This is a genomic window from Pseudomonas sp. KBS0707, assembly GCF_005937945.2.
Lineage (GTDB): Bacteria > Pseudomonadota > Gammaproteobacteria > Pseudomonadales > Pseudomonadaceae > Aquipseudomonas > Aquipseudomonas amygdali.
In genome coordinates, this window is sequence record NZ_CP041756.1 from 1 (window position 1) to 41171 (window position 41171).

General features: G+C 54.8%; 47 protein-coding genes. 42 read left to right on the plus strand and 5 right to left on the minus strand.

Annotation, left to right across the window (positions count from 1 at the left end; all coding sequences use genetic code 11):
- From FFH21_RS29560 to FFH21_RS29570, 3 genes are all read left to right on the plus strand, one after another.
- Complete coding sequence (locus FFH21_RS29560) at window positions 1–1314, plus strand: replication initiation protein (RefSeq protein ID WP_116831358.1); 1314 nt, start codon at window positions 1–3, stop codon at window positions 1312–1314.
- Between the two features lie 138 nt (window positions 1315–1452).
- Window positions 1453–1878, plus strand: a complete 426-nt coding sequence (locus tag FFH21_RS29565) for a LexA family transcriptional regulator (protein ID WP_046720382.1) — start codon at window positions 1453–1455, stop codon at window positions 1876–1878.
- Window positions 1871–3154, plus strand: a complete 1284-nt coding sequence (locus tag FFH21_RS29570) for a Y-family DNA polymerase (RefSeq protein ID WP_054073200.1) — start codon at window positions 1871–1873, stop codon at window positions 3152–3154. Before FFH21_RS29565 ends, FFH21_RS29570 begins: the two co-directional genes overlap by 8 nt.
- A gap of 352 nt (window positions 3155–3506) precedes the next feature.
- On the opposite strand, the gene FFH21_RS29575 is transcribed toward FFH21_RS29570, so the two are convergent.
- On the minus strand, window positions 3507–4541 hold the full coding sequence (locus FFH21_RS29575; RefSeq protein WP_011168770.1) for an IS110-like element ISPsy16 family transposase: 1035 nt from the start codon (window positions 4539–4541) through the stop codon (window positions 3507–3509).
- A 161-nt stretch (window positions 4542–4702) separates the two neighbouring features.
- On the opposite strand from FFH21_RS29575, the gene FFH21_RS29580 reads away from it, so the two are divergent.
- From FFH21_RS29580 to FFH21_RS29615, 7 genes are all read left to right on the plus strand, one after another.
- Window positions 4703–5002 (plus strand): type II toxin-antitoxin system RelE/ParE family toxin, encoded by a 300-nt coding sequence (locus FFH21_RS29580; protein ID WP_054073125.1) that lies wholly within the window; start codon window positions 4703–4705, stop codon window positions 5000–5002.
- Complete coding sequence (locus FFH21_RS29585; protein WP_054073126.1) at window positions 4999–5289, plus strand: addiction module antidote protein; 291 nt, start codon at window positions 4999–5001, stop codon at window positions 5287–5289. The genes FFH21_RS29580 and FFH21_RS29585 overlap by 4 nt, the downstream gene beginning before the upstream one ends.
- A 71-nt stretch (window positions 5290–5360) precedes the next feature.
- Entirely contained in the window at window positions 5361–5699 is a 339-nt protein-coding gene (locus tag FFH21_RS29590) for a hypothetical protein (RefSeq protein WP_054073127.1), read from the plus strand.
- Between the two features lie 474 nt (window positions 5700–6173).
- Window positions 6174–6830, plus strand: coding sequence for a hypothetical protein (locus FFH21_RS29595; RefSeq protein ID WP_054073128.1), 657 nt, complete (start codon window positions 6174–6176; stop codon window positions 6828–6830).
- Between the two features lie 54 nt (window positions 6831–6884).
- Window positions 6885–7139: a hypothetical protein gene (locus tag FFH21_RS29600; RefSeq protein WP_054073129.1), complete on the plus strand. Its 255-nt coding sequence runs from the start codon at window positions 6885–6887 to the stop codon at window positions 7137–7139.
- Window positions 7140–7533: 394 nt separating this feature from the next.
- Complete coding sequence (locus tag FFH21_RS29610; RefSeq protein ID WP_054073130.1) at window positions 7534–8073, plus strand: hypothetical protein; 540 nt, start codon at window positions 7534–7536, stop codon at window positions 8071–8073.
- A 258-nt stretch (window positions 8074–8331) separates the two neighbouring features.
- On the plus strand, window positions 8332–8973 hold the full coding sequence (locus FFH21_RS29615) for an SOS response-associated peptidase (protein WP_054073131.1): 642 nt from the start codon (window positions 8332–8334) through the stop codon (window positions 8971–8973).
- Window positions 8974–9808: 835 nt separating this feature from the next.
- Here FFH21_RS29615 and FFH21_RS29620 read toward each other — a convergent pair.
- Together FFH21_RS29620 and FFH21_RS29625 are read right to left on the minus strand one after the other, a co-directional pair.
- Complete coding sequence (locus FFH21_RS29620; protein ID WP_054073132.1) at window positions 9809–10759, minus strand: tyrosine-type recombinase/integrase; 951 nt, start codon at window positions 10757–10759, stop codon at window positions 9809–9811.
- Between the two features lies 1 nt (window position 10760).
- Window positions 10761–11444 carry a hypothetical protein gene (locus tag FFH21_RS29625; RefSeq protein WP_054073133.1) on the minus strand — a complete coding sequence of 228 codons (684 nt, stop codon included), beginning with the start codon at window positions 11442–11444 and terminating at the stop codon, window positions 10761–10763.
- 178 nt (window positions 11445–11622) lie between these two features.
- Here FFH21_RS29625 and FFH21_RS29630 point away from each other — a divergent pair, with 178 nt between their 5' ends.
- The 4 genes from FFH21_RS29630 (at window position 11623) to FFH21_RS29645 (ending at window position 15212) form a co-directional block, all read left to right on the plus strand.
- Window positions 11623–12324 carry a FadR/GntR family transcriptional regulator gene (locus FFH21_RS29630; RefSeq protein WP_054073083.1) on the plus strand — a complete coding sequence of 234 codons (702 nt, stop codon included), beginning with the start codon at window positions 11623–11625 and terminating at the stop codon, window positions 12322–12324.
- A 63-nt stretch (window positions 12325–12387) separates the two neighbouring features.
- Window positions 12388–13584, plus strand: a complete 1197-nt coding sequence (lhgO, locus tag FFH21_RS29635; protein ID WP_054073159.1) for an L-2-hydroxyglutarate oxidase — start codon at window positions 12388–12390, stop codon at window positions 13582–13584.
- Between the two features lie 36 nt (window positions 13585–13620).
- The gene (locus FFH21_RS29640) at window positions 13621–14967 is read left to right on the plus strand and encodes an MFS transporter (protein ID WP_081007188.1); all 1347 of its coding nucleotides are present in this window, start codon (window positions 13621–13623) and stop codon (window positions 14965–14967) included.
- Between the two features lie 62 nt (window positions 14968–15029).
- Window positions 15030–15212 (plus strand): hypothetical protein, encoded by a 183-nt coding sequence (locus FFH21_RS29645; protein ID WP_052810478.1) that lies wholly within the window; start codon window positions 15030–15032, stop codon window positions 15210–15212.
- 4 nt (window positions 15213–15216) lie between these two features.
- Here FFH21_RS29645 and FFH21_RS29650 read toward each other — a convergent pair whose 3' ends face one another.
- The gene (locus FFH21_RS29650) at window positions 15217–15573 is read right to left on the minus strand and encodes a helix-turn-helix domain-containing protein (protein WP_054073135.1); all 357 of its coding nucleotides are present in this window, start codon (window positions 15571–15573) and stop codon (window positions 15217–15219) included.
- 244 nt (window positions 15574–15817) lie between these two features.
- On the opposite strand from FFH21_RS29650, the gene FFH21_RS29655 reads away from it, so the two are divergent.
- The 23 genes from FFH21_RS29655 (at window position 15818) to FFH21_RS29770 (ending at window position 35108) form a co-directional block, all read left to right on the plus strand.
- On the plus strand, window positions 15818–16351 hold the full coding sequence (locus FFH21_RS29655) for a transcription termination/antitermination NusG family protein (protein ID WP_054073136.1): 534 nt from the start codon (window positions 15818–15820) through the stop codon (window positions 16349–16351).
- A gap of 88 nt (window positions 16352–16439) precedes the next feature.
- Window positions 16440–16682, plus strand: a complete 243-nt coding sequence (locus tag FFH21_RS29660) for a hypothetical protein (protein ID WP_054073137.1) — start codon at window positions 16440–16442, stop codon at window positions 16680–16682.
- 12 nt (window positions 16683–16694) lie between these two features.
- Entirely contained in the window at window positions 16695–17402 is a 708-nt protein-coding gene (locus tag FFH21_RS29665; protein WP_054073138.1) for a lytic transglycosylase domain-containing protein, read from the plus strand.
- Window positions 17402–17737, plus strand: coding sequence for a hypothetical protein (locus tag FFH21_RS29670; RefSeq protein WP_016569406.1), 336 nt, complete (start codon window positions 17402–17404; stop codon window positions 17735–17737). Before FFH21_RS29665 ends, FFH21_RS29670 begins: the two co-directional genes overlap by 1 nt.
- 12 nt (window positions 17738–17749) lie before the next feature.
- Entirely contained in the window at window positions 17750–18238 is a 489-nt protein-coding gene (locus FFH21_RS29675; RefSeq protein WP_081007185.1) for a VirB3 family type IV secretion system protein, read from the plus strand.
- A complete protein-coding gene (locus tag FFH21_RS29680; protein WP_054073160.1) occupies window positions 18165–20639 on the plus strand; it encodes a VirB4 family type IV secretion system protein in 2475 nt (824 codons plus the stop codon). The genes FFH21_RS29675 and FFH21_RS29680 overlap by 74 nt, the downstream gene beginning before the upstream one ends.
- Window positions 20636–21322 carry a P-type DNA transfer protein VirB5 gene (gene virB5 / locus FFH21_RS29685; RefSeq protein ID WP_054073139.1) on the plus strand — a complete coding sequence of 229 codons (687 nt, stop codon included), beginning with the start codon at window positions 20636–20638 and terminating at the stop codon, window positions 21320–21322. The genes FFH21_RS29680 and virB5 overlap by 4 nt, the downstream gene beginning before the upstream one ends.
- Window positions 21323–21354: 32 nt before the next feature.
- Window positions 21355–21708, plus strand: coding sequence for a hypothetical protein (locus FFH21_RS29690; protein WP_054073140.1), 354 nt, complete (start codon window positions 21355–21357; stop codon window positions 21706–21708).
- A gap of 10 nt (window positions 21709–21718) precedes the next feature.
- Window positions 21719–22651 (plus strand): type IV secretion system protein, encoded by a 933-nt coding sequence (locus FFH21_RS29695; RefSeq protein ID WP_054073141.1) that lies wholly within the window; start codon window positions 21719–21721, stop codon window positions 22649–22651.
- A gap of 67 nt (window positions 22652–22718) precedes the next feature.
- Window positions 22719–23021, plus strand: coding sequence for a hypothetical protein (locus FFH21_RS29700; protein ID WP_054073142.1), 303 nt, complete (start codon window positions 22719–22721; stop codon window positions 23019–23021).
- A gap of 37 nt (window positions 23022–23058) precedes the next feature.
- Window positions 23059–23847, plus strand: coding sequence for a virB8 family protein (locus FFH21_RS29705; protein WP_054073143.1), 789 nt, complete (start codon window positions 23059–23061; stop codon window positions 23845–23847).
- The gene (locus FFH21_RS29710) at window positions 23837–24646 is read left to right on the plus strand and encodes a P-type conjugative transfer protein VirB9 (protein ID WP_054073144.1); all 810 of its coding nucleotides are present in this window, start codon (window positions 23837–23839) and stop codon (window positions 24644–24646) included. The genes FFH21_RS29705 and FFH21_RS29710 overlap by 11 nt, the downstream gene beginning before the upstream one ends.
- Window positions 24633–26000, plus strand: coding sequence for a TrbI/VirB10 family protein (locus FFH21_RS29715; RefSeq protein WP_054073145.1), 1368 nt, complete (start codon window positions 24633–24635; stop codon window positions 25998–26000). The genes FFH21_RS29710 and FFH21_RS29715 overlap by 14 nt, the downstream gene beginning before the upstream one ends.
- 9 nt (window positions 26001–26009) lie before the next feature.
- On the plus strand, window positions 26010–27041 hold the full coding sequence (gene virB11 / locus FFH21_RS29720) for a P-type DNA transfer ATPase VirB11 (protein ID WP_003407093.1): 1032 nt from the start codon (window positions 26010–26012) through the stop codon (window positions 27039–27041).
- Window positions 27042–27050: 9 nt separating this feature from the next.
- Window positions 27051–27407: a hypothetical protein gene (locus FFH21_RS29725; RefSeq protein WP_016569416.1), complete on the plus strand. Its 357-nt coding sequence runs from the start codon at window positions 27051–27053 to the stop codon at window positions 27405–27407.
- Window positions 27408–27531: 124 nt separating this feature from the next.
- The gene (locus FFH21_RS29730; protein ID WP_054073146.1) at window positions 27532–27762 is read left to right on the plus strand and encodes a hypothetical protein; all 231 of its coding nucleotides are present in this window, start codon (window positions 27532–27534) and stop codon (window positions 27760–27762) included.
- Entirely contained in the window at window positions 27762–29429 is a 1668-nt protein-coding gene (locus FFH21_RS29735; protein ID WP_054073147.1) for a type IV secretory system conjugative DNA transfer family protein, read from the plus strand. Before FFH21_RS29730 ends, FFH21_RS29735 begins: the two co-directional genes overlap by 1 nt.
- Before the next feature lie 40 nt (window positions 29430–29469).
- Window positions 29470–29832 (plus strand): TrbM/KikA/MpfK family conjugal transfer protein, encoded by a 363-nt coding sequence (locus FFH21_RS29740; RefSeq protein ID WP_054073148.1) that lies wholly within the window; start codon window positions 29470–29472, stop codon window positions 29830–29832.
- A 27-nt stretch (window positions 29833–29859) separates the two neighbouring features.
- The gene (locus tag FFH21_RS29745; RefSeq protein WP_054073149.1) at window positions 29860–32025 is read left to right on the plus strand and encodes a type IA DNA topoisomerase; all 2166 of its coding nucleotides are present in this window, start codon (window positions 29860–29862) and stop codon (window positions 32023–32025) included.
- A gap of 27 nt (window positions 32026–32052) precedes the next feature.
- On the plus strand, window positions 32053–32820 hold the full coding sequence (locus FFH21_RS29750; RefSeq protein ID WP_054073150.1) for a hypothetical protein: 768 nt from the start codon (window positions 32053–32055) through the stop codon (window positions 32818–32820).
- A 64-nt stretch (window positions 32821–32884) separates the two neighbouring features.
- Window positions 32885–33490, plus strand: coding sequence for a single-stranded DNA-binding protein (locus FFH21_RS29755; protein WP_054073151.1), 606 nt, complete (start codon window positions 32885–32887; stop codon window positions 33488–33490).
- Window positions 33491–33795: 305 nt separating this feature from the next.
- Entirely contained in the window at window positions 33796–34539 is a 744-nt protein-coding gene (gene stbB / locus FFH21_RS29765; RefSeq protein WP_054073152.1) for a StbB family protein, read from the plus strand.
- Window positions 34536–35108 carry a hypothetical protein gene (locus FFH21_RS29770; protein WP_054073153.1) on the plus strand — a complete coding sequence of 191 codons (573 nt, stop codon included), beginning with the start codon at window positions 34536–34538 and terminating at the stop codon, window positions 35106–35108. The genes stbB and FFH21_RS29770 overlap by 4 nt, the downstream gene beginning before the upstream one ends.
- A gap of 25 nt (window positions 35109–35133) precedes the next feature.
- On the opposite strand, the gene FFH21_RS29775 is transcribed toward FFH21_RS29770, so the two are convergent.
- A complete protein-coding gene (locus tag FFH21_RS29775) occupies window positions 35134–35673 on the minus strand; it encodes a hypothetical protein (protein WP_054073154.1) in 540 nt (179 codons plus the stop codon).
- 214 nt (window positions 35674–35887) lie between these two features.
- Here FFH21_RS29775 and FFH21_RS29780 point away from each other — a divergent pair, with 214 nt between their 5' ends.
- From FFH21_RS29780 to FFH21_RS31265, 5 genes are all read left to right on the plus strand, one after another.
- Entirely contained in the window at window positions 35888–36235 is a 348-nt protein-coding gene (locus tag FFH21_RS29780) for a hypothetical protein (RefSeq protein WP_054073155.1), read from the plus strand.
- A gap of 983 nt (window positions 36236–37218) precedes the next feature.
- Complete coding sequence (locus FFH21_RS30930) at window positions 37219–37638, plus strand: hypothetical protein (protein ID WP_054073156.1); 420 nt, start codon at window positions 37219–37221, stop codon at window positions 37636–37638.
- 638 nt (window positions 37639–38276) lie between these two features.
- Window positions 38277–39962 carry an LPD7 domain-containing protein gene (locus FFH21_RS30935; RefSeq protein WP_306110116.1) on the plus strand — a complete coding sequence of 562 codons (1686 nt, stop codon included), beginning with the start codon at window positions 38277–38279 and terminating at the stop codon, window positions 39960–39962.
- A gap of 67 nt (window positions 39963–40029) precedes the next feature.
- Window positions 40030–40458, plus strand: a complete 429-nt coding sequence (locus FFH21_RS29795) for a winged helix-turn-helix domain-containing protein (RefSeq protein WP_054073157.1) — start codon at window positions 40030–40032, stop codon at window positions 40456–40458.
- A 228-nt stretch (window positions 40459–40686) separates the two neighbouring features.
- Window positions 40687–40818: a hypothetical protein gene (locus FFH21_RS31265; RefSeq protein ID WP_366925001.1), complete on the plus strand. Its 132-nt coding sequence runs from the start codon at window positions 40687–40689 to the stop codon at window positions 40816–40818.
- Window positions 40819–41171: the final 353 nt, after the last annotated feature.

The window sequence follows — 41171 nt, forward strand, 5'->3', positions numbered from 1 at the left end:
ATGAGCCACGACCAGGTAATCAGTCTCTTCAGTGCGCTCCCGCAGACGGCTAACGCCGATCCGCTGGCCAGCAGCACCCACATGCCACCGGCCCGTTTCTTCGAAGACGGCACTGCGCTCAACCGGTTGCTGCTGGAAGCGCCGTACCTGGCGCGGTGCAGCGACGACAAAACCGCGACCCGCGTTCGTCCTCGTGAATACGCGCTGCGTTACCCCTACATGCAGGTCAATCGTCCTGGCATGGTGTCCTGGCTGGTGTTCGACCTGGACCATGCCAACGCCTTGGCCTGGGACGATGCCGGCTTACCTGCGCCGAACCTGATGGTGCGCAACCGCAAAAGCGGCCATTCCCAGCTGTTCTATGCCGTGCCGTCTGTGTGCACCACCGAGAGCGCACGGGCCAAGCCGATTCAGTACATGAAGGCGATCTATGCCGCGTTTGCCGCTCGCCTCGACGCGGACGTGGACTATCACGGTGGCCCTGTCGCCAAAACACCGGGTCACCCTTGGTGGGAGACGACCGAATTCCACAGCCACGTGTACGAACTGGGCGAACTGGCGAGCGCAGTGGAGTTGACGGTCAAACCGTGGGCCACCGGTCCCAAGCTTGACCAGGTCAGCCATTCGCGCCACTGCATCCTGTTCGAGCAGCTGCGTTATTTTGCGTACAGCATCGTCAATCGCGAGCGCGAGCTGGGTTCGTTCGAGTCGTTCATGCGCTCGCTCGATGCGTATGCCTACAACCACAACAGCTTTCTAAAGCAGGGGTTTTCGGAAAACCTGCCGCTGTCGTCGATACGCGCCACGGTCAAATCCGTAGGCCGGTGGACGTGGGATCGCTACACCGGTGATCGCCGTTGCCACCGAGGGGCCATGCAGCTCGATGGCAGCTTGTCGCTCACCGAACGGCAGAGCCTGGCTGCCAAGCGCACTAATGAGCTGCGGCACAAAGCCACAGAATCGAAAATCCGGGCCGCGTGCCGGCAGCTTCAAGACCAGGGCAAAGCACTGGTGCGTTCTGCCATTGCCTCGCTCGCCGGCGTTTCGGTGAGAACGGTGGCCAGCTACGCGCACATCCTCACGGAAGTCTCCCGACCGGCCACTGTGAGCGTTCTCAGCGCCAGCAGTAAGGCGGTGTCCGTACCACCTAGGCAGGATCGTTCACCCGCGAACCCACCCGTTCAGGCCCCTGTAGGTCAGCCTGCTGATGGCCGCACCTTGAGTGTGCAATCCGGTGTACATCAGATATCTGCGGTTCCGCAGGGGCCGCAAGCCGTGGAGCCCTTAAAAACAGAACATGAGGATGGTTCATGATGGGGAGTGTGCCTATGAACACAGTGCGTGCAGCGACTGCTTTGTGTGCTGTTGGTCGGCTTGAGTTGACGTGCTGAGTCTGCGAGACGTTAACTGTACGTTCATACAGTTAACTCTGTTCCCAGCCAGGTTTGCATCATGAACGTCAAAATACTCGGTCGGTTGTGCGGGTCCGGAAAGGTCATACCCCTTTACACCTTTAAAATCCCTGCTGGTTTTCCCAATCCAGCGGCGGACCACATCGAACAGGATTTTTCATTCGACCGGTTGATGGATTTGCGTGCGCCTCACATCTACGTGGCCAAGATCGATGGCGACAGCATGGAGGGGGCGAAGATTTTTCATGACAGCCTGGTCGTGGTGGATCGATCCCGAAAGCCGTCCAGTGGCAGCATTGTGATTGCGGCGCTGAACAATGAGCCTCTGTGCAAGATTCTCATCCTGCAGGGTGATCATGTCGTGCTGAAGTCAGCCAACCCCGCTTATCCGCCTCGGCATGTACTGGAGGGAGAAGAACTGTCGATATGGGGCGTTGTGAGACATGGCGTGACCAGTTTTGAATAAGAAGCCCACGCCGGTGTTTGGCCTGGTTGATTGCAACTCGTTTTACGCGAGCTGTGAGCGCGTATTTCGACCTGACCTGGCTAAGGTCCCTATCGTAGTTCTCAGCAACAACGATGGCTGTGTTATTGCCCGCAGCTACGATGCAAAACCTTACGTGAAGATGGGCGCGCCTTATTTCCAGATCAAAGACGTGCTGCGTCGTCACGGCATCCAGTCGTTCAGCAGCAATTTTGCGCTTTATGGCGACTTAAGCCAGCGTGTGATGGCCATCATCGAATCCATGGTCCCAGCCGTTGAGGTTTATAGCATCGATGAAGCGTTCGTAGACCTCTCCGGCATGCCTGGCAATTTGACCGAGCTGGGAAGATCGATTCGATCAAAAGTCTACCGCTGCACCGGTATCCCGGTGGGTGTGGGGATCGCACCCACCAAAACGCTGGCCAAGCTGGCCAATCACACCGCCAAACGGCTGCAAGCGCATACGGGTGGGGTCGTGGACATCTGCGACCCTGTGAAACGTGATTGGGTGCTGCGCAATACCTCTGTCGGGGAGGTCTGGGGCATCGGTCGAAAAATGAAAGCCCACCTGGAGGGCATGCAGATCCTGTCGGCCAAGGACCTGGCTATGGCCGATTCCTGGATGCTGCGCAAAACGTTCAGCGTCGTAGTCGAGAAAACGGCACGCGAGCTGGCGGGTACTGCATGCCTGGAGCTGGACGAAGTTGAACCGCCACGGCAGGAGATTTGTTGCAGCAGAATGTTCGGCAAGCGATTGACCGAGCTGGGTCCGATCAAAGAGGCGGTGGCCACCTACATGATGCGCGCCTCTGAGAAGCTGAGAGCCCAGGGTTCCGTGTGCAAAAAGATCAGGGTCAGCATCCGCACCGGCATGTTCAACCCAGACGAAGCCAAGTACGCAAACGGCGCACTGGTGCAACTCCCCTACCCCACTAACGATGTGCGGCTGATGACTCAGTACGCCACCGAGGCGGTTTCGCGGATTTTTCGACCAGGCTTCAGGTACAGCAAAGCGGAAGTGCTGCTGATGGATCTCTGTCAGCCAGGCGAGTTTACCGATGACCTGTTTGCTGCCAGCCAGCCGATGAGTTCAGACCGGCTCATGGCTGCTTTGGATTCAATTAACGGAAAGTGGGGACGTGGGACGCTGCGTACAGGGTCAGTGCCAGTCGTTCCAGATTGGGGCATGCGCCGTGAGCAGATGAGCCAGAGCTATACGACACGACTAGATCAGCTGTGGGTTGTAAAGGCCAAATGATCAATGGTCGCTAAAGAAAACGGAAAAAATCGTACTACAAGGGCTTCCCCATTGAGCACAAGCCCAATAGTTGCTGTTTGACTCAGCTGCATATGCCGGATCGACGTAAGAAGGTGAAGGACTGCGGTACTACAAACGGTCATCTTGAGCTGATCGCTCGGACCCTGATGAAAGACGCACGTGAGGGCCTCGTTCGCTAACCGGGACTGAATTTCCCATACGATTTTTCAGGTATCCCCCACGCAGGTCCAACCCGCTTCACATCAACGACGGCAGTGCACATTGATCCTTTTATCCGCTCATGATCCTCGCCCTAACGCCTTACAAGGTGATCAGTCATGACCTCTGGTGTTTACGCGCCCGTTGGTTCTGCCTGTTCAGGCTTGAACGTGTCGCCGTAATGCAGAACGGCCCAGGCCATCCTCGCATTCTTGGCGGCAATCGCCACGGCCGCACGCCAGTAACCCCGTCGCTCTATGAGGTTGCGGATCCAGCGACTGAGAGGGTCTTGCTTATCGCCCAGGTTGGCCATGACAGATCGAGCTCCAAGCACCAGTAGACTGCGTAAATAGGCATCCCCGGCTTTGGTGATACTCCCCAGGCGCTGCTTGCCGCCGCTACTGTATTGGCCTGGCGTCAAACCGAGCCAGGCAGCCACTTGGCGTCCGTTTCTGAAGTCGTGCCCATCTCCAATACTGGCCACTAAAGCACTTGCAGTGGTCGAGCCAACCCCACGCAATTGCAGCAGCCTACGGCTACGATCATCTTCGCGAGCGATCTGATTGATGGCTCGATCAAGTTCCACCAGCCGATCCTCGATATGGCTGGTGTGCTCCAACAGTTCACTCATGCACCGTCTTGCCCAGCCAGGCAAGGTGTCCAGACAGGGACCAATCTCTTTTCTCAATCGCTCTGGGCTTTGTGGCAGGACCACGCCGAATTCAGAAAGTAATCCGCGCAGTCGGTTGTACGTAGAGGTGCGTTCTTCGATGAATCCCTGGCGGGTTCGATGAAGGCAAAGAGTGGCCTGCTGATGCTCGTCTTTAACAGGGACAAACCGCATGCTGGGTCGGGTCACTGCCTCACAGATCGCGGCCGCATCTGCGGCATCGTTCTTGCCGCGCTTACCCGACATTCGATAAGGCGAAACGAGTTTAGGAGCCATCAACTTGACCGTATGGCCGTGCTCGGCGAACACCCTCGCCCAATGATGAGCGCCTGAGCAAGCCTCCATACCAATCAAGCACGGGGGCAACTGGGCGATCAATGGCACCAGTTGATCCCGCGCAACCTTGGGCTTCACCAAGGTGGCTTTACCAGCCTCATCGATGCCGTGAACGGCGAATACGGCCTTGGCTAGATCGATTCCCACGGTAATAATTGGCATGGACTTCCCCTCCTGTGGTTTTGATGCAGGTTTGACACTTCATCATGGCACTTCGATGCCGATTCGCGACTTTCGCCGCGCCCTTGGGACGGGGAAGTCCCTTTCATTCGCTAAGGGCGGGTCCTGTTGGTTTTATGTGATTTATAAACTACACTTAGCTTATGATTGAAATTAAACAAACCGCTACGTTCATGAGCTGGGAAAGCAAGCTGAAGGATCAGCGGGCAAAGGCCGCAATTGCTGCACGCATTTTTCGCCTGGCTAATGGTCTACCTGGGGACGTGTCACCAGTCGGCCAAGGTGTGAGCGAGTTGAGAATTCACTACGGCCCAGGCTATCGAGTTTACTTTCAACAGCGCGGGATGGAGATCGTTATCCTGCTGTGTGGTGGAGACAAGAGCAGCCAGTCCAGGGACATAGAAATGGCGAAACGCCTAGCAAATGAGTGGAGGCCGCAATGACCGATCCAATTTATGACTACGATCCTGCGCAAGCGCTGGATGGCCCAGAGGCAATAGCCGTGTTCATCGCAGATGCTCTGGACACTGGAGATGCTGCCTATATCGCCAAAGCTATGGGTGTGGTTGCTCGCGCTAAGGGCATGACAGAGCTTGCCAATGAGACGGGGTTGGCTAGAGAGCAGCTTTACAAGTCGTTCAGTGAACGCGGGAATCCTACGCTGAAGACCATGCTGGTGGTGATGCGAGCGCTAGGAGTTGATTTGACCGCTCGACCGCATACGCAGTAAGAACACGTTAAATTTTAACCCCTTGGTGATATAGTTATTCCACATATGGAGCATCATCTGAGGAGAAACCAATGAGTGGAGAAACCGAGGTTTTGAAGCAATTGCTTCAAAATGACCACCTACATAACGAAGACGCTAAGGTCAGCGGAATAGCTCAGCTAGCCGTGGACAAAGGTTTTGATAGTCTAAGCGCACCACAACAGTCTGTGATTGCACGTCTTCTCACGAAAAAATGTGAGGGTGTGACGAATCCAGGTGGTCATCACAATGAGTGCCATGTAATCCTTGAAGGTCAAGAGTTTGCAACAGCATTGGAGCAAGAACGCTACTACGAAAGCGTTCTCTGTGAGAATTGCATCAACGAGACTGAGCAGTATTCGAGAGAATGGGAACGTCTGGAAAGCGAGTAAGCCTTCTGTGTTGTCGTTGAAGTAGCGTAGATCCAATCGCTTGGCTACGTTGCCATTGCCCCCTACAGTTCCCGACAATACCCGCTTGCCTCCTACCATCCGTCCTAACTCAACTTGGGTACCCACCCATACGGCACCGGACAGTTCTCGTTGACCTGATGAAATTTGACCCCACTTTCTAGGTGGGGATTAAATTTTCTTCCAAGCCTGCCACGTTAAATGAAACGTGATGGGTTTACTCCCGCGCTGCCCTTGTCAGTAGGTCCTTTGAAGCCTTCATTGACGGTTTCTCTTTGGCCTTCCCAAGTACATATACGGACCATTTTGCGTTAAAGCGTTAAAGCGTTAAAGCGTTAAAGCGTTAAAGCGTTAAAGCGTTAAAATTCTCTTGCGTGTGCAACGAATGAGGGCTAAGATCTCCTGCGTTAATTGACGCAATAACGCAATAACGCACGGAACTTGACTGGAGACGGTATGGCACTTCGTATCGGTACGGCATCTCAAAAAGGGGGCGTTTACAAAAGCGCCATTGCCCGCGCTCTTGCTACGACATATGCATCAGCTGGCTGGACAGTCAAAATCTGTGACTTGGATATTGACCAATCCACGTGTCACGACTGGAACCTGCGCCGTATGAAAGCTGGGATTGAGCCCATAATAAGGGTGGAGACGTTTGGCACTTTTAACCAAGCTCTCAAGGCTTCCAGCTCAGATGACGTAGATTTACTTATATTTGATGGTGGCCCTCAAGCGACTGCCGGTACGGTCGACATGGGTAAATCAGTTGATCTTATGATTCTTCCGACCGGTCTCAGCCTTGATGACCTAACCCCTACCGTTCGACTGGCTAACAAATTGGTGGATAAACACGGTATTTCACCTGACCGAATCGCTTTGGCATTGGTTCGTGGAGGCGACAGTGACAAAGAAATTGTGGAGGCTCGCTCGTATCTCTCTGCAACACCATATCATTTACTCGCTGGCACGCTGTATGAAAAGGTGTTGTATCGCCGTGCCCATGACTCTGGATTTTCCGTGACCGAAGTTTCTCACAAAGGGCTTCGAGAACAGGCAGATCGTTTGGTCCAATCAATTGTTGACCGCGTAAGCTCTTTGTCGGAAAATGACTAAAGCGTCATTTGACGCTTTGACGCTTTGACGCTTTAACGCTAGTAAGGAGTTCAAATGGTTAACATTCCTAAGCCGCCTTCACGAGTAACAGGCAAAGGCACGCCACCCCGCAGCGACGACCTATCAACGGTTGTTGGTAACAACACCGAAAAACCAGAAGCCAAAAAAGACGTGCCTATGAATCTGCGCGTCCCAGATGATTTTAAAAGGCGTGTAGACCAATTTGCTTTGGACCACAGAGTCAGCGTCAAGAAAGTCACTATGCAGGCACTAGAAGAATTTATGAATAGAGCCGGAGCTGCCCAATAGCTTCACGGAAAGCGAAGAATGCGTCAAATAGTCATTGCGTCATTGCGTCAACTGAAGCATTCAGCGTTCGAGCGGATTTGTAGGAGGGGGAAATCGAATCAGTTTAAATGATGCTGGGGAATGGCTGTAACCATCCCCCAGCGTGAACAAAACCAACCTGTGAGAGAAGATGATGTCCGAGCGAGAATATAACACAGTACGTAACCTGCACTTAAGTCAGCTTTCAGACCCAAAATATTTGCATCTACTGAGAGAATTCGCTGGCCATATGGCTCCGCCATGCGTGGCAGAAGCCCTAACGAGGTGGCTCGATAGCGTTCAAGGAATGAAACAAGGGGTAGTCGTATGAGACCGTTATCTCTCAACCAACAGACGTATTTAAGGAGCTAGCACCGTGAATGGATATGAACACCCTACCCGCGACACCCCGGCGCACGTGGTCTACAGATTGTCCTGGCTTGCATATGCCAACGTGATCATGACGTCAATTTTTTTGATTGCTGTGTCGTTAGGCATCGGCTCGTGGACGACACATAATGCTCAATCTGATTCGGCTTTTAAGATTGGCATTACGTTCAGCGTGTTCGTATTGGTGGTCTCGCTGGCTATAGGTATCTACAGGATACTTTTCCTCAAAAGTGTTCGCCTCTACACAGATGATATTGGCGTATGGATTTTTCGAGGGATTTTGCCTTGGAGCAAAGGGGTTCGCGGAGTCAAATGGCGCGACATTGAAGATGCCATGTACTACACGGGGTTTTTCAGCTGGATGTTCCGTTCGTACACCGTGCGCATAGGCCATCGGTTCACCAAGACGAGCGAGATTTTTGTCTATCATCTGGCCCAAGGCCACACCGCTGTCGAGCACATCAATCGCATGCATCAAACTATCCTGCAGGCCGAGCAGGCCGTTAACCCCTCACTTGAGGTCTAATGTGCCGACAGTATGAAAGTGTCAGTGCCTTTCAAGGCCGGTAAGCTGCTGAAATATCCATAACAGGTACGATTTCAAATTGGCCCCTTCGCTCGACACTAGCGTAGGGGCCTTTTTTATGAGTGGTGGCAGCTAACCTCCCATCTGTGTTGCGCCAGTGGGCTTCTAAAGGGTCAGCGTCTGTAGAGTCGAATAATTGGAACGCAGGGGCAGGGCAGGGCCTCCCATTAGGACATTTACACGTTCCAGTGAGGCTCTATGTGCAGCCATTACGAAGCACCGTCACCCCACCAGGTCGCTGAAGCGTTTGGGGTCGAGCTGTTCGACCAGGGCAGGCTCGATCTATGGCCGGGCTACATCGGCCCATTCCTGCGCCGCCCAGACGGCCGTGCAGATGACAACGATTCTCCCGCACCCATGGAGGTGCTGACCGGCTCTTTTGGATTGATCCCGTCCTGGAGCAAGGACAGCAAGTTTGCAAAACGTACATACAATGCTCGATCAGAGACAGTGGCCGAGAAACCTTCGTTTCGACATGCATGGCACCAGGCGCAACACTGCATTATCCCAGCTGTGGCCATCTACGAGCCGGACTGGCGATCAGGCAAGGCAATTGCCACGCGTATAGCGCGTGCAGACGGCGAGCTGCTGGGCATTGCTGGGTTGTGGGAGCAGTGGCGCGATCCGTCCACCGACCAGATCCTGCACAGCTACACCATGCTGACCGTGAATGCAGATGATCACGACTTCATGAAGGCGTACCACAAGCCCATGGATGAAAAGCGCATGGTAGTTATTTTGCCCAAGGGCTCGTATGCGGACTGGTTGACTGCGCGGCCAGAGCAGAGCGCGGCGTTTATGAACCAGTACCCGGCAGATCGGCTGATTGTGGACATGTGATGAGCCTTACCTGGATAGGAAATTCGCTGCACCACCTGCCTTTGATTGGGCCTATGGCAGTACCAGGTAACTGCTAGCCGTTGTTTTGGAGAGTCAAAAACGGGAGCCAAGGCTCCCGTTTCTTCTCTGGTGCGGCTAGTCCTTAGAATTCCTGTATCACGCGATACAAGCGAATGGACCAGTAAGCCGCTTGCAGCGCGCGAATCAGTTCAGACGGCAGAAACCGTTCGAAAACTGCTTTCATAGAGTAAACCTCATGCGTTAAAGGGCTCGCCCAGATCGAGCGAGGGTATCAACGAGGCGGACAGCACAAAGCCTTAAAGTTGACGGCAGTGTCATCCCGCAATACCCTTTAACCGCCAAGTCAAAAGAAGTATTGCGTTTCGTCTTGCCCTGCATGTTACCAATCGCTTTGCAACGAAGGAAGAAGTTCGCTGAGCGCTACGTGTGGATGAGTTCAAAACGCCGTGAGGCCCGCAGTTTGCGGGCCTCGTCGTTTCTGAGTGAAAATTTGCAAAAGGTACATCGTGGGATGATATGCATTAAAAGTATTCCCCACTGTACCCCTCAGAATCATTGAGCCTCACCCGTTCGTCGGTGGCCAGGGAGTTCGTTTTCGCAGTTTTTTTGTAAGTGTTGCTAGGGTGTCAGCAGTCAACTAATCGTTGAATGCTTTTTTCCGACGAACGGTCAATACTATGAGCCATCAATAGCGCTTCTCGTATTGGAAAGCCGAAAGTCCGCCCACGCACACATGGCTTCTCTATGAGCGCTGGATGGGCTTGCCTGAGTTTATCTAGGTGATCAGTAACAGAACCTTTCACTAGCGCTCGTCTCAGTACTTCACTTTAAAAGTCGGTGAATCCTCTGGCCGGTGGCCGCGCCTATCGTATAGCCGCGTGGTACTGATGTTGGCATGGCCAAGCCACATCTGTACCTTGGCGATATCCGCATCATGCTCCAGCGCATTGGTTGCCGCTGTAGCTCGCAAACCATGCACACCCAATCGCTCGACCTCGATGCCTGCCACGCGTGCCCACTGCGCAACAATGGTGTAAAGGCCGTTCGCTGTGATACCAGCACCGGTGGTGGTCCCACGCATCGAGCGAAACAGCGGACCTGGCGCAGCGTCTCGTTCAACATCCCGTTCTAGATACGCATAAATACGCTCGGCGGCCACTGGATGGAGCGGCAGAAAGCGGATCTTGCTGCCTTTGCCATGCACCCGCAGGTGTTTGATGCCTCGTCGCTCCTGCAGATCGCCGGTCTTCAGTTGCGCCGCTTCCTCCCGACGCAGGCCGTGATACAGCAGCACGGCCAAAATGGCCCGGTCGCGCTGACCCTTGAGCGTTTTAGTGTCCGGAGCATCGAGCAGCTGCTTAGCCTGGTGATCACCAAGGGCCGGTGTCTTGCCTTCATTGCTCTCGACGCGAGGACGTTTGACGCCATGCACGGGATTGCCGCCAGCGACCGCATTGTTCTCCAGGAGATGATCGAACAAGCTGGCCAGCGCCGCCAGTTTGCGCCGGATCGTGGCACCGGCCAGGCCTCGCAGCTCCAGCTGTGCGCGCCAGGCTAAAACGTGAGAGCGGGTTACAGCGCGAAATTCCTCGGCGCTGGCCAGACCGACAAAGCTGCAGAAGTCCTCCAGGTCATTTTGGTACGCACGACGCGTGCGCGGGTTGTCGATATTGGCGAACCACTCCGCCGCCGCTGGCACACTGGCCAACTGCTGGAACTCGGCGGCTGTCAGCCTGCGTTCGCCGGAAAGGATTAGATCTGACACTTCAAGCTCCTTTCACGTTGCTATGAATCATGCGGCAACGTTCAATTACCGCATTGACGCCAGGATGGCGCGGATAATCGTGGAATGGGTCTTTGCCGTAGTAGGGGAGGGTTCCAATAATGCTGTTTGGCAACGCATCCAGTTCAAGCGAGAGCAGTACCAGGGTCTTGAAGGCGTTAGGTACCTGATCTTTTTCAAAGTCGGCCCATTGCTTCATCATTCTCTCCACCGACTTTCCTTCGCTGTCATCCGGTTTGGACTTGTGATGCACCAAAGCATTGCGCGCGCGTACCAGGCTGTTGAGGCCATTGATGGCGGGACTATTGATCTGAAACGACTGTCCGCAAGCCAGGCGGGTCGCAATCATCCATTTGCCCTCAAGGTCCATCTTGTCGAGCTTTTTGGCCATTTGGTCACCCAGGCTCATCGCCGCGTATTCAAATGCCGCCGCCTCGATGGCCATTGCGGCAAACACGATGGTCTTAATGCCGGCGGCTCGGCGTCGTTCATATTTTTCCATCAGTCCATCGGGATCGTCGAAAACGCTGTAGCCCGCCAGGGCAGCCGGATCGATGGCCTCATCCAGAAAACACCCGAATGCTTGCTCGGCCATTTCGGCATAGGTCTCAACCAATGAGTCAACGCGAGTGATGTAATTGATCTTGGTCAGCTCTGGATTATCCACCGACAGCTCCTCGCCAAAAAGTGTTGATAACCTATTTTATCACCACTTTCTTTTGTAATTGTTGGCCTGTTGTGCCCGGTTAATCAGGGACATGAATCGGTGACCATTCGTCGGCAAGGATAGTAATTGGATCCTGTTTTCACTAGCCTGATTGTCAGACAACCGGACCCATGCATCTATGTTTAATATTTCACGCCCTCATTCGCTCGTTGAAAGCGTTGTCTCTGCAATTCGCAGAGAAATTGCGAGCGGGGCGCTACCAGCAGACACGAAGTTGCCCACCGAGCATGAGTTAGCTGATCAGTTCAGTGTGAGTCGGTCAGTAGTGCGAGAAGCTATTTCGCAGCTCAAGGCTGATGGCATATTAGTGATTCGCCGAGGCAGTGGTTCATATGTTTCTCAAACACCGTGTGGAACCGTTTTTCGGCTGCCAAGCAACGAGAGTCATCCGGCGGATTTGGCTAAACTTTTTGAGCTGCGTTCATGGGTTGAGATACAAGCAGCTTCAATAGCTGCGCAGCGGCGTACAACCCCAGATCTGGAGCGGCTGTCAGACGCAATGTCGTTGATGGAAAGTAAAGCAGGCGATTTCACCATCTCTTCTCAAGCGGATGTGGATTTTCACAGTGCCATCGTAGCCGCGTGCAAAAATGAGTACCTAGCAGCATTCCATGATTTCCTAGGCAGTCAGTTAGTCCAGGCCCGTTTCTTGGCTTGGGAAAACTCTTCAAGGCTTGCTGTTGGGCCAAGCGGTGCTATCCGTGAGCACCGTGAAATCTACCATGCAATCGAAAAACGAAACTCGGCTGAAGCTGCCCACTGTGCTCGTTTGCATTTGAAGGCTGCCGCACTTCGGCTCAATATTGACGTGGCGGAGTAGGGCAATGAGTGCATCATTTGCAACTCCAATTAGTTGTCAGACAACCTGACATATAGGGCATTTATGATTTACGATTTCTGCGTGATCGGGGGGGGGATTGTAGGACTGGCCACAGCCTTGCAACTGCTTGAGATTCACCCTGGCGCGTCGCTCGTGCTTATAGAGAAAGAGACCGCTATAGCTAAGCACCAGACTGGCCACAATAGCGGCGTCATCCATGCTGGGGTCTACTACGATCCCGGCAGCTTAAAAGCCACACTGTGCAAGCGAGGCGCAGAGCTGACGAAATCATTTTGTACAGAACATAAGATTCCGTTTGAAGTCTGCGGAAAAATGCTGGTCGCATCTAACACTCGGCAATATTCACTGCTCAGTAAGTTGGAAGAAAGGGCTCGAAAAAATGGTCTTAATGTTGCAAGACTTGATGCTTCGGAGCTCAGTAGGCGCGAACCCAATATCACAGGTTTAGGTGCACTGTTTGTAGACAGTACCGGTATTGTAGACTATCGAATAGTTTCCAGTGTCATGGCTAATCTGATAGAAAAGAAAGGTGGAAAGCTAGAACTTGAACAAAAGATAATTGCCATACAAGAGCATGCAAGTCATGTATCAATTTCTTCGGATAAAACAACATGGAGCGCGAAGAAACTAGTTGTATGTGCAGGCTTGCAATCAGATCGCTTGGCAGCTTTGGCGGGTCTAAATGTTGACTTCCAAATTATACCTTTTCGTGGTGAATACTTCCGTCTACCGCCAGAAAAAAACAATAGCATCAACCACCTAATTTACCCAGTGCCAGAGGTGGGGCTACCTTTTCTTGGCATTCATTTGACTCGAATGATAGACGGAGGAGTTACTGTAGGTCCCAATGCTGTACTGGGATTGTCCCGTGAGGGTTATGCGAAGCTTGCATTCAATGCGCGGGATGTCTTGCAGTATGGGTCATACTCGGGATTTTGGAAGCTTCTCGGTAAGAACTTAAGCTCTGGCTTAAGTGAGATTAGAAACACTGTTTGCAAAAAAAGCTATTTAGAGCAATGTCGTCGTTATTATCCTTCGCTCACTCTTGAGGACTTGCAGCCATTAGAGGCTGGAATACGTGCACAGGCAGTAACTAAAAAAGGAAATTTTGTACAAGACTTTTTGTTTGTACAAACTCCAAGAATGCTACATGTTTGTAATGCGCCATCACCTGCTGCAACATCTGCTATGCCGATTGCCGAAATGATAGTTTCCAAGTTAAGCGGTACTGGAATCTAATTGATACAAATCAGACTAAAATGAATGGACGCGACCATGAATAAAAATACTAAGTTTATGGGTGATGAAAGCCCAGCACAGCGAAAAGTTCGATTGCGAAAAGTTGCTGCGGCAACCATTGTAGGCTCCATGCTGGAGTGGTACGATTTTTATTTATATGCATTGATGGCTGCCACGGTATTCTCCAAAGTTTTCTTTAATCCAGTGGATGCGCAAAATGCCACGCTATTATCGTTCTCGACATTTGCAATAGGCTTTATAGCTCGCCCTTTTGGAGGGGTTTTGTTCGGACACTTAGGGGACAAATTTGGTCGCAAAAGAATGTTGATAGTAACCTTTTGTCTCATGGGGGTTTGTACCACTCTTATCGGTCTAATTCCTGGCTATACCACCCTGGGTATCTGGGCACCAATAACGTTGGTATTCATCCGCATCCTCCAGGGGTTGGGTGCAGGCGCTGAGCTCGCCGCAGCAGCTGTGACGGCGTATGAGCATGCAGAAGAGAACAAGCGCGGAAGCCAGGGCGCGTGGCCCGCTCTGGGGTTGAATCTGGGTCTGCTTTTATCGTCGCTGACGGTCTATCTTCTGACGATGCAAGGTGAAGAGTTCTTGCTTGCTGGAGGATGGAGAATACCATTTATAGCCAGTATCGTTCTGGTGATGGTGGGATTGTGGGTGCGCAGAAGCATTCCTGAAACGATTGCATTCCAGGAGATTAGTGAAGAGAACAAATCACAGGCCACCTCCAACTCCGGGATAGAAAAAGCGCCTTTGCTGACTTTGCTTAAGAAAGACTTTAAAGGTCTCATCGTCGTGCTTCTTGTAGCAATCGGGTACAACGCATTAAGTTATATATTTAAGACTTTTTCACTTGCCTATCTCACCTTGTACAAGGGGATGTCTGCAAACACCACGTCTCTTGCTGTGACCATTGCTAGTCTAATAGCCATCTTCGCGGTACCTTGCTTTGGTGCTTTATGTGATCGTTGGAGCAGTAAAAAAGTGTTGATGGCAGGGGGGGCTTTTTCGGCAGTTTTTGCGTACTCTTTCATGCAGCTGTTAGAAACAGGCCAGAATTTGTGGATCTATGTAGGTATCGGTTTTGCAACTGGTGTACTTGCTCCCATGATGTTTGCCCCACAAGGCTCTTTTCTAAGTCGTCAATTTCCTACAAATACAAGGTCATCAGGTGTAGGTACAGGTCGTGAGATTGGTACTGCAATTGCTGGAGGCCTAGCCCCACTTGGAGCGTTAACGCTAGTTTCTAGTTCTCCGACGCACTCAACAGATGGTGTAGTGTTAATTTTAATTTTATCAGCAGTTTTGTTAATAGTGGCTAGCGCATTCGATCAAGGTGGCAAGTGTTCCACCTACAAAAACTGAAGAAAGGCTCCCTTTTTCATGTTTTTCATAGGCTCTGTGTGCACAGTATGTGGAGAAAAATAATGATAATCAAAAAAGATGAAGTGAGAGAAATTAAAGAATTGATCGAGCTGATACGCTTAGACGAAAGATTTTTGTCTTTATTGTCTGATGGTGTTTTTCCTATAGATGATGAGGCAGTTGAATTCAACTATCAACGTCGTTTTAGAATTATGGAAATTTCTCGTAAATACGGGTTAAATTGAGGTTTTATATTTTTTCACCTGACTTGTTGCAGGTTGTGAATTTGTTCATGAATGCCAGAATCTCTTCTAGAGATTCTGGCGAATCAACTTCTATTGCTTTGTCAGCGATTGCCTGTCTAAGCGATATCAGGCGCGTCCTCAGTACGTCTTGGCCGCCTGGTAGCAGTTCCCCAGGCGCTACGTCAAATGCCAATGAAATTTTTATCAACTGCTCGACACCGGGGAGGTAAATACCCCTTTCATAGCAACCTACCAGTGGCGCATCACAGCCTATTTTCTCAGCCAGAGCGGCTTGGCTCATTCCTGACAATTTACGAAGAGCCTTGATTTTTGCTCCTACGAAGGTTCGAAGCGTGTCCATTTTCTACCCATAAAACTCCATGGTTTCATGAGGTTGGCTTTCATAAAAGAAAGATGTCTATCTAATAGATAGAATGCTGTTTACTTTTTTTTCTGCTTGCTCTATTTTGTTCACTACAAATCCGTCACCTGTTGGCCATCTCGGCCCAGTCATAGACGGAGCTGATTTTCCATCAGCAAATCACTCGCCCCTGCGCTCAGCGGTTTGGGAATTCGAAAGAGCGCCTGATCAAAAGGATCTGAATATGAAAAATTGGCGTGTTTTGATGCACAATTCTTCTGTTTATCAGTCACTTATCACGTCGATCGAGCGATTGGATGTAGAGGTGTTTTCCCCCACCAGAAAAACCTCTCGCAAACGCACGGATCGTCCCTCATCGGTAGAGAAAGAGGTGCGCTTGTTTCCGGGGTATCTGCTGCTGCGCTTCGACCCCCAAGTGACGCATACCACCACCATCACAGCGTTGAATGGTGCTCATGGGTTCGTTCAGTTCGGCGGTCAAACCTGTGAGTTTGGCGGTCAAGCGTGTGTCATGCAGGACAGCACAGTAGAGGGCTTGAAGGCGGCGGCTTTGGTTCGTGCCAACCGAGCGCTTGATTGCATCGAGTTTCGTAATTTGCCGACTGAGCTGGAAAAGACGCTGCGTTTGATCATCGACATGAAATCTGAAGCTGCGCGCCGAGCAGCGTTCTTAGCGCTCCTGGCTCAGGACGCAGCGCTGGAGCGCCTTGTTAGACGATCCGGAACCCTTTGCTACTCGATGGTAAATGCTGCCTAGGCTTTACCAGTTCCCACGATTTCCCATTTCACCGTCTGGTTTAGCCAGGCGGTGTTTTTTTGCGTTCTCACAGCCCTTAGGAGTTCCCATGGCGTCATCCGAAGATGAAGCAACCACCAAGACAGTAAGCGTTTATATCCGAGCGGTCAGGGTGGAGGCGCTGAATAAAGCTGCGATACGGGTGAGCTATGAAACCCAAAGCTCCAGACAGATTTCTCCCTCGGAGCTCGCCCGCTATCTCATCGACAATTTTCTTGAAATGGCCGTTGGGCAGCTGATTGAAGATTCCAAAAAAACGGTACCCGGCAAACCTCTTACGGCCCCAGATTAAAAGGAACCTGTAATGCTCACCACCAGTGCCTTTCTGGCCCTGGCTATGCAATGCGCTCCCTCGATACACCCTGACACGCTGACTCCCATCGTCAAGACAGAATCCTCCTTCAATCCCTATGCCATCGGCGTGAGCGGCAAAGTGTTGCCGCGTCAACCGCAGAGCCTGGATGAAGCCGTATTGGCGGTGAAAAAGCTGGTCGCAGAGGGCGCTGACTTCAGCATCGGCCTGGGCCAAATCAACCGGCAGCATTTCGATGTCAGCCGACCCGAACCTGTGTTCGAACCCTGCACCAACCTGCGCATGGCAGCGCGAGAGCTACAGGCGTGCTACGTAAAGGCCAGTAAAGCCGATCCTGATGTGCAAAGTGCTTTGCACAAAGCCATTTCCTGTTACTACAGCGGTAACCCAAAACGTGGCTTCAAGGCCGAGCCCGAATTTGGTGGCAGCAGCCACGTGCAACGTGTGTTGGCCAACGCAGGCACGGCCACCGTTACGGTCCCTGCGCTGGAAGGCGGATCACCCGAACCGAACAAGCACCAGCGCGCTCAGGCCCCGGCGTCCACCGTTGAGCCGACCTATGAAAGCTGGGACGTACTGCGCCAGTACCCGCGCTATCTGCCACCTGCACCACCGTCGGTTTCTGCTCCACCGGCTTCCCCAGCTCCACCAGCTGAATCCCCTGAAGAACCCTCAATTCCCCCCAAAGAGGATCAATGATGATCAAACGTACCCTTGTGCCCAACAAAGGCGAGCTGGGCATTCTGCTGGTGGCTCTGGCCTACCTGCCCGGTATCGCCTCCGCTGACTGGCTGACCACGTTGCAGCAATATGGCAGCAATATTCGCCTGGGCATTTATATGCTGACGGGCACCCTGGGCCTGTGTTGCCTGATCTGGTCAGGTGCCAAATGGATGATTGCTCGCTCCACGGGCGACCGCTCGCACACCTTCATGGACTACCTGGAGCAGGTTGCTGTGTTGATGGTTGTCGGAGCCACAGTTGCCATTGGCACAGCGGTTTGGGGAATATTCGGCACCGGCGTGCCGGGTTGACCAGGAGCGCTTATGGCCGGTAACGAAGTGCTCAAAAAAGAGGTTTCCCCAAGCTACAACGCGATGAGTCGGCCCGCGATGTTCTGGAACATTCCCATCATGCCGATGGTGGGATTGCTGATGGGCGGCTTGGTCTTCGGTGTTGCCGCGACGTTTCTGCTGTCCTGGGTGTGGGGCCTGGTCGTTGCCTCCCCATTCCTGATTGCCCTCATCGCCTTGAGGGTTGTTGGCCTGATCGATCCTCAATATTTACGCCGCGTCCGCTTTGCACTGCGGCGTCTCCGGCTGAACCTCAAGTACGGCAAGCCGTTGTTGCTGACCCCCATTAATCCGCAATGGAGCAAATTCTATGGCGCACGATTTTCACAAAAGCGTTATGCCAGCGGAGGACAAAGTGCCGCTGATGGGCTATCCGGTAGACGAGCTCATGACAACCCTGTCAGGCAATCGCTTGGTGAGCCTGATCCAGCTCAAGGGGGTCTCCCCAGAGACCCGCAGTGATGAAGAACTGATCCGCCTGTGCGAGACCCGCAACCGCTACTTTCTGGCGTTGGGCAAGAAAGAAGGGAAAAACCTGTTGGTGCACACCTACACCACCAAGACAGGCATCGAGCTGGACACGCAGTACACGATGCCGCTGCCTGCCCTGCAGGACTTCGTAGACGCTTATACCGAACCGTTTCGCAACGGCACCTTCTACCAGGTGGGCTACGGCCTTGCCCTGGTTCTCAAGTACCGCGAGCTGGATGACGGAATCCAGCGCATGAACGACCTGTTGTCACTGACCAGAACCCTACTGGCCGAATATGACCCAGCGATCATGGGCCTGGAGGAGAACGAACACGGCGCATTGTTCTCGCAGATCGGGCGCTACTACAGCCTGCTGATCAACGGGCACGAAAAAGACGTGCTGGTTAGTGACACCCGCTTGGGTGACGCGATCATTGATAGCGTCACCAACTTTGAAAACTACGATTTTGTGGAGAACCGGCCCAACCGAGGCGGTCAGCGTTTCGCGACCACCTTTGACCTGCGCGACTACCCCAGTGGTGGGACTTACCCCGGCATGTGGGATGAAGCCAACGAGCAGCAATTCGAGTTCACCCTGGTGCAAACGTTTCTGTTCGAGGACCGCAACAAGGCCAAGGACAAATTCCAGAAGCACAAGGCGGATCTGGGCTCCGTCGAAAACGACTCCCATCAAATCAAGGAGCTTGAAAAAGCCATCGAAGACATCACTCTGGGTGACAAGGCGTTCGGTCGTTATCACGCCTCCCTGATCGTCTATGGCAAGACCCCGGACCAGGCCATCGAGAACGGCACGAAAATGACGTCGGTGTTCACAGTGCGTGACGCGACCTTTGTGCGTTCGACCATGAGCAACGTCGATACCTGGTACACGCAGTTCCCAGGTGTGACCGAGGCCATGTACCCCATGATGAAATCGACCGAGAACCTGGCGGACAGCTTTTCACTGCACTCCACCCCGACGGGTAAGGTCAAGGGCAACCCCATCGGAGACGGGACAGGAGTCATGCCCGTGCTGACGGCCAACAAGGCGTTGTATGTGCTCAACGTGCATGACAGCCCGCCCGGCCAGAACAACCTCGGTGAAATGCTGCCAGGTCATGCGGTTTACACGGGCCAAACCGGGGTGGGTAAAACCACCGCCGAGGCCATCTTGCTGACTTTCCTCAGCCGTTTCGAGCCGCTGATTTTCGGCATCGACTACAACGAGTCGCTGAAACACCTGCTGTGTGCATTAGGGGCCGAGTATTACACTGTGCAGCCTGGCCACTTCACCGGCGTCAACCCGTTCCAGTTCCACGACAGTCCGGGGTTGCGGCAAATGCTCATCGACCTGGTGCTGTGCTGCGCCGGTGGTCCTGCGAAAACCGACGAAGCCGACCAGCGCACGATCAAAGATTCGGTCGAAGCAGTTATGGCGCATACCAATGTGCGCCTTCGGGGCATGTCGCTGCTGCTGCAAAACATCCCCCATCAGGGTGGCAATTGTCTGCACACCCGGCTATCGAAATGGTGCCGTTTGGCCGGTGAAGGCCGCGAAGGTCAGTACGCCTGGGTTCTGGACTCGCCGGTCAACCAGTTCAATGCGCAGACCTACCGGCGTTTGGCCTTCGACTGCACGCAGTTGCTTAAAAACAATTATCCCGAGAAACACCCCGAGGTCATGGAAGCGTTTCTGAACACGCTGTTCTACATGAAGCGCGAAATGCACGAAGCCCGCCCTGGCAATCTGCTGTTGAACGTGGTGGCCGAGTACTGGGCACCGCTGTCGTTCAAAAGCACGGCGGATGCCATCCAGGAAGTCTTGCAAAGCGGACGCATGCGCGGGGAAATCCTGATCATGGACACCCAGTACCCCGAACAGGCGCTGGCGACGAAGTATGCTCCGGCGGTCATTCAGCAAGTGACAACACCTATCTGGCTGCCTAACAAGAAAGCGCAGGCCGAGGGTTACGCCAAATTCGGCGTCACCGGCAAGGTGTTTGAGGCCGTGCGTGACATGGGGCCGCTGAGCCGGGAAATGGTGGTACAGCAGGGTCACCAGACGGTGAAGCTGAAAATGGAGCTGGACGGTCCGCTCAAGTATTGGCTGCCGCTGTTATCAGCTACGAAAAAGAACCTGGCGGTGGCCGAGCGTATTCGGCAACACCTGGGCACGACCGATCCCACGGTGTGGGTCGATGCGTTTCTGGTGGCAGAGGCCGTGCGCCAATGGTTGAACACCGACGATCCCGCCGTGTGGCTGCCTGCGTTCGACTATGCCGAGGGCTTGCGCCAGTCCATGAACACGCGGGATGCACAGCGCTGGATGCCGGCCTTTCAAAAAGCCTGGAAGGCCCTTCAGGAACAGAATGAAATCGAGGTTTCGTCATGAAAAAACACGTGATGGCTTACGCGCTTAGCGCGCTCATATTGACCACAGTCCTGCCTGCTGCGCATGCGGCAGTACCAGGCGTTCCGGTCCTGGATCCGTCTAACCTGCTCGCGCTGAAGGCGAATGCGTTGGCCCAGGCCAAACAGGCGATGGACGCGCTGAGTACAGCCAAGGAAGGCATCACCCAGGTCGCGCAGCAATACAACCACTACAAAAGCATCATCACCGGCAACGACATGTTGGGTGGGTTCCTGAATGACCCGGCCTTGAACAAGGTCATGCCCATGGGCGAGTGGGCCGATGTGTACAGCACGGGCCGGGACATCGCCAGTTTGCGTGACCGGTACGGCTTAACTTCGGATAATGCCAGCGTGCAGGCGAAATTCGACCAGTTGATGTCGGCTGCCGATGCGCTGGAGCGCAATTACAACGCCAGCACTGAACGAGTCAAGAACGCCGAGCTGCTACGGGCGCGGTTGAATGAAGTGACGACCCCACAGCAGAAGGAGGATTTACAGCTGCGTTACCAGCAGGAGTTGATCGAGCTGCAAAACCAGCAGATGCGGCTGGCTAACATGCAGATGCTTCAGCAGCAGCAAGAGAAAATGGAAAACGAAAAACGGGCACAAGCGTTCCGTGATTACATGAACGGTAAAACGAGCGTGCGGCCCAGCTACGAGTGATTAACCAATAAATTCAAAAGGGAAGATGACCTATGTTTAAAAAAATGACTGCTTTTTCGTGCTTGGTCCTGTTTGCACTGGCGCTGTCGGGTTGCTTCGATAGCAAAGGGGATGGATTTGTGGGGCGATGGACTGGCGAAAACATGAAAAGAATGGGCAAGCCAACCTATGTCATGGATATATCTAAGGATGGCGAAATTTTCCACGTAAATCTCGAAACCACTGATGATATTTTGGGGCATGGCAAAAGAGAAAAAAGCATGAAGCTGTTCGAAGCCAAGGCTGAGTCGGACAGTGTCTTAAGCATGGCTAATGGTCTTGTAACCATGCGTTTGGAAGGCGACGTCATCTATTACGATTACATCACCTATACCCGAGCAAAATAACGGAGGCGGCATGGACGTAACAAAAATAGCCCAGACGTTGTTTGGTTTCGTTGATGCCGCTCTGCAAAGCGCCTTGGTCACCGGGATGGCCAAGGTGATGCTGGGGCTAGGAGCGCTCTTCGGCACCATGTGGTTGATCCACTTCACCCTTCGCAACATGCAATGGCTGTACCGGGGCATGAACGTTGCCTTCGAGGATGTGGCCAAAGAAATTATAAAAATGGCTGCCATCACCGCGTGTGCGTTCAATGTGCAATGGTACGTTCAGACAATTGTGCCTTTTATCACCGGCCTCCCCAATTGGATGGGGGGAATCTTGTCCGGCCAGGAGGGCACGCAAACCAACCAGATCGACAGTTTGATTGTTACTTATGCGGCGAACCTGAGCGGCCTGATAGGGGCTATGAAGTTCAATATCTTCGGCGCCAGCCTTGCTGATATCTGGCTGGGTATTCAGGGGGTGGTGTTCTATGTGCTGGGAGGTATCCCGTTCTTGCTGGCCGCCGTCGCCACCCTCTTTGTCCTGAAAGTCTCGACAACGGCTGTTGTGGCCGTAGGGCCTCTGTTCATCGCCTTTCTGCTGTTTGATCAGACCAAGCAGTATTTCTGGGGGTGGGTTGCAGCCATCGGTGGTTTTATGTTGGCTCAGGTCCTGATATCGGTTGTCCTTGCCATCGAGATAGGCTTCATTAACACCGTGATGATTAAAGACGGAACGTTAACGACCACCTTGGAAGGGAATATCACCATCCTGATCGTCTTCTGCACGTTCACCGCGCTGGTCATCGAACTGCCTGGTCAGGCGGCTTCCATCATGGGCGGCGGTCCCTCCGGAGGCGGAATGGTCAGCCGCATTTCAGGGTTTGGTGCAGCCAAAGGCATGACACGCGGTGTCGCCGCCGGCATTTCAAGACTGCGGAGGGGACGCAACAACATCAAATAACACACCGCTTCACCGGCTACGCCCTCTCCTTAGTTGCAACACCCTCGCTTCTCTCAGGTACTCCACTATGAATTTCAAACTTGCTTTGAGCGGGCTGCTTTCGGCTGCCCTGCTGTCAGGGTGTGGCTCTGCACCCAAACTGTCCGAACCGGAAGGGCAATGGGAAGACATGCCCTTCACCCATGCCCCTGCGCCTCGCGCTGCCCCCGTGGCAACGCCTGCTCCCGTGCCTGGCCGGGTGCTGCCAGCAGCGAGCCCTGCGCCCAAGGCCCAGTCGCTCAAGATCACCCCTTCAAAGCGTCCGGCAAGCGCCTCCCCGGCAAAGCCTGCCGAGGCCCTGCCTAACGATTCCAAATGCTCCGCGAACTGATCCGCGCAGCACGTGTTTGTCCAGGTTTAGGTGACTTATGAAAAAGCTTCGAAAATCCAAAGAGGACGTGATCGAGCAGGAGCGCCAACTGGCCGCCCGTACCAGCATCGATGCGGCTACCGCACAAGAAATCAGCCTGGTTGAGCAGGCGTGGATCCATGCAGCGCGGTACTTTGAAAAGAACATCGCCGCCGATGAAAAGGCCAAGACCAAACGAGCAACGCGGTTGAATTACGTGTTTGGGGCCATTGCCGTCATGTCAGTTGCCGCCGTGATGGGCCTGACCCCGCTCAAGACCGTAGAACTTGGCCTGGTACGTGTAGACAGAAACTCCGGCTACACGGACGTGGTGTGGGCCGACGACAAAGGCAAGCCCCAGGAGCAGATCGATGACGAGTTCTGGCTTTCCGCGTACACCCGTTTCCGCGAGAGCTACAACTTTTCGAGTAACGATGCCAATTACGCCATGGTCAAGTTGATGTCCTATGACGAGACCTTTACCGAGTACCGAAACTTCCAATTGTCCTCCAAGGGCTATCTGGAAGTGCTGGGGACCAACCGGCAAATACGCACGGATATCAACAATATCAACTTCCTGGAACGCAAAGATCGGGAAGGCACTGCCCAGGTGCGGATCACTAAAACCGTGCTGGACCGCAACGGCGTCCCCGATCCCCAGCTGCACCCGGTCACCTGGGTGGCCACAGTGACCTACGACTACAAAAACCCTGCCAAAAAAGCCGGTGACCAGTGGCTAAATTCCCGAGGTTTTGGGGTCAAGGCCTACACGATGACCCAGGAAGTGGGGGTGTCCAATGGTAAATAAAGCCGCTTCAGGCCTCACCGCCTTGTTGTTTCTGACGTCCGGCCTGCCCGCCTACGCCGAGAGCATGGGTACTGGCTCAGCACTGGACCGCCGCGTGCAGACGGCCATTTATTCCCCTGACGAGGTGTTCAGGGTGCAAGCGACGGTTGGCCGTGGAGCGCTCGTCCAGCTCCAATCCAACGAGACGATCAATCAGGACACCGGGCTGATGGTCTCGGGCGATCCGAAAGCCTGGTCAATTGGCCCTAACAAGGCTGGCAACATGGTCTCGCTCAAGCCGATCACGGATAAGGAACCCGATACGAACCTGACCATTAACACCAATCGGCGTACCTATCTGATTGAGCTGAAGCTGGTCGAGCGCACCGAGGACTCGACGTATCTGCTGCGCTTCACCTACCCCGAGCCGCCGAAAAAATCCGTCGCGGCTCGCCGTGACCCCGGCAACCCCTGTGACGGCCCGGTGCAAAACGGCCCCTATCAAAAGCGCTCTAACGAAGAGAGTCGATCCATAGCGCCTTATGAGGGCTGGGACAACGGCATGCTGACCTGCTTCCGCTTTACCGGCAACGGACCGCGCCCTGTGCTGTACCAGGTACTGCCCGATGGCACTGAAACCGTAGCCGACATGCACAACGAACAGAACGTGATTGTGGTGCATGGGGTCAGCCGATTGTTTCGGTTTCGCCTGAACGGTCTGCTTGTAGAGGCCCGGCCTACTGCCCAGGTGAACACGGGGTACAACTTCAACGGGACCACTACCGGCGAGATTCGGGAGCTTAAGCATGCAGAACAATGACAACGACCAGGCTCCGGAGAACACTCAAGGGCCGGACAGCATCGGGCCGCCCGAATCAGCAGCGACCACAGCAGCCCCGGAACAGGCACCGGCCTCCGAGCCCGCTAGCACCCAGGCCCGTGGGGCCTTTGATGTGCGGGCCAAACGCACAGGCGATACCCAAAACAAGAAGACGCTTTACTTGGGCATGGCCGGGCTGGTGTTTGTAGGGCTGCTGATGATTGGCGGACTCTGGTACTTCACCATTTCCCAGATGAAAACCACCGGCTCCGAGGTCGATGAAACCAACGTCAAGAAGGACGCGACCCTGGACGTGAATCTGGGCAGTGACGACAGCATGAAAAAGGCACGGGAAGCCAAACTGGCCGCTGACAAAGCGGAAGAGGAAAGGCGAGCCCGAGCGGAAAGAGAGCGATTGGCCAAGGAGCAAAAGGAGAAAGAGGATGCCGAGCGCGGAAAAAACGGTCAGGACCATGCCGGTAGTGCGCCGCCACCGCCCGGCGCGTCCGGCCAGAACACGCCCGTGGAACAGACCCCCCGGCAACGCAAACTGGGACGTGAAATGTTGGTGACCTCGGAAGACGCGCAGGGTACTGGTGCTGGGAATCCTCAGCCGCAACAGCCGTCCGGCGAGCAGCCATCCCTGCCGCCTTCAATGCTGGCCGACATTCAGGGCGGATCGAGCAGCGGTCTGGGTGGTGAATCGTCCAGCAGAAAACGCAGCAGCCTGAGCAATCTGGGCGGTACCACCTTTGTCCCGGCCAAGGCGTACCTGGCACCGAACCGCAAGTACCTGGTCAGCCACAACACCTACACGCGCTGCGCGCTGTATACCGAAATCATCAGTACCCACCCAGGGATGGTGGATTGTCGTCTGACCGATCCGCTGTATTCCGCTGATGGCTCCACGGTGATTGCGGCAGCAGGTGACAAGCTCACCGGTGAACAGACGGTTGAGGTTGGGCCAGGCGAAACCAGCGTGTTCACCACCTGGACCGAAATCGAAACCCAAGCGGGTGTGCGGGCCAAGATTGACAGCTTGGGAGCAGGCCCCATGGGAGCCAGCGGGACCGAAGCCTGGATCGATCGTCACTACATGCAGCGCTTTGGCGGTGCGGTGATGTTGTCGTTCATTCAGGACGCGCTTCAGGCCGCGTCCAACACGACGCAGAAAAGCTCGGGGTCTGGAGGTTACACGGTGAACAACAGCGAGCAGAACGTGGAGAGCATGGCCAACAAGGCGTTGGACAGCACCATCAACATACCTGACACCGGGAAACTGCTGCCTGGCACCGTGATCACCGTCATCGTGGCCCGCGACATCGACTTTTCATCGGTTTTCGAGAACCGCTAAGGAGTATTCATGACTGAAGAGCAAGGACTCACCGAAGACACCCTGGTTCTGGACTTCCTCGACCAGGCAGGTGCCACCGAGCGCCTAAATCGTCAGGGCACCAAGGACGTGGCCATCAACCGGCCTTACGAGTTGTGGGTGGACGGTCCAAACGGCTGGGAACACGAAGAAGCGCCTTGGCTCACCTACAACCTGTGCTGGCGGCTGGCCAATGCGCTCTGTGCGCTGAGATACCGCGTACTGGCTCCTCACTCACCTATTCACACTGTGAAATTACCTGGCGGGGAGCGGGGCCAGATCGTCATGGCCCCGGCGTGCGAAGAGGGCACCCTGTCGATGACGTTTCGAAAACCCTCTTTGGATCGCTTCACCCATATGGATTACGTCAACAGCGGTCGCTATGACCGGGCCAAGGCCATCGCTTCACCGATACTGACCCTGAAAGCCTGGCAGCGCGACATGCAGGAAGCCCACGCAGCCGGCGAGTGGCACCGATTCATGGAAATCGCCATCGCTAATCGCCAGAACATCATCATTTTTGGCGGGCCGGGCTCGGGTAAAACCACTTACGGCAAGTCGCTGATCGACATGTTTCCGGTTAACCGCCGCATGATCACGATCCAGGAAATACTGGAGGACCCCATGCCCTTCCACCCTAACCATGTGCATTTGCTCTATGGCCATGTGGTGACGCCCAAAGCCCTGGTGGCCAGCGCGATGCGGATGAAGCCTGACCACCTGTTTTTGGCCGAGCTGACCGGTGACGAGGTGTGGCACTACATCGAGATTCTGAACACCGGCACCAAGGGCACCGTGACCACTGCGCATGCCAATGACAGTGAAGCAGGCTATGCCCGTGTGTGCGGCCTGGTGAAGCAGTCACCCATTGGACTCGGCCTGGATTACGCGTACATCGAGCGCCTGGTGCGCACCTCATTCGACGTGGTGGTGTACATGGAAAACACCTACATCGAAGAAGTGCATTACGAACCCGAACACAAGCTGGCCCTGCTCAATGGCCAGCGTCAACGCGCAGCCTAGGAGAACACCATGTGGTGGAAAGTCTCGTTATCAATCGTGTTCATGATGGCTGTGTGCTTCGTGATCGGGCTGTATGCAGGGGGTGCTATGTATCTGCACCTGACCCAAGGTCACTTCGCTGGCTTGGCCTGGGACACACTATGGGAAGCCCGCAAGCTGGCCTGGAACGACCGGCGGATGCTGTACGTGCCGTGGTCATGGTGTGTGACCGCTGCCCTCACCTTCCTGCCGGTCGGCATCACGCTAATGGCCCTTTTCGTGCGCTTGAAGCCCAAGACCTCGCTGCACGGTGATGCGCGCTTTGCCAACAACCGCGAGCTGCGCCAGTTCGAGTACCAGGGCGAATACAAGAACACCAGCAAGTAGGCATTGCACCCGCGTCGCCCCCTAATACGCCTGCATTTCCAAACTATCCCAATGCACCGCCACACAGACGGCCAGAGCCGTCTGGGGTCGAGCTGTGTCCGGAAACACCTTGGAGAGGTTACCAATGGAACAATCAAAAGAATCGAAACCCCTTCTCTTTCTGGGTTTGCCCTTGCCCATTGCACTGGGCGTTGTCTTCGTCATTGCAGCTTGGCTGGGCATTTGTATCGCACTCGCCCAGCTCAATCAGATCAGTTCATCGCTCAGGCAGATCCAGGCGAATCAGCAGGTGGCCATCGCCTTGCAACAAAGCCTCGACGCCCAAGCGATTGAACGTCGAGCAGGGAGTCGCTGATGGCCAGAGCTAAATCCAAACCCATCAGCCCGGACAATCCCCAAAAACGGATCGATGAACACCCCGCGTTCCTGCTCGGCAAGCACCCCACGGAGGATTCGTTTCTGGCCAGCTACGGGCAACAGTTCGTGATGCTGGCCGCACCACCGGGCACCGGGAAAGGGGTCGGGGCTGTGATCCCCAACCTGCTCAGCTACCCCGATTCCATGGTGGTCAACGATCCGAAATTTGAAAACTGGGAAATCACCTCGGGGTTTCGTGCATCAGCTGGTCACAAGGTCTACCGCTTTTCACCTGAGCGCCTGGAGACGCACCGCTGGAACCCCCTGAGCGCAATCAACCGCGATCCGCTCTACCGGCTGGGGGAGATTCGCACGATTGCCAGGGTGCTGTTCGTCTCCGACAATCCCAAGAACCAGGAGTGGTACAACAAGGCAGGCAACGTCTTCACCGCCGTGCTGTTGTATCTGATGGAAACGCCGGACATGCCCTTCACGTTGCCCCAGGCCTATGAAATTGGCTCATTGGGGACAGGGATGGGGACGTGGGCTCAGCAGATCATCGAGCTGCGCAGCACCGGCCCTAATGCGCTCTCCTTTGAAGCCCTTCGCGAGCTTAATGGTGTATTCGAGGCCTCGAAAAACAAGAGCAGCGGTTGGTCCACCACCGTGGACATCGTGCGCGACGTGTTGTCGGTGTATGCCGAGAAGACGGTGGCCTGGGCCGTGTCAGGGGATGACATCGACCTGTCCAAAGCCCGTGAAGAAAAGATGACTGCGTACTTCAGTGTCACCGAGGGTTCGCTGAAGAAGTACGGCCCGCTGATGAACCTGTTCTTCACTCAGGCCATACGGCTCAATTCCAAAGTCATACCGGAGCAAGGCGGGCACTGTGCAGACGGCACGCTTCGGTACAAGTACCAGCTGGCCCTATTGATGGATGAGCTGGCCATCATGGGCCGTATTGAAATCTTGGAGACTGCGCCCGCCTTGACCCGAGGCGCGGGGCTGAGGTTCTTCTTCATTTTCCAGGGTAAGGATCAGCTGCGGGCTATCTATGGTGAGGAAGCTGCCAACGCCATCATGAAGGCGATTCACAATGAAATCGTGTTCGCCCCTGGTGATATTAAGCTGGCCGAGGAGTACAGCAGGCGCTTGGGTAATACCACCGTGCGCGTCCATAACCAGTCGTTGAACAGGCAGAAGCATCAGGTTGGGGCTCAAGGGCAAACAGACAGCTACAGCGAACAGCCCCGGCCCTTGATGCTGCCCCAAGACATCAACGAGCTGCCTTATGACAAACAGTTAATCTTCGTACAGGGGACCAAAACCACGCCCGCCCTGAAGATTTTGGCTCGCAAGATTTTTTACTACGAGGAAGAGGTGTTCAGGTCGCGAGAAAAGCTGCCGCCGCCGCCCTTGCCCGTGGGGGATGCCTCCAAGATCGACGCGTTAACCGTACCGGTGCGAACCGTCGAAGCCAAGGTGGCGGTGGCTGACACCAAGCCCATGCAGGCCGAACAGCGGCAGCGCTGGAATCCCAGAGACACCAACGCTCAGGCAATCGAAGTGGCTCAGGCCGCAACGGACAAGGCTCAGCCAGTTGAGGTAGAGCCGGACCCAGAGCCAGAGTCTGTGCAGGCTCACGATACCCACGAAACGATGTAACACCCCCACCGACGCCATCCGGCGTCAGCAGGAGCAAACCATGAATACCTTCAGCAAAACGGCTGACCGCCAGGGTCATGCCGCTGGCAACGCCGTGCCCGGTCGCGGCAAAACGCGGGTCTGCGCGCTATTCGCAATGTGTTTGCTGGGCAGTGGCTCAGCCTTCGCCGGTGACCCGTGCAAGTCGGTGCTTTGCCTATACGGCAAGTTCACCGGCAACAGTGGTGGCAGCGAGTGCCGCAGCGCCGAACAGGACTACTTCAGCATCCTGGTCAAGAAGCACGGGAACATCAAATGGAGCCAGACCGCCACGGCGCGCCAGGACTACCTCAACAGCTGCCCCGGTGCTGATCAGAGCTACACCCAAAAAATCAACGACAAGTTCGGCAAGGTCCGGGGCTAAGCCCCAGATCCTGACAAGGAGAACACCATGCGAGTATTCATTGCGGAAAAGCCCGCCCTGGGCCAGGTCATTGCCGAAGCGCTGGGCACCGTCATACGCAAGGACGGCTATTTCGAGTGCGGTAGCAGCGATATCGTCACCTGGTGCGTGGGCCACCTGCTCGAACTGGCCCCGCCCGAGGTGCACAACCCCGATTATAAAAACTGGGTTCAGGCCGACCTGCCTCTGAAGCTGCGTCCGGCCAAGTACCAGCCCATCGCACGCACCAAGGACCAGCTGAGCATCGTCCAGCAGCTGATCGGTCGTGCTTCGGAAATCGTCCACGCCGGTGATCCGGACGATGAAGGCCAGTTGCTGGTCGATGAGGTCCTGGTGCATTTCGGCAACACCGCGCCGGTCAAACGCATCCTGATCAACGACATGAACGCCAATGCTGCCCGCAAAGCGTTGGACGGCCTGCGCGACAACCGCGAGTTTTATGGCCTGTTCCAGAAAGCCTTGGCCCGCAGCATCGGCGACCAGTTGTACGGCTTCAACATGACCCGCGCCTGCACCCTGGCCGGTAGGGCCAAGGGCGTCAAAAGCGTGTTGTCAGTGGGCCGCGTGCAGACCCCGATCCTGGGGCTGATCGTGAATCGCTACCTGGCCAACAAGAGTCACGCCAGTGCGTTTTACTATACGGTTACGGCAAGCCTGGCCGTTGGTGGCAGTCGTGCTCAGGCCCGCCTCGTGGTGGCTGCGGATGCCCCGATGGATGACAAGAACCGCATCATCGACGAGGCGTATGCCACGCAGGTAGCCGACGCGTGCCGGCAGAAACCAGCGAGCGTGATCGAGGCCCGTGTGGAGGAGAAGCAAACCCAAGCACCCTTGCCGTTCGCGTTGCTCGACCTTCAGGTGTACATGAGCAAGACCCACAGCATCGATGCCGAGAAAACCCTGGCCCTGACCCAGGCACTGCGCGAGAAGTACAAGGCCATCACCTACAACCGTTCCGATTGCAGTTACCTGTCCGACGAACAATTCGCTGAGGCCCCGCAGACCTTGAGCCTGCTCAGCGAAGCCCTGCCCGACCTGGCCGGGATGTTTACTGAGGTGAATTCGGAACGTAAAAGCCGGGCTTTCGACGACAGCAAGGTCTCTGCGCACACCGCGATCATCCCAACGGCAGTGAAGATCGACATTGCCCAGCTCAGTGACGATGAGCGCGCCGTGTACATGGCCATCGTCAAACGTTACGTCGCGCAGTTCTTGCCCGAGAAGCGCTACCTCAGTGCCGAAGTGCGTTTTGGCGTGAACGGCCACACCTTCGTTGCGCGCTCCACCAAAGTGACGCAGCCCGGTTGGACGGCGCAGGTCACTGAAGAAAACGAGCAAGACGAAGATGCGTCGGACGCCGCCGAGGTCGCAAGCCCCTTCGATGCACTGGCGGATCTGAAAGTCGGTGACGCCGGAGTGTGCGACGGCATCACCGTGGCCAAGGAAAAGACCAAGCCGCTGCCGCTCTACACCGAAGCCGAGCTGCTAAAGGACCTACGGCGGGTCGCCAAGTATGTGAAAGACCCGCGCATCAAGCAGCTGCTGATCGACCGTGACCAGGGCAAGAAAGGCGAGAACGGCGGCATCGGCACCCCGGCGACCCGTGGCGCGGTGCTGGCCAAGCTGCAGGAGCGTGGCTTCTACGCGGTAGAGAAGAAAAAACTGATCCCCACCCAGTTGGGTCTGGAGTTCATCGCCGCGTTGCCAGCGATTGCGACCACGCCGGACATGACCGCGCTCTGGCATGAACAGCAACAGATGATCGAGTCCGGTGAACTGACCGTGGATGCGTTCCTGGACGAACTGGAGGGCTTCATCGCAGACCAGGTGCAGAGCATCGACCTGGGCAACGTGCAAGGCGACGGTAAGCCGGTGCTGGACAGCCTGAACGCCCAGTGCCCCATGTGTGGGGGTGAACTGGCTGTTACCCCGCGAGTGATCGGATGTCGCGCCTGCGCCTTCAAGTTCCATCCGGAAGTCAGCGGCAAGATGCTGTCGCCTGGCCAGATCGAGGCGCTGCTGACGAATGGCAAGACCGGTGTACTGAAGGGTTTTCACAGCAAGAAAACCGGCAAGTCCTTTGAAGCGGCCCTGAAGCTCAATCACGAAGCCAAGCTGGAATTCGTATTCAGCCGCAAACCAACCCGCGCATGACCCCTCTCCTCAACGGAGGCATTTGTTATGTCAGACGAGAAATTACCCAAGGGTGCGTATGCCGCCCTTGAAGCGCTTCAGGCCCAGGCTGTAGCCGTAACAGCTTCGATTCCAAGCAACGACCTTGAAGCGGTGGCATTGGGTCGCAAGGCACTTGCTGATGCTCAGGCACAAATGGCGAGACATCCGAATTGGGTGGCCAAGATCATCAAGGCGCTGCTGATAGCCCCATTCGACGAAGTCACCATCCTGACCGCAGACGCTGATTGGCTTGCACAGACCTTTACCGAACGTGTTGCTCAGTGGCCACCTGGTGACACGATGACCGCGCACTGCCCCAACTGCGAAACCCCCGCAACTGTTGATATCGTCAACGTCAGAAAATGGGAAATGACTTGGCGTCCAGTAGATTGCGACACCTGTTTTGCCGAGTTTGAGTTGTCGGCAAACGGCACAACTGCCTTGATATTGGCCCCTGCTGCGCAGTCTTCGGCCCGGGGCCGCGAGCTGCTGAACACGACAATCCATTTTGATCCCGACGCCAGCAAAAACGCCCCCTATACCACTGCCGTTGAAATCTTGCTTGGTGGTGTGGGCCGTCTGATGTTTCCCGATGGCACCGAGCAGTTCGTGGACGACGACGCCGAACCGGCGCTGATCTATTCGCCACGCCTTCAGCCCGACGCCCTGGAGCGGTTCTGCGAAGAACACATGGATCGCTACGAGCGTTTTCATGAGGAACACGAAGCGCAATTGGCAGGCTTCGAACGTATCGCCATGGACGCCTTTTGGTAAGTCCATAGGTCCCGTAACACCCCCTTACATCCCTTTAAGCACTCATTGAAGAAGGAGCGCAATCATGGCGCGTGGCATCAATAAAGTGATCCTGGTAGGCACCTGCGGACAAGACCCTGACTGTCGTTACCTGCCCAATAGCACTGCGGTGACCAACCTGAGCCTGGCCACCAGCGAGCAATGGAACGACAAACAGACCGGTCAGAAGGTCGAAAAGACCGAATGGCACCGCGTGTCGCTGTTTGGCAAGGTCGCTGAAATCGCCGGCGAATACCTGCGCAAGGGTTCGCAGGTCTACATCGAGGGCAAGTTGCAAACCCGCGAATGGGAAAAGGACGGTATCAAGCGCTACACCACGGAAATCGTCGTGGACATGCAGGGCACGATGCAGTTGCTGGGTGGCCGTCCACAGGGTGACTCCCCACATGGGCAAAACGGCCAGGGCAGCGGTGGCAGTGATCACCAGGAACCCCCTCGGCAGCAAGCTCCCCAGCAGGCGGCACCGGAAAAATCGTCCGGCAAGGGCAAAGCGTCACCAAAACCGCCACGTGCATCAGGCAAGCAGACTCAGGCCAAAGCGCCTGCACCGCAACCTGCTGGGGATTTTGACGGCCTTGATCCCGACATCCCCTTCATGGACCCCTACCGGTTTAGCTGGATGCTGGTCTGACCCACCCATACAGCGATCTTGGCCACGTCAGGTGCCGCGCTCCCGGCTCGCCGTGACACGCTCTATCGTCGCGGCGAACGGAAGCACGGGCGCAGCGAACACTTGACGCACCCCCGTACAGAAAAGCCTCACCTTGGGAGTGTGGGGTAGCTTCACCACCCCGCGCTCCCGAGGTCAACGCGGCCGTTGCAGGATGACAAGGGCAGCGCCCTTGGTGTTCAAACCGCCTGGCATCAACATTTTTCAGATCAAGCACACAGGGTGGTGTTTACCCGGTGCGAACCCCTCTATTCAAGGAATACCAAATGAAAGCGATCAGTTGGTTTAAAAAGAAAGTCGTCGTCATTAACTACACCGGCACCGTTGGCAAAACTACCATCGCTGCCAACCTGCTGTGGCCACGTATGGGCGGCGCTCCGCTCTATGCCATTGAATCCATCAACGAAACGGCCGAGAACCTTGGCCTGGATGTAGAGAAGCTACGTGGCAACGCATTTCGTGAGCTGTTCAAACGACTCATGCTTGAGGATCAGGCTATCATCGATGTCGGAGCATCCAACGTTGAAGACTTCATGGCCAACCTGGAGGAGTTTGACGATGCTCATGAAGAAGTCGACTACTTCGTGATCCCAGTCACCTCGGGCACCAAGGAGCAAAAAGAAACAGTCAGCATGATCGGCAGCCTGGCCTCCCTGGGCGTACCTCCTGAAAAGATTCTTGTATTGTTCAATCGTGTCAAAAAGGATGTTGATGCAGAGTTTCCGATTATTTTTGCTTATCACCAGCGCGCCGGCGCATTCACGTTGAATCCAGAATGTGCCGTGTTTGAATCAGCATTGTTTGACGCCTTGTCTATCCACCGTATCTCAATGCAAACCGTAATGAACGATGACACCGACTACAAAACACTCCTCAAGAATAAAGATGCCAGCGCACAGGAGCGTGATCGTTGGTCTGATATGTTCGGGCTGACACTCTTGTGTAAAGGCGTCAATCGCAAGCTTGATGCGGTGTTCACAGCGCTGTTTGGCATTGAGGTGATCAAATGAGTGAACTTGAAGCTGTCCCAACAACTGCGCGTGATGCCCTGATCATTGAGCTTCTGAGCGATGTTGGTCGTTTGCACGATGATGTAAAACGCATACCGCAATTGCTTGAGCTATCGATGAGGGATTCTCTGGATATTGTGGCCGACGCTGTAGAGGATGCGGAAGATACCGCCTTGCTTTTGCAAGAAACGACAAAGGAAGTCATTCAAGCGACTGCCGCCAAAGCAGGTGTGGACGTTGCTTTGGAAATGTCCACGGCCATTCACCAGAGTTTAGAGCGAGTGTTCGAACCAGCGTTGCAGCGCGCAGCGATAAAAATCGATGACTTGGAAAAGCGAGTAAGTGCTTTATCCGGTAACTTCCGTGACACGCAGGCTTCACGGTTCAATTACATCGTCTTGGCGGGATTTGTGGCCTTGAGCATCGTGGTAGTGTCCGCAATGGGTTGGGTAGCGATAAAGGCTCAGGACGTTAATGAAACCAATCGATGGTTCTACCACGAATACAAAAAACAGCAGGCTGTCATTGATACGCTACCATCCGCCATTAAGAAACAGTTCGCGCCGTAACTACGGAGCTAGCAACCATACCCTGTCATGGCTTTGAAGTTCTGTTCGCGTCACTGATGACTTTGGCCCAGTCTGTGTTTTCCACCTCCTCCCTGATCTCCTTCATGCTTTGCCTGATGTTGGCTCTTGGCGTGGTTTTTTCGCCATTCAGCAATGCGGGTTTGCTGACCGCTGCGCTGTCGTTTTTTTCAGGGAGGGGGTGTTTAACCTGTCCGGCTCGTTTATGGCTTTTACGGATTCGGTACAGCGCCTGGTCGAAGTGACGAAGGCTGACTGCAAGTCCGGTATCAACCAGTTTTTGGTGGATCACCGTCCTGCTTACACCTGAGTCCAGGGCGTTTTCGATCACATCATACAGGTCGCGGATCTGCGCAGTGTACGACCTGGCTTTGCTGTCCTGTGCCAGTTCTGCCAACGCCTCACGCCGGTTTTCGGTTACTTGAGCCACGATTTGCCCCTTGCTGCGTACAAAGTGATGTAATTCTGATGTAAATCTGTCGTATTCGAGCGTAACACTGATGTAGAAAAACGCAATGCCAAGTATTCCTGACGTAATACCGAGCATTTCTGATGCAATTCTGATGTAACCCGTGGGTTCACCCTGCTGACCCCCTATCTCGAATTCGATAAACAGGCACGTTGACGATTGTTTACAAAAAGAGCTTCGCCTTTTTGAAAACATCGTCCGTGCCAAAGGGGATACCCCTTTGAAACCCCGCAAAGCGGAAAAGCGTCGTCTGTCATTTGTTGTTGTCGGTTGGTATCCGAGAGGTGGTCCCATGCTCAAAAAACGCAACAAGGATCGCGTAGTGTCCTTTCGGCTGACCGAAGAACAGTACGCACCCTTTGAAAAAATCATGCAGCAGTCGGGCACCAAGTCTTCGGTGTTCTTCCGCGAGCTGCTGCTCAACAAAACTCCGGTATTCAAAGCGGCTTCGGTGGACCAGGAGCGGCTGGTTTTCATCTTCAACAAGTCCAGTAACAACCTGAACCAACTTGCCAAGCGAGTTCACCAGGCCCACCACAGAGGCATTGTTTCAGAGGCGTTGTTCCTGAAAATCTCAAATACCCTCATGTCGATTCGAGACTTGCTTTTAGCTGGGGTGGACCGTGCTGATAAGAGTTAGAGGCTACAACGCTGGTGTTCAAGAGTATTTGGAGGAAGGGACAAAGTCTGGCCGTGAATTTACCCGAGATGAACTTGATCATCGCGTTATTCTCTACGGCGATCTTGACCTGACCCGCGTGGTGTACGAAAGCATTGAAGATAAAGGCCAAGATCGCTACTTGACCATTACCCTCGCGTTTCGTGAAGATTATATTCCGCACAATGTGCTTAATAGCATTACGCAGGAATTTAAGCAGTTCATGATGTGCGCTTATAAAGAGGAGGAATTTAATTTTTACGCAGAGGCTCATTTGCCCAAAATAAAAACGCTCGCAGATAAAAAAACAGGCGAGCAAATAGAGCGCAAGCCGCACATTCATATTGTCATCCCTAAGAAGAATCTTTTGTCTGGAAATATATTTGACCCTGTCGGATCAAATTACTCGCAATCTGAAAAGCATTTGGAAGCGTTTCAGGAGTATGTAAACCACAAGTATAACCTTTCTTCGCCACGGGAACATGTGCGGGCTGATATTAAAGACGCCGCCAGTGTGTTGTCACGCTACAAGGGCGACGACTTTTATGGGAAAAATCGCCAGTTCAAACAAGACCTGGTCAAACAGGTTATTGAGCAATGTGTACAAACCCGTGTTGGGTTCTATGAGTTGGTTAGAGAGCATGGGGAAACTCGCGTTCGCAATGAAGGCAAGCCAAATGAATATATTGCCGTCAAGTTACCTGGCGATGCGAAATTTACCAATCTTAAAGATACAATTTTTCAAGATGATTTCATCGTCCGTCGAGAGTTGAAGAAACCTCCGCTTGATCCAAATGTTATTCGTGATCGCTTGCTGGAATGGCCGCAACGAGCCAAAGAAATTAAGTATGTCAGTAAAGCAGGGCCCGACTTTCGGAAACTGTATGTGGCGTCTTCACCTGAAGATCGGGTGCGAATCCTAAACGAATGTGAACAGAAATTTTATAAAACTTACGGAGAATCCCATGACAACGTACACACCGGGCAACGACAGAGAGATCACAAGCGAAGTCCTGCTGAAACTACAGGGCGACGCATTGCGCCATCTGCCGATGGCGTGCAAGACCTGTCCGTCAGCCATGTGGCAGATCACCGGCAAGCCGGACCGACCCGAAGCCGTGACGGTGCGGTGTTACTGCCCAGTGATGCACACGTTCACGTGGGACAGTCGCAACCAGGAGGAAATTCTGGATTGCGACCACCTGTACCAGGAGGAGGACGAGGAAGACGGAACGGGTCCACAGCTGAGCGAGGAAGAGGAGGAAGCGGGCCTGCCGCCGTTTCTCAGGAAGCAACGGGAACAGCAACGCCAGCAGGCGCAACAGGCCGACGACGATCCGGAGCTGGAAAACCCCGAAACGCCCGAGTACGAGCTGGACGCGTAGTCCCTCCGTATGCCAAGAACCCCCACCGTGTCGCCACCATTGCTGACATCGAGGAGCGGGGCCGACGCCTGTTTGATCCGCTCAAGAAGCCTTCGGACAACGCGCTGGTGTTCTACCGATCACCTTCCGTCCCAGCGGTGCCCAAGGCGGTGACTGCGACAACAACGCCTGGACGCTCCACTGGCGGTCGTAGGCCCAGGACTTCAGGCAAGCCTCGCCCTCCCCGCCAATGGCGGCCTGGGTCTGTCGTCCCGCCTTACGCCAAGAACCCGAATCGGGTCGCGACGGTGGCTGACATCGAGCAGCGCGCCCGGATGCTGTTCGATCCGCTCAAGCGACCTGCAGACAAGGCGCTGGTGTTCAAGCGGGCTTCGATCAAGGCCCTGACAGTTAACAAACACGCCTCCACGGTGGCCGCGTACTTCACGCGGCAGGCTCAGCACAACCAGATCGCTCCGGCCCACCGCCGGGCCATACGCCGGATCGATCAGCAGTATTTCGCGCTCAGGCGCGCCGTGTTCTCCGATCAACGTTTAACCCGCCAGGACAAGGCACAGCTGGTTTCTGTGCTGACGTTCGAGCGGATCAAAGCACGTGAACAGTTCCACAACCCGAAACCCAACATCGAGGTAAATCTCATGGGCAGTGCAGCCATACGCAATCTCTTGGACGATGAAAAAGAAGACCCTGGCTTCAGCATCAGCGGCGCGAGGGGCCCAGGCCGTGAAGGCGTGCGTGACCAGGTAAAGCGGGTCCTGGATCGCTTCGCCAAACAGATTGATCCAGTCGCCGCCAGTGAGCGGGCCCGCGACCTCAGCGCCAAGGATCTTTACACCCGCAAGGCCAAGTTCAGTCAGAACGTGCATTACCTGGACAAACAGACCGACAAGACTTTGTTTGTCGACACGGGGACCAGCATTTCCATGCGCCGCACGGGCATCACCGAAGCCGGTGTGTCCGTAGCTCTCCAGTTGGCCCGGGAAAGGTTTGGCAGCACACTGACGATCAACGGCACTGCCGAATTCAAAAAGCTGGTGATCGAGGCGGTGGCCAAGAATGGCCTGGACGTGCATTTCACCGACAAGGCCATGAATCAAAGCCTGGCGGACCGCCGTGCAGAGCTGGACATCGAACGTGATGGCCAGAGCATTGGTCCTTCCACCGATTTGCCTCGGCACGTTGACGACGCCACACGGGACGTGCGGGACCAGGCAGACCGCCTGGGCGTTACGGTGCCGATCGAGGCGCTGTATGGAGAAGGCAAAACGGCTGATCAGGTTAGTCAGGCGCTGGCCACCCAGCTGGACACCGTGCCGGAGCCGGAACGCATTGCGTTCGTGGAGACGGTGGCCATCACCTTGGGCATCCCTGAACGCGGTCAGCCCAAAGGCGACCAGGCGTTTGCGCAATGGCAGGCTCAGCGTGCGCAGCCAACTGCGGACTCCGCAGCAACGGCTACAGCAGAAATGCCGACCGGCGTGCCAACGCCTTCAGACACTTCGCCTGAACCGGTGACCCCACAAGCTGCGAAGCCTGCTCTGGCCAACGACCCGGCCCTGCAGAGCCCCAGCGAGCTGGTCAGGCTTGAAGCGCAATGGCGTCGGGATTTCCCGATGTCCGAAGCGGATGTCAGGGCCTCTGACACGGTCATGGGCTTGCGAGGTGAAGACCATGCCGTCTGGATCATTGCGACGAATGACAAGACACCTGAAGCCGCTGCCATGCTGACGGCTTACATGGAAAACGACAGCTACCGCGAAGCGTTCAAAGCCGGCATTGTCGCTGCTTACAAGCAAGTCGAAAACTCACCTAAGTTGGTCGATGACCTGGACCACCTCACGGCGATGGCTGCTCAGATAGTCAATGAGGTGGAAGAGCGTCTGTTTCCGACACCTCAAGCAGCAACGGGCCAAACAGCCCCGTCCAGGAGCAAAGTCATCGAGGGCACGCTTATCGAGCATGGGGAAGCACCGTATCAGCACAATGACGACAACCAGATGAGCTACTTCGTGACGCTCAAGCCCGAAGGAGGTAAGCCTCGCACTGTGTGGGGCGTAGGGCTGGAAGAGGCCATGAGCGACGCAGATCTGAAGCAAGGCGACCAGGTCCGTTTGGAAGACCTGGGCACCCAGCCGGTCGTGGTGCAGGTCATTGAAGAGGACGGCACTGTCACGGACAAAACAGTCAACCGCCGCGAATGGTCAGCGCAGCCGGTCGCGCCTGAACGGGTAGTGGCTGAGACCACGCCCAAGGGTCAGGCCATCGCCGCCGGCACTCCAGAGCTGTCATCGCCAGATGAAGAAGACGGCATGAACATGGAGTGAGCCGTGCCGGAAAACCACCTCCTTACCTGGAGGTGGTTCCGCTCGTACTCGTTTGAGAGGAAAGGACATGATTAACCACAGAGCGCAAAAACAGCACGTGCAGCACCTGCTTGAAACCATTGCCCTTAGCATTGCACAGCCTATCGACCTACCCCGCGAGACTATTGAAGAGGCTCTTCGCCAAGCCATCATTGATGGGCGGCTGACACCCGGTGAACGACTCACACAGCAGGCCATTGCCAATGCTTTCAAGGTCAGCCGCATGCCCGTACGCGAAGCTTTACGGGCATTGGAAACGCAGGGTTACATCGCGGCGGAGTATCACAAAGGCCATCGGGTCGCGAACAGCCATGAGCTACCCCAGCTCGGTCACCTGCCTGGCTTGCTGAGGTGCGTAGCAGAACGTCATGCGCAGCTGGTCGACCTCGCATCGAAAGTCGCTTTTGAAAATGAAATCCTGCACGTTCTCGGTCGACTACGCCCTACGCCTTGTTGATACTCCAATGGGTCGCTGTAACCTCATGGTTTGACGGACGTTTCAAAGGTAAGTCCTTCAGCCGCCAAGCTTTATCAGCTTAGCTTGCTTGACGTACTACCGTAGAACTTCTACTCTCCCGGGTTGAGTCAGACCGTATTACCTTGGCGGCCCTATATGACATCCGAAAAGATCTGCGTCGTCAGCTTTAAACTTGACGAAAAAAATAAGCGAAGATTTGATGCAGCTATGCGCGCGAACGGTACGACGGTGTCCAAACAACTCCGTGACGCCGTCCACGCATATCTGAAAGAGGTGGATGCAGGTGTGGAACACCCGCAGTTTCGACTTGGACTAGATGACAGCTCAGTAGACGCGTAAGAAGGTCTACGTAGGCAGCCCGAAACCTCAGAGATTTCAATCGTGTAGATACTTGAATTGCAGAAACCAAAAAGCCCCGGTTGGCGCCGGGGCTTTTTGGAAAATCTTGAACAGGCCGTTTGGTTGCGGAGTACCTGTTCAACACACATAACGTGAGCTGATTATGGCGTTCACTGCGGCTTTGTGCAAGCCGTCAAAAGTGAAGCCATCAGTTCACCGCTGAACGGTGAACTTATGGAAAAGATTTTTCTACAGCTGTGCGCCGCCTATGAGCGCGCCCTGCCCCCCCTGCTGCACCTTTGTGTGACGTCCTTTTTCGCTGTTGGCCAACCAGATGGCCAAGGCGGCGAGGC

Coding starts and splice junctions, on each gene's coding strand:
- FFH21_RS29560 (WP_116831358.1), top strand. CDS start 1: ATGAGCCACGACCAGGTAATCAGTCTCTTCAGTGCGCTCCCGCAGACG.
- FFH21_RS29565 (WP_046720382.1), top strand. CDS start 1,453: ATGAACGTCAAAATACTCGGTCGGTTGTGCGGGTCCGGAAAGGTCATA.
- FFH21_RS29575 (WP_011168770.1), bottom strand. CDS start 4,541: ATGCCAATTATTACCGTGGGAATCGATCTAGCCAAGGCCGTATTCGCC.
- FFH21_RS29580 (WP_054073125.1), top strand. CDS start 4,703: ATGATTGAAATTAAACAAACCGCTACGTTCATGAGCTGGGAAAGCAAG.
- FFH21_RS29585 (WP_054073126.1), top strand. CDS start 4,999: ATGACCGATCCAATTTATGACTACGATCCTGCGCAAGCGCTGGATGGC.
- FFH21_RS29590 (WP_054073127.1), top strand. CDS start 5,361: ATGAGTGGAGAAACCGAGGTTTTGAAGCAATTGCTTCAAAATGACCAC.
- FFH21_RS29595 (WP_054073128.1), top strand. CDS start 6,174: ATGGCACTTCGTATCGGTACGGCATCTCAAAAAGGGGGCGTTTACAAA.
- FFH21_RS29600 (WP_054073129.1), top strand. CDS start 6,885: ATGGTTAACATTCCTAAGCCGCCTTCACGAGTAACAGGCAAAGGCACG.
- FFH21_RS29615 (WP_054073131.1), top strand. CDS start 8,332: ATGTGCAGCCATTACGAAGCACCGTCACCCCACCAGGTCGCTGAAGCG.
- FFH21_RS29630 (WP_054073083.1), top strand. CDS start 11,623: ATGTTTAATATTTCACGCCCTCATTCGCTCGTTGAAAGCGTTGTCTCT.
- lhgO (WP_054073159.1), top strand. CDS start 12,388: ATGATTTACGATTTCTGCGTGATCGGGGGGGGGATTGTAGGACTGGCC.
- FFH21_RS29640 (WP_081007188.1), top strand. CDS start 13,621: ATGAATAAAAATACTAAGTTTATGGGTGATGAAAGCCCAGCACAGCGA.
- FFH21_RS29645 (WP_052810478.1), top strand. CDS start 15,030: ATGATAATCAAAAAAGATGAAGTGAGAGAAATTAAAGAATTGATCGAG.
- FFH21_RS29650 (WP_054073135.1), bottom strand. CDS start 15,573: ATGGACACGCTTCGAACCTTCGTAGGAGCAAAAATCAAGGCTCTTCGT.
- FFH21_RS29655 (WP_054073136.1), top strand. CDS start 15,818: ATGAAAAATTGGCGTGTTTTGATGCACAATTCTTCTGTTTATCAGTCA.
- FFH21_RS29660 (WP_054073137.1), top strand. CDS start 16,440: ATGGCGTCATCCGAAGATGAAGCAACCACCAAGACAGTAAGCGTTTAT.
- FFH21_RS29665 (WP_054073138.1), top strand. CDS start 16,695: ATGCTCACCACCAGTGCCTTTCTGGCCCTGGCTATGCAATGCGCTCCC.
- FFH21_RS29670 (WP_016569406.1), top strand. CDS start 17,402: ATGATCAAACGTACCCTTGTGCCCAACAAAGGCGAGCTGGGCATTCTG.
- FFH21_RS29675 (WP_081007185.1), top strand. CDS start 17,750: ATGGCCGGTAACGAAGTGCTCAAAAAAGAGGTTTCCCCAAGCTACAAC.
- FFH21_RS29680 (WP_054073160.1), top strand. CDS start 18,165: ATGACAACCCTGTCAGGCAATCGCTTGGTGAGCCTGATCCAGCTCAAG.
- virB5 (WP_054073139.1), top strand. CDS start 20,636: ATGAAAAAACACGTGATGGCTTACGCGCTTAGCGCGCTCATATTGACC.
- FFH21_RS29690 (WP_054073140.1), top strand. CDS start 21,355: ATGTTTAAAAAAATGACTGCTTTTTCGTGCTTGGTCCTGTTTGCACTG.
- FFH21_RS29695 (WP_054073141.1), top strand. CDS start 21,719: ATGGACGTAACAAAAATAGCCCAGACGTTGTTTGGTTTCGTTGATGCC.
- FFH21_RS29700 (WP_054073142.1), top strand. CDS start 22,719: ATGAATTTCAAACTTGCTTTGAGCGGGCTGCTTTCGGCTGCCCTGCTG.
- FFH21_RS29705 (WP_054073143.1), top strand. CDS start 23,059: ATGAAAAAGCTTCGAAAATCCAAAGAGGACGTGATCGAGCAGGAGCGC.
- FFH21_RS29710 (WP_054073144.1), top strand. CDS start 23,837: ATGGTAAATAAAGCCGCTTCAGGCCTCACCGCCTTGTTGTTTCTGACG.
- FFH21_RS29715 (WP_054073145.1), top strand. CDS start 24,633: ATGCAGAACAATGACAACGACCAGGCTCCGGAGAACACTCAAGGGCCG.
- virB11 (WP_003407093.1), top strand. CDS start 26,010: ATGACTGAAGAGCAAGGACTCACCGAAGACACCCTGGTTCTGGACTTC.
- FFH21_RS29725 (WP_016569416.1), top strand. CDS start 27,051: ATGTGGTGGAAAGTCTCGTTATCAATCGTGTTCATGATGGCTGTGTGC.
- FFH21_RS29730 (WP_054073146.1), top strand. CDS start 27,532: ATGGAACAATCAAAAGAATCGAAACCCCTTCTCTTTCTGGGTTTGCCC.
- FFH21_RS29735 (WP_054073147.1), top strand. CDS start 27,762: ATGGCCAGAGCTAAATCCAAACCCATCAGCCCGGACAATCCCCAAAAA.
- FFH21_RS29740 (WP_054073148.1), top strand. CDS start 29,470: ATGAATACCTTCAGCAAAACGGCTGACCGCCAGGGTCATGCCGCTGGC.
- FFH21_RS29745 (WP_054073149.1), top strand. CDS start 29,860: ATGCGAGTATTCATTGCGGAAAAGCCCGCCCTGGGCCAGGTCATTGCC.
- FFH21_RS29750 (WP_054073150.1), top strand. CDS start 32,053: ATGTCAGACGAGAAATTACCCAAGGGTGCGTATGCCGCCCTTGAAGCG.
- FFH21_RS29755 (WP_054073151.1), top strand. CDS start 32,885: ATGGCGCGTGGCATCAATAAAGTGATCCTGGTAGGCACCTGCGGACAA.
- stbB (WP_054073152.1), top strand. CDS start 33,796: ATGAAAGCGATCAGTTGGTTTAAAAAGAAAGTCGTCGTCATTAACTAC.
- FFH21_RS29770 (WP_054073153.1), top strand. CDS start 34,536: ATGAGTGAACTTGAAGCTGTCCCAACAACTGCGCGTGATGCCCTGATC.
- FFH21_RS29775 (WP_054073154.1), bottom strand. CDS start 35,673: ATGCTCGGTATTACGTCAGGAATACTTGGCATTGCGTTTTTCTACATC.
- FFH21_RS29780 (WP_054073155.1), top strand. CDS start 35,888: ATGCTCAAAAAACGCAACAAGGATCGCGTAGTGTCCTTTCGGCTGACC.
- FFH21_RS30930 (WP_054073156.1), top strand. CDS start 37,219: ATGACAACGTACACACCGGGCAACGACAGAGAGATCACAAGCGAAGTC.
- FFH21_RS30935 (WP_306110116.1), top strand. CDS start 38,277: ATGGGCAGTGCAGCCATACGCAATCTCTTGGACGATGAAAAAGAAGAC.
- FFH21_RS29795 (WP_054073157.1), top strand. CDS start 40,030: ATGATTAACCACAGAGCGCAAAAACAGCACGTGCAGCACCTGCTTGAA.
- FFH21_RS31265 (WP_366925001.1), top strand. CDS start 40,687: ATGCGCGCGAACGGTACGACGGTGTCCAAACAACTCCGTGACGCCGTC.